This window comes from Mesorhizobium sp. ES1-4 (genome assembly GCF_020164745.1).
Taxonomy (GTDB): domain Bacteria; phylum Pseudomonadota; class Alphaproteobacteria; order Rhizobiales; family Rhizobiaceae; genus Mesorhizobium.
This window is the reverse complement of record NZ_JAIUGV010000019.1, coordinates 1-52,455: the sequence shown is the minus strand read 5'-3', so window position 1 is coordinate 52,455 and position 52,455 is coordinate 1. Positions and strand designations below refer to the sequence as shown.

67 protein-coding genes (1 of these 67 only partly in view) are annotated in these 52,455 nt (G+C 64.4%); 33 read left to right on the top strand and 34 right to left on the bottom strand.

Annotated elements, in window-relative coordinates; genetic code table 11:
• The 6 genes from LB556_RS27315 to LB556_RS27290 all read left to right on the top strand — a co-directional run.
• Window positions 1-326, top strand: the 3' portion of a protein-coding gene (locus LB556_RS27315; RefSeq protein ID WP_224570685.1) for a VOC family protein. The gene continues 67 nt to the left of window position 1, outside the view; only the last 326 of its 393 coding nucleotides appear in the window; its start codon lies beyond the left edge, outside the window; it ends in the stop codon at window positions 324-326.
• Between the two features lie 42 nt (window positions 327-368).
• Complete coding sequence (locus LB556_RS27310; RefSeq protein ID WP_224570684.1) at window positions 369-647, top strand: hypothetical protein; 279 nt, start codon at window positions 369-371, stop codon at window positions 645-647.
• Window positions 604-1,047 (top strand): DUF1801 domain-containing protein, encoded by a 444-nt coding sequence (locus LB556_RS27305; protein WP_224570683.1) that lies wholly within the window; start codon window positions 604-606, stop codon window positions 1,045-1,047. Before LB556_RS27310 ends, LB556_RS27305 begins: the two co-directional genes overlap by 44 nt.
• A 36-nt stretch (window positions 1,048-1,083) precedes the next feature.
• A complete protein-coding gene (locus LB556_RS27300) occupies window positions 1,084-1,482 on the top strand; it encodes a DUF1801 domain-containing protein (RefSeq protein ID WP_224570682.1) in 399 nt (132 codons plus the stop codon).
• 330 nt (window positions 1,483-1,812) lie between these two features.
• On the top strand, window positions 1,813-2,907 hold the full coding sequence (locus LB556_RS27295; protein ID WP_224570681.1) for an acyltransferase family protein: 1,095 nt from the start codon (window positions 1,813-1,815) through the stop codon (window positions 2,905-2,907).
• 216 nt (window positions 2,908-3,123) lie between these two features.
• Entirely contained in the window at window positions 3,124-4,200 is a 1,077-nt protein-coding gene (locus tag LB556_RS27290; protein WP_224570680.1) for a diguanylate cyclase domain-containing protein, read from the top strand.
• Window positions 4,201-4,295: 95 nt separating this feature from the next.
• Here LB556_RS27290 and LB556_RS27285 read toward each other — a convergent pair whose 3' ends face one another.
• The gene (locus LB556_RS27285; protein WP_224570741.1) at window positions 4,296-4,529 is read right to left on the bottom strand and encodes a hypothetical protein; all 234 of its coding nucleotides are present in this window, start codon (window positions 4,527-4,529) and stop codon (window positions 4,296-4,298) included.
• 327 nt (window positions 4,530-4,856) lie between these two features.
• On the opposite strand from LB556_RS27285, the gene LB556_RS27280 reads away from it, so the two are divergent.
• Window positions 4,857-5,354 carry a GAF domain-containing protein gene (locus tag LB556_RS27280; RefSeq protein WP_224570679.1) on the top strand — a complete coding sequence of 166 codons (498 nt, stop codon included), beginning with the start codon at window positions 4,857-4,859 and terminating at the stop codon, window positions 5,352-5,354.
• A 96-nt stretch (window positions 5,355-5,450) separates the two neighbouring features.
• On the opposite strand, the gene LB556_RS27275 is transcribed toward LB556_RS27280, so the two are convergent.
• The 3 genes from LB556_RS27275 to LB556_RS27265 all read right to left on the bottom strand — a co-directional run bounded on the left by LB556_RS27275 (window position 5,451) and on the right by LB556_RS27265 (window position 8,007).
• Window positions 5,451-6,512: a YeiH family protein gene (locus LB556_RS27275; RefSeq protein WP_224570678.1), complete on the bottom strand. Its 1,062-nt coding sequence runs from the start codon at window positions 6,510-6,512 to the stop codon at window positions 5,451-5,453.
• A 143-nt stretch (window positions 6,513-6,655) separates the two neighbouring features.
• Window positions 6,656-7,033 carry an ester cyclase gene (locus LB556_RS27270; RefSeq protein WP_224570677.1) on the bottom strand — a complete coding sequence of 126 codons (378 nt, stop codon included), beginning with the start codon at window positions 7,031-7,033 and terminating at the stop codon, window positions 6,656-6,658.
• A gap of 80 nt (window positions 7,034-7,113) precedes the next feature.
• The gene (locus LB556_RS27265; RefSeq protein WP_224570676.1) at window positions 7,114-8,007 is read right to left on the bottom strand and encodes a LysR family transcriptional regulator; all 894 of its coding nucleotides are present in this window, start codon (window positions 8,005-8,007) and stop codon (window positions 7,114-7,116) included.
• 123 nt (window positions 8,008-8,130) lie between these two features.
• On the opposite strand from LB556_RS27265, the gene LB556_RS27260 reads away from it, so the two are divergent.
• From LB556_RS27260 to LB556_RS27225, 8 genes are all read left to right on the top strand, one after another.
• Entirely contained in the window at window positions 8,131-8,526 is a 396-nt protein-coding gene (locus tag LB556_RS27260; protein ID WP_224570675.1) for a cupin domain-containing protein, read from the top strand.
• 16 nt (window positions 8,527-8,542) lie between these two features.
• Window positions 8,543-9,532 (top strand): aldo/keto reductase, encoded by a 990-nt coding sequence (locus tag LB556_RS27255; RefSeq protein WP_224570674.1) that lies wholly within the window; start codon window positions 8,543-8,545, stop codon window positions 9,530-9,532.
• 233 nt (window positions 9,533-9,765) lie between these two features.
• Entirely contained in the window at window positions 9,766-10,248 is a 483-nt protein-coding gene (locus LB556_RS27250; protein WP_224570673.1) for a GNAT family N-acetyltransferase, read from the top strand.
• A gap of 2 nt (window positions 10,249-10,250) precedes the next feature.
• Window positions 10,251-10,634, top strand: a complete 384-nt coding sequence (locus tag LB556_RS27245; protein WP_224570672.1) for an ACT domain-containing protein — start codon at window positions 10,251-10,253, stop codon at window positions 10,632-10,634.
• A gap of 172 nt (window positions 10,635-10,806) precedes the next feature.
• Window positions 10,807-12,240, top strand: a complete 1,434-nt coding sequence (locus tag LB556_RS27240) for an aldehyde dehydrogenase family protein (RefSeq protein ID WP_224570671.1) — start codon at window positions 10,807-10,809, stop codon at window positions 12,238-12,240.
• Between the two features lie 174 nt (window positions 12,241-12,414).
• On the top strand, window positions 12,415-12,861 hold the full coding sequence (locus LB556_RS27235; RefSeq protein ID WP_224570670.1) for an MbcA/ParS/Xre antitoxin family protein: 447 nt from the start codon (window positions 12,415-12,417) through the stop codon (window positions 12,859-12,861).
• Window positions 12,855-13,553, top strand: a complete 699-nt coding sequence (locus LB556_RS27230; protein ID WP_224570669.1) for an RES family NAD+ phosphorylase — start codon at window positions 12,855-12,857, stop codon at window positions 13,551-13,553. Before LB556_RS27235 ends, LB556_RS27230 begins: the two co-directional genes overlap by 7 nt.
• Window positions 13,554-13,679: 126 nt before the next feature.
• Window positions 13,680-15,767: a tetratricopeptide repeat protein gene (locus tag LB556_RS27225; protein ID WP_224570668.1), complete on the top strand. Its 2,088-nt coding sequence runs from the start codon at window positions 13,680-13,682 to the stop codon at window positions 15,765-15,767.
• Between the two features lie 226 nt (window positions 15,768-15,993).
• Here LB556_RS27225 and LB556_RS27220 read toward each other — a convergent pair whose 3' ends face one another.
• On the bottom strand, window positions 15,994-16,563 hold the full coding sequence (locus LB556_RS27220; protein WP_224570667.1) for a DUF308 domain-containing protein: 570 nt from the start codon (window positions 16,561-16,563) through the stop codon (window positions 15,994-15,996).
• Window positions 16,564-16,781: 218 nt separating this feature from the next.
• Between LB556_RS27220 and LB556_RS27215 the strand changes: the two genes are divergently transcribed.
• Window positions 16,782-17,693, top strand: a complete 912-nt coding sequence (locus LB556_RS27215; protein WP_224570666.1) for an AraC family transcriptional regulator — start codon at window positions 16,782-16,784, stop codon at window positions 17,691-17,693.
• A gap of 44 nt (window positions 17,694-17,737) precedes the next feature.
• On the opposite strand, the gene LB556_RS27210 is transcribed toward LB556_RS27215, so the two are convergent.
• On the bottom strand, window positions 17,738-18,187 hold the full coding sequence (locus LB556_RS27210) for a universal stress protein (protein ID WP_224570665.1): 450 nt from the start codon (window positions 18,185-18,187) through the stop codon (window positions 17,738-17,740).
• A gap of 221 nt (window positions 18,188-18,408) precedes the next feature.
• Between LB556_RS27210 and LB556_RS27205 the strand changes: the two genes are divergently transcribed.
• Window positions 18,409-18,990 carry a histidine phosphatase family protein gene (locus LB556_RS27205; protein WP_224570664.1) on the top strand — a complete coding sequence of 194 codons (582 nt, stop codon included), beginning with the start codon at window positions 18,409-18,411 and terminating at the stop codon, window positions 18,988-18,990.
• A gap of 6 nt (window positions 18,991-18,996) precedes the next feature.
• On the opposite strand, the gene LB556_RS27200 is transcribed toward LB556_RS27205, so the two are convergent.
• A complete protein-coding gene (locus tag LB556_RS27200) occupies window positions 18,997-19,398 on the bottom strand; it encodes a VOC family protein (protein ID WP_224570663.1) in 402 nt (133 codons plus the stop codon).
• 203 nt (window positions 19,399-19,601) lie between these two features.
• Between LB556_RS27200 and LB556_RS27195 the strand changes: the two genes are divergently transcribed.
• A complete protein-coding gene (locus tag LB556_RS27195; RefSeq protein WP_224570662.1) occupies window positions 19,602-19,871 on the top strand; it encodes a cyclase in 270 nt (89 codons plus the stop codon).
• A gap of 80 nt (window positions 19,872-19,951) precedes the next feature.
• Here the strand turns inward: LB556_RS27195 and LB556_RS27190 are convergent, their stop codons facing one another.
• The 6 genes from LB556_RS27190 to LB556_RS27165 form a co-directional block, all read right to left on the bottom strand.
• Entirely contained in the window at window positions 19,952-20,725 is a 774-nt protein-coding gene (locus LB556_RS27190; RefSeq protein ID WP_224570661.1) for a pseudouridine synthase, read from the bottom strand.
• 101 nt (window positions 20,726-20,826) lie between these two features.
• Window positions 20,827-21,213, bottom strand: a complete 387-nt coding sequence (locus tag LB556_RS27185) for a VOC family protein (protein WP_224570660.1) — start codon at window positions 21,211-21,213, stop codon at window positions 20,827-20,829.
• Between the two features lie 40 nt (window positions 21,214-21,253).
• Complete coding sequence (locus tag LB556_RS27180; protein ID WP_224570659.1) at window positions 21,254-22,078, bottom strand: alpha/beta fold hydrolase; 825 nt, start codon at window positions 22,076-22,078, stop codon at window positions 21,254-21,256.
• A complete protein-coding gene (locus LB556_RS27175) occupies window positions 22,068-22,565 on the bottom strand; it encodes an SRPBCC domain-containing protein (RefSeq protein WP_224570658.1) in 498 nt (165 codons plus the stop codon). Before LB556_RS27175 ends, LB556_RS27180 begins: the two co-directional genes overlap by 11 nt.
• Window positions 22,562-22,897 carry an ArsR/SmtB family transcription factor gene (locus LB556_RS27170; RefSeq protein WP_224570657.1) on the bottom strand — a complete coding sequence of 112 codons (336 nt, stop codon included), beginning with the start codon at window positions 22,895-22,897 and terminating at the stop codon, window positions 22,562-22,564. The genes LB556_RS27175 and LB556_RS27170 overlap by 4 nt, the downstream gene beginning before the upstream one ends.
• A gap of 141 nt (window positions 22,898-23,038) precedes the next feature.
• Window positions 23,039-23,920, bottom strand: coding sequence for an aldo/keto reductase family oxidoreductase (locus LB556_RS27165; protein ID WP_224570656.1), 882 nt, complete (start codon window positions 23,918-23,920; stop codon window positions 23,039-23,041).
• Window positions 23,921-24,013: 93 nt separating this feature from the next.
• On the opposite strand from LB556_RS27165, the gene LB556_RS27160 reads away from it, so the two are divergent.
• Together LB556_RS27160 and LB556_RS27155 are read left to right on the top strand one after the other, a co-directional pair.
• Window positions 24,014-24,919 carry a LysR family transcriptional regulator gene (locus tag LB556_RS27160; protein WP_224570655.1) on the top strand — a complete coding sequence of 302 codons (906 nt, stop codon included), beginning with the start codon at window positions 24,014-24,016 and terminating at the stop codon, window positions 24,917-24,919.
• Window positions 24,920-25,312: 393 nt separating this feature from the next.
• On the top strand, window positions 25,313-25,708 hold the full coding sequence (locus LB556_RS27155) for a hypothetical protein (protein ID WP_224570654.1): 396 nt from the start codon (window positions 25,313-25,315) through the stop codon (window positions 25,706-25,708).
• Window positions 25,709-26,076: 368 nt separating this feature from the next.
• Here LB556_RS27155 and LB556_RS27150 read toward each other — a convergent pair whose 3' ends face one another.
• The gene (locus LB556_RS27150) at window positions 26,077-26,298 is read right to left on the bottom strand and encodes a hypothetical protein (RefSeq protein ID WP_224570653.1); all 222 of its coding nucleotides are present in this window, start codon (window positions 26,296-26,298) and stop codon (window positions 26,077-26,079) included.
• Window positions 26,299-26,580: 282 nt separating this feature from the next.
• Between LB556_RS27150 and LB556_RS27145 the strand changes: the two genes are divergently transcribed.
• Window positions 26,581-26,820 (top strand): hypothetical protein, encoded by a 240-nt coding sequence (locus LB556_RS27145; RefSeq protein WP_224570652.1) that lies wholly within the window; start codon window positions 26,581-26,583, stop codon window positions 26,818-26,820.
• Window positions 26,821-26,933: 113 nt separating this feature from the next.
• Here LB556_RS27145 and LB556_RS27140 read toward each other — a convergent pair whose 3' ends face one another.
• Complete coding sequence (locus tag LB556_RS27140; protein ID WP_224570651.1) at window positions 26,934-27,161, bottom strand: polymerase; 228 nt, start codon at window positions 27,159-27,161, stop codon at window positions 26,934-26,936.
• Between the two features lie 705 nt (window positions 27,162-27,866).
• On the opposite strand from LB556_RS27140, the gene LB556_RS27135 reads away from it, so the two are divergent.
• Window positions 27,867-28,163, top strand: a complete 297-nt coding sequence (locus LB556_RS27135) for a DUF1236 domain-containing protein (protein ID WP_224570650.1) — start codon at window positions 27,867-27,869, stop codon at window positions 28,161-28,163.
• A 232-nt stretch (window positions 28,164-28,395) separates the two neighbouring features.
• On the opposite strand, the gene LB556_RS27130 is transcribed toward LB556_RS27135, so the two are convergent.
• Window positions 28,396-29,244 (bottom strand): helix-turn-helix transcriptional regulator, encoded by an 849-nt coding sequence (locus LB556_RS27130; RefSeq protein ID WP_224570649.1) that lies wholly within the window; start codon window positions 29,242-29,244, stop codon window positions 28,396-28,398.
• A 104-nt stretch (window positions 29,245-29,348) separates the two neighbouring features.
• Between LB556_RS27130 and LB556_RS27125 the strand changes: the two genes are divergently transcribed.
• Window positions 29,349-30,233 (top strand): SDR family oxidoreductase, encoded by an 885-nt coding sequence (locus LB556_RS27125; protein WP_224570648.1) that lies wholly within the window; start codon window positions 29,349-29,351, stop codon window positions 30,231-30,233.
• Window positions 30,234-30,828: 595 nt separating this feature from the next.
• Here the strand turns inward: LB556_RS27125 and LB556_RS27120 are convergent.
• A complete protein-coding gene (locus LB556_RS27120) occupies window positions 30,829-31,380 on the bottom strand; it encodes a flagellar basal body-associated protein FliL (protein WP_224570647.1) in 552 nt (183 codons plus the stop codon).
• A 161-nt stretch (window positions 31,381-31,541) separates the two neighbouring features.
• Window positions 31,542-31,904 carry a hypothetical protein gene (locus LB556_RS27115; protein ID WP_224570646.1) on the bottom strand — a complete coding sequence of 121 codons (363 nt, stop codon included), beginning with the start codon at window positions 31,902-31,904 and terminating at the stop codon, window positions 31,542-31,544.
• A 178-nt stretch (window positions 31,905-32,082) separates the two neighbouring features.
• Between LB556_RS27115 and LB556_RS27110 the strand changes: the two genes are divergently transcribed.
• Window positions 32,083-32,385 carry a hypothetical protein gene (locus LB556_RS27110; protein ID WP_224570645.1) on the top strand — a complete coding sequence of 101 codons (303 nt, stop codon included), beginning with the start codon at window positions 32,083-32,085 and terminating at the stop codon, window positions 32,383-32,385.
• A 43-nt stretch (window positions 32,386-32,428) separates the two neighbouring features.
• On the opposite strand, the gene LB556_RS27105 is transcribed toward LB556_RS27110, so the two are convergent.
• A complete protein-coding gene (locus tag LB556_RS27105; RefSeq protein ID WP_224570644.1) occupies window positions 32,429-33,124 on the bottom strand; it encodes an XRE family transcriptional regulator in 696 nt (231 codons plus the stop codon).
• A gap of 190 nt (window positions 33,125-33,314) precedes the next feature.
• On the opposite strand from LB556_RS27105, the gene LB556_RS27100 reads away from it, so the two are divergent.
• On the top strand, window positions 33,315-33,575 hold the full coding sequence (locus LB556_RS27100) for a hypothetical protein (RefSeq protein WP_224570643.1): 261 nt from the start codon (window positions 33,315-33,317) through the stop codon (window positions 33,573-33,575).
• A gap of 141 nt (window positions 33,576-33,716) precedes the next feature.
• Window positions 33,717-34,352 carry a GcrA cell cycle regulator gene (locus tag LB556_RS27095; protein WP_224570642.1) on the top strand — a complete coding sequence of 212 codons (636 nt, stop codon included), beginning with the start codon at window positions 33,717-33,719 and terminating at the stop codon, window positions 34,350-34,352.
• A gap of 223 nt (window positions 34,353-34,575) precedes the next feature.
• On the opposite strand, the gene LB556_RS27090 is transcribed toward LB556_RS27095, so the two are convergent.
• Together LB556_RS27090 and LB556_RS27085 are read right to left on the bottom strand one after the other, a co-directional pair.
• Entirely contained in the window at window positions 34,576-34,938 is a 363-nt protein-coding gene (locus LB556_RS27090; protein ID WP_224570641.1) for a DUF982 domain-containing protein, read from the bottom strand.
• A 36-nt stretch (window positions 34,939-34,974) separates the two neighbouring features.
• Window positions 34,975-35,256 (bottom strand): DUF982 domain-containing protein, encoded by a 282-nt coding sequence (locus tag LB556_RS27085; RefSeq protein WP_224570640.1) that lies wholly within the window; start codon window positions 35,254-35,256, stop codon window positions 34,975-34,977.
• Window positions 35,257-35,345: 89 nt separating this feature from the next.
• Here LB556_RS27085 and LB556_RS27080 point away from each other — a divergent pair, with 89 nt between their 5' ends.
• Genes LB556_RS27080 through LB556_RS27070 form a run of 3 tightly spaced genes read left to right on the top strand, consistent with a single transcriptional unit; the run spans window position 35,346 to window position 36,877 of the window.
• A complete protein-coding gene (locus LB556_RS27080; RefSeq protein WP_224570639.1) occupies window positions 35,346-36,041 on the top strand; it encodes a YdaU family protein in 696 nt (231 codons plus the stop codon).
• A 13-nt stretch (window positions 36,042-36,054) separates the two neighbouring features.
• Window positions 36,055-36,414 (top strand): hypothetical protein, encoded by a 360-nt coding sequence (locus LB556_RS27075; protein WP_224570638.1) that lies wholly within the window; start codon window positions 36,055-36,057, stop codon window positions 36,412-36,414.
• The gene (locus LB556_RS27070) at window positions 36,320-36,877 is read left to right on the top strand and encodes a hypothetical protein (RefSeq protein WP_224570637.1); all 558 of its coding nucleotides are present in this window, start codon (window positions 36,320-36,322) and stop codon (window positions 36,875-36,877) included. The genes LB556_RS27075 and LB556_RS27070 overlap by 95 nt, the downstream gene beginning before the upstream one ends.
• Window positions 36,878-36,939: 62 nt before the next feature.
• On the opposite strand, the gene LB556_RS27065 is transcribed toward LB556_RS27070, so the two are convergent.
• A complete protein-coding gene (locus tag LB556_RS27065; protein ID WP_224570636.1) occupies window positions 36,940-37,236 on the bottom strand; it encodes a hypothetical protein in 297 nt (98 codons plus the stop codon).
• A 215-nt stretch (window positions 37,237-37,451) separates the two neighbouring features.
• On the opposite strand from LB556_RS27065, the gene LB556_RS27060 reads away from it, so the two are divergent.
• Window positions 37,452-38,312, top strand: coding sequence for an NmrA family NAD(P)-binding protein (locus LB556_RS27060; protein WP_224570635.1), 861 nt, complete (start codon window positions 37,452-37,454; stop codon window positions 38,310-38,312).
• Here LB556_RS27060 and LB556_RS27055 read toward each other — a convergent pair.
• The 9 genes from LB556_RS27055 to LB556_RS27015 form a co-directional block, all read right to left on the bottom strand.
• A complete protein-coding gene (locus LB556_RS27055; protein WP_224570634.1) occupies window positions 38,309-38,521 on the bottom strand; it encodes a hypothetical protein in 213 nt (70 codons plus the stop codon). The genes LB556_RS27060 and LB556_RS27055 overlap by 4 nt on opposite strands.
• Before the next feature lie 91 nt (window positions 38,522-38,612).
• Window positions 38,613-39,989, bottom strand: coding sequence for an acyltransferase family protein (locus LB556_RS27050; protein ID WP_224570633.1), 1,377 nt, complete (start codon window positions 39,987-39,989; stop codon window positions 38,613-38,615).
• Window positions 39,986-40,690, bottom strand: coding sequence for an acyltransferase family protein (locus LB556_RS27045; protein ID WP_224570632.1), 705 nt, complete (start codon window positions 40,688-40,690; stop codon window positions 39,986-39,988). Before LB556_RS27045 ends, LB556_RS27050 begins: the two co-directional genes overlap by 4 nt.
• A 144-nt stretch (window positions 40,691-40,834) precedes the next feature.
• Window positions 40,835-41,140 (bottom strand): DUF2306 domain-containing protein, encoded by a 306-nt coding sequence (locus LB556_RS27040; RefSeq protein WP_224570631.1) that lies wholly within the window; start codon window positions 41,138-41,140, stop codon window positions 40,835-40,837.
• 126 nt (window positions 41,141-41,266) lie between these two features.
• Window positions 41,267-41,569: a hypothetical protein gene (locus tag LB556_RS27035; RefSeq protein WP_224570630.1), complete on the bottom strand. Its 303-nt coding sequence runs from the start codon at window positions 41,567-41,569 to the stop codon at window positions 41,267-41,269.
• A gap of 416 nt (window positions 41,570-41,985) precedes the next feature.
• Window positions 41,986-42,660, bottom strand: coding sequence for a GntR family transcriptional regulator (locus tag LB556_RS27030; protein WP_224570629.1), 675 nt, complete (start codon window positions 42,658-42,660; stop codon window positions 41,986-41,988).
• 44 nt (window positions 42,661-42,704) lie between these two features.
• Entirely contained in the window at window positions 42,705-42,917 is a 213-nt protein-coding gene (locus LB556_RS27025) for a hypothetical protein (RefSeq protein ID WP_224570628.1), read from the bottom strand.
• A gap of 334 nt (window positions 42,918-43,251) precedes the next feature.
• Entirely contained in the window at window positions 43,252-43,647 is a 396-nt protein-coding gene (locus tag LB556_RS27020) for a hypothetical protein (protein WP_224570627.1), read from the bottom strand.
• 296 nt (window positions 43,648-43,943) lie between these two features.
• Complete coding sequence (locus LB556_RS27015) at window positions 43,944-44,975, bottom strand: hydroxyacid dehydrogenase (RefSeq protein WP_224570626.1); 1,032 nt, start codon at window positions 44,973-44,975, stop codon at window positions 43,944-43,946.
• Window positions 44,976-45,039: 64 nt separating this feature from the next.
• On the opposite strand from LB556_RS27015, the gene LB556_RS27010 reads away from it, so the two are divergent.
• Window positions 45,040-45,354: a hypothetical protein gene (locus tag LB556_RS27010; protein ID WP_224570625.1), complete on the top strand. Its 315-nt coding sequence runs from the start codon at window positions 45,040-45,042 to the stop codon at window positions 45,352-45,354.
• Here the strand turns inward: LB556_RS27010 and LB556_RS27005 are convergent.
• From LB556_RS27005 to LB556_RS26995, 3 genes are all read right to left on the bottom strand, one after another.
• Window positions 45,334-45,537 (bottom strand): hypothetical protein, encoded by a 204-nt coding sequence (locus tag LB556_RS27005; protein WP_140508552.1) that lies wholly within the window; start codon window positions 45,535-45,537, stop codon window positions 45,334-45,336. The two genes, LB556_RS27010 and LB556_RS27005, sit on opposite strands and share 21 nt — an antisense overlap.
• 220 nt (window positions 45,538-45,757) lie before the next feature.
• Complete coding sequence (locus tag LB556_RS27000; RefSeq protein WP_224570624.1) at window positions 45,758-46,963, bottom strand: FAD-dependent monooxygenase; 1,206 nt, start codon at window positions 46,961-46,963, stop codon at window positions 45,758-45,760.
• An 89-nt stretch (window positions 46,964-47,052) separates the two neighbouring features.
• Complete coding sequence (locus LB556_RS26995; RefSeq protein WP_224570623.1) at window positions 47,053-48,564, bottom strand: formyl transferase; 1,512 nt, start codon at window positions 48,562-48,564, stop codon at window positions 47,053-47,055.
• 284 nt (window positions 48,565-48,848) lie between these two features.
• Here LB556_RS26995 and LB556_RS26990 point away from each other — a divergent pair, with 284 nt between their 5' ends.
• Complete coding sequence (locus LB556_RS26990) at window positions 48,849-50,978, top strand: GumC family protein (protein WP_224570622.1); 2,130 nt, start codon at window positions 48,849-48,851, stop codon at window positions 50,976-50,978.
• Between the two features lies 1 nt (window position 50,979).
• Window positions 50,980-52,341, top strand: a complete 1,362-nt coding sequence (locus LB556_RS26985) for a VpsF family polysaccharide biosynthesis protein (RefSeq protein ID WP_224570621.1) — start codon at window positions 50,980-50,982, stop codon at window positions 52,339-52,341.
• The last annotated feature ends 114 nt before the right edge of the window (window positions 52,342-52,455 follow it).

Genomic DNA, 52,455 nt, shown 5'->3' with positions numbered 1-52,455 from the left:
TGCTGGGCTTCACCAAGAAAGCCGATTTCAGCAACGGTCCATTCCGCTGGCTGACGGTCGTGTCCGCCGAAGAGCCCGACGGGACCGAATTGCAGCTGGCGCTGAACGACAACCCGGCCGCCAAGGCCTATCAGCAGGCGATCTTCAAGCAGGGCCAGCCGGCGCTGATGCTCTTTACCGACGACATCAAGGGCGACCATGAGCGCATCAAGGCGAATGGCGGCGCCTTCGCCATGGCACCGACCGAAGTGACCGGCTCGACCATCGCGCAGGTGAATGACGGCTGCGGCAATCTCGTCCAGATCACGGAATTGGCGCGCTGGTAGCAGCGCCCGGCTTGTTTCACACACATTTCACGGGAGGTAGCATTGGACTGGAGCAAATGGATCAGGCAGACGCATCGCTGGCTGTCGATCATCTTTACGGCAACCGTCGCCGCGAACTTCGTCACCATGGCGTTCGGGCAGCCGCCCGCCTGGGTGGTCTATTCGCCGCTGCCGCCGCTTTTTCTCCTGCTGTTCAGCGGTCTCTATATGTTCGTGCTGCCCTATGTTTCCAAGGGGGCGCGGCGTGCAGCGGGCCACCGGATAGGAAGGGAGACGCATGACCAGGACCGAGCGGAAATCGAGCAAGCCCGCCAAAGCTGAGCCGAAGCTGGTTTCCGGCGGCAACCCGCGGATCGCCAAGGGCTATGGCGACGCGCCGGTGCAGGCCTATATCGCGGCCATGCCGGGCTGGAAGCGTGAGGTCGGCCAACGCCTCGACGCGCTCATCGAGCGCGCCGTGCCCGGCGTGCAGAAGGCGGTCAAATGGAACTCGCCCTTCTACGGCGTCGAAGGCGAGGGCTGGTTTCTCGGTGTCCATTGCTTCACCAAGTACATCAAGGTCGCTTTCTTCCGCGGCCAGTCGCTGGATCCGGTGCCGCCCGGCGAATCCAAGAGCAGGGATACGCGCTATCTCGACATTCGCGAGGACGACGTCATCGACGAGGCGCAGTTCAGCGCCTGGGTGAAGCAGGCCAGCCAATTGCCTGGCGAGCGCATGTGAGCGCGCTATTTTGTTGAGGATCGAAGGAGAAACGGCATGACGACCACCGGACCGCAGGACAGCAAATCCGCCTCCGAGCTGATCGACGGCAGGATCAGGGAATTGGGCGACTGGCGCGGCGAGATGCTGGGGCGGCTGCGCGCGCTCATCCATCAAGCCGATCCCGATGTGGTCGAGACGTGGAAATGGCGCGGCGTGCCGGTGTGGGAGGATGCCGGGATGATCTGCACCGGCGAGACCTACAAGGCCGTCGTCAAGCTGACCTTTGCCAAGGGCGCTGCGCTGCCCGATCCTACGCGCCTGTTCAACTCCAGCCTCGAAGGCAATACACGGCGCGCCATCGACTTCCAGAAAGGCGAAGAGGTCGACGAGGAGGCCTTCAAGGCGCTGGTGCGCGCCGCGGTGGCGTTGAACAAGTCGAAGGCGCGAAGGTAACCACGTCACAGCCCGTCGATAAAGCCTGCCCTCGGCGCTGCCCCTCACTGTCCTGCCGGACATCTCTCGGTAAACGGGGCGAGAGGGGCCGGGCGCAACGCCGGCGCCTTTCTTGCAACGCTGACAATTGCCGAAGGCAGCCGCAACAAGCGGCCCTCGCCCCGTTCACGGGGAGAGGGTGCCGGCAGGCGGGTGAGGGGCAGCGCCGACGGTGGAAATTGCAATCATCATTTCCGTCGCAGCGCGTTTACGATCTGGGAAGCTTGATGGTGCTAGATGTCGCCGGATGATGGCAGGCCAGCCGGGCCGGCCCGATTTGGATTGGCGGCCATGAACAGCCCGATGCGCATGCCGTGGGTGGACACGGCCAAAGGTCTCTCGATCATCCTCGTGGTCATGATGTACTCGGCCTACAACACTGGCGAGTACACGGGCGGTGTGGGCTTTCTCCACTATGTCATCGGCTTCGCGACGCCGTTCCGGATGCCCGAATTCTTCCTCATCTCAGGGCTGTTCCTGTCGCAGGTGATCGACCGGCCGTGGCGGCGCTATGTCGACCGGCGTGTCGTCCATTACCTCTATTTCTACGTGCTGTGGGCGATCATCTCGATCGGGCTGAAGATCGGCATCTTCAGCCGGGATCCCGGCGGCATGCTGCACGACCTGGCGATGGCCGTCGTCCAGCCCTATGGCGTCTTGTGGTTCATCTATATGCTTGCGGTGTTCGGCCTTGCCGCGAAACTGCTGCGGCAGTTCCGCGTGCCAGCCTGGATCGTCATCCCGATCGCCGCCGCGCTGCAGATGTGGGCGCCGCATCCGGACAGCTACGCGGTCGAACAGTTCGCGGCCTATTTCGTGTTCTTCTATCTCGGCTTCGTGCTGGCGCCGCTGGTGTTCAGGCTCGTCGAATGGACGCAGGCCCGCCCGCCGCTGGCCGTCGCCGGGCTGCTGCTGTGGGCTGTCATCAACGGCCTGCTCGTCTATTCGCCGGGCTATGCCATGCATCCGGTCGGCATGCAGATGGGCCTCGCCGCCTGGCCCCCGCTGCATCTCACCCTGGCCGTCGCCGGAGCGGTGGCACTTTGCGTGCTGGGCGGCTTCCTGTCGCAATTTTCCGCCATGGAGTGGCTGCGCTGGCTGGGCGAACATTCGCTGGTCGTCTATGTCGCCTTCACCATCCCGATGTCGCTGTTTCGCGGCGCTGCGCTGGCAAGCGGCCTCCTGACCGACACGGGCATGCTCAGCCTGGCGGTGCTGCTGGTCTCGATCGTCAGCCCGGTGATCCTCTATTTCATCGTCCAGCGCATCGGTTTCGGCATGTTCCTGTTCGAGCGGCCGGGTTGGGCGCATGTCGACGGCGGCGGCGCGCAAGCCGCGCCGAAAGCGCGGCTGACCGCTGCCGCCACCCAGTCGAGCCGGCCATAGTCGGGCCAGGCATTTTCCCCCCGCGTGGCGATGGGAGTGGCAGGCCGCGACGCCAGCGCCACTCCGGCAGCATTGGCCGTTGGAACGGGCGAGGATGCCGGCAGGCGGTGCGAGGCGGCGCTGACTTCGATGGTCTTTTCCGGTCCAGCCGTCAGCGAATTGTTAATCGCTTGCACGCCATGCTGACGATCCGCCAAGACCCGCAGAGTTCCCCAAATGGCCGATACACCCTATAGCCTGAACGGCCCGGTACGCCCCAACGCTTCGGCACGCGGCAGCGAAGGTGAGCAGGGCGCGTGCGCCGACGACCGCCACCGCGATGCCGAGACAATCGCCGGGCTCGAGGCGGAACTTGCCGCGCAGGCGGCGCTGATCGCCAGACAGGACGTTTCGCTGGCCCACAGCCGCAAGATCTTCGACCGTGCGTCGGTGGCCGCGCGCATCGGCGTATGGGAATGCAGCCTGCCCGACGAGCGGCTCACCTGGACCGACGTCGTCTACGACCTGTTCGACCTGCCGCGCGGCTCGGTGCTCGACCGCGGCGAGATCATCAAGTGCTATCCGGCTGAATCGCGCAAGGCTCTGGACAGCCTGCGCGGCCGTGCCATCGCCGAACGCGGCGGCTTCAGCCTCGATGCCGAGATCACCACCCTGGCCGGCCATTGCCGATGGATCCGCATTACCGCCACCGTCGAGTGCGAGGCTGGTGTGCCGGTGCGCATCTTCGGCATGAAGCAGGACATCACCGAGGAAAAAATCCTGTCGGAGCAGATGCGCTATCTGGCCGAATTCGACACCATGACCGGGCTTGCCAACCGCGCCCGCTTCCAGACGCGGCTCGATCATGCGGAGGAGGGCCGTCCGCTCGGCGCGCTGCTTTTGATCGACCTCGATGGCTTCAAGGCCGTCAACGACACGTTCGGCCATGTCGTTGGCGACGAGTGCCTGAAAGCGGCGGCCGAGCGCCTTGCCGGCGGATGCGGCGAGGCGGAACTGGTGGCGCGCGTCGGCGGCGACGAATTCGCGGTGCTGCTTGGGCCGCATCTGGATCGAGCCGCCGTCTCCGGGATGGCGCGCCGGCTCATAGAGGCGATGGCCAGGCCGCTTCCCGTGCGTGGCCAGTCACTCAGATTGGGCGCCTCGGTCGGCATTGCCTTCGCCGAGACCGGCCAGTCCTACGATCTGTTCGCGCAGGCCGACACGGCGCTCTATGCGGCCAAGGCAGCAGGCCGCAACACGTTCCGCATCTTCAAGCCCGAGGGGCAGTCGAAAGGACAAAGCGCGGCAGCGTGAGCGCTGGACGCCCTTGTTCTTGTGAGCAGAAATGCCCTTGTGAGCGGGAAATGTCCTTGTGAGCGGAAAACCGCCGCGCACCTTTCCTGGAATTTCTAGGCCTTCTTCACCGCCCGCTTCTTCTTCGGTGTCGGATTCTGGGCTTCCGCCATGCGGTCGGCTTCTTCCTTGGCCAGTCGCAACTCTCTCAATCGCCTCGTCTTGATCTCCCTGGCCCGCGCCTCGGACATGTATTCAGCGGTTGCCTTGTTGTGCTCCGCCGTCTTCTTCTGCTTGTCGACAAAACGGGCTTGGGCTTTTTCCATCAGAGTCTGATTGCCATCGGCCATCGAACAAATCTCCTTCATGCTGAAAATTGCGAAAACGAACTTGTCCAATAAATAGGCGCTCGGCAGGAAAAATTCAATCTTTCGAATTATTTGGCCTCTTGCCGGCATCGAGAAGCCAGGCGCTGAGACAATACTTTTGAATGGTTTTCTCCGGTCGGGATTATCCTTGCTGCCGGGAATGGAGGGTCGGGCCAGGGTTCTTCCGGACGCTATTTCCAACGGAATCCGTTTCGCACCTTCCTGAAATTGCCTAGGATGGCCGGGTGGTCGTTTGGTGCAGGGCTTTTTGCGGAAACGGAACCGCGATTCTGGATACGGAGACAAGCCATGTTCGCCGCCGAGGCCATCGATACATCGGACAAGGCCGCGTTCTACCGCGACCTCGCCGCGCAACTGAGGGCATTGCTGGAGGGCGAGGGCGATTCCATCGCCAACGCCGCCAACACTTCGGCGCTGATCTTCCAGATGGTGCCCGACCTCAACTGGGCCGGCTTCTATTTCCTGGCATCGGACGAGGAACTGGTGCTGGGGCCGTTCCAGGGCAAGCCGGCCTGCGTGCGCATTGCGGTCGGCAGGGGCGTGTGCGGAAAGGCGGTTGAACTCGGCACCTCGATGCTGATCAAGGACGTGCATGATTTCCCCGGCCACATCGCCTGCGACGCCGCTTCACGCGCCGAGCTGGTGGTGCTTTTGGAAGACGAGGAGGGCGTCTTCGGCGTGCTCGACCTCGACAGCCCGCTGCCCGGCCGCTTCGACAGTGCCGACCAGGCCGGCATCGAGGCGCTGGCGGCGATCTATGTCGCGGCGAGTTCGTTCGAGGATTGAATCCGGCTCACAAACAGAGTCAGACAAGGCGCCCTAAGCCCTTGTTTTAACGAATGCCAAGTGACCGGCGCGGCTTCGCGCGCAGGGACAGGCGTCTCAGGCCAGCTTCACTAGCATGAGGCTGAAGCCGCCGATGAACAGGAAGGCGCAGAAGGCCAGCACCAGCGGGCGCAGGCCGCGCGAGCGCAGTTGCGAAATGTCGGCCTGCAGGCCCATGGCGGCGAGCCCCATGGTGAGCATGGCGGTGGTGGCGAGCACCATCGCCTGCTTCACTTCGGCCGGTATCGCGACCAGGCTGTTCAGCGCGGCGACGGCGACGAAGGCGGCGACGAACCACGGCATGGGCGGGCGTGCAGCCGAGGAATCGCCACTCTTGCGGCGGGCCATCAGGCCGAGCGCGATGACCATCGGCGCCAGCATGGCGACGCGGGTCAGCTTGGCGACGGTGGCGATCTCGCCGGACTGGGTGCCGTTCTGGAAACCGGCGCCGATGACCTGCGCCACTTCATGGATCGACGCGCCCGCCCACAGGCCGAAACCATGCTGGTCGAGGCCGAGCAGCGGCGCCAGCAGCGGGAAGCCAAGCATGGCGACGGTGCCGAACAGGGTTATCGAGGCGACGGCGTAGGTGACGTCCTCGTCGCGCGCATCGGTGACGATGTTGGTGGCCACGATCGCCGAGGCGCCGCAGATCGAGGTGCCGGCGGCGATCAGCTGGGCCAGCTTGGCGTCCACGCCGATCAGCCGGCCAAGCGTGATGGTGAAGACGAAGGTGGCGCCGAGGGTCAGCGCCACGATGCCGACGCCGACCCCGCCGATCGACACGACCTGGCCGAGCGTCAGCTGGAAGCCGAGCAGCACGATGGCAAAGCGCAGCAGGCGCTTTTGCGAGAAGGCGATGCCGGCTTTGGCATGCGCCGGGATGCCGACCATGTTGGAATAGATCATGCCGGCAACGACGGCCAGGATCATCGGGCTGAACAGGGCAAAGCCGGAGACGTCGTGCGCCGAGAAGGCGACGGCGGTGATCATCGCGACCAGCACGAGGCCGGGGATGATGCCGTTCCACACGGAATCGAGCCGCTTGCGGCCCCTCGCCAGATCGGCGGAAATCGTGCTTTTCGGAATGTCGTTCGCGATGCGGGTCAGGGAAGACAATGCAATTCTCCAGGCAGGTATGCCGTGGAAATGGCATTTCACCATCAATCTTTCCAACGAATTGTTTTGGTTAGAATGATCGATTTTTCAGAATGATTGTGAATCTGGTGAGGTCGGGCATCAAACTGGGAGGTGCGACCGCGTCAAAGCTGCGCTTCAATCGCTGCCTTGTCGATCACCGACCAGACGTTCCTGATCCGGTCGTTGAGGATTTCGTAGAAGACGTTCTCGCTGAAGGCGACTTTCCTGCCATTGATGGGCAGGCCGAAGAAGGTGCCCCTTGGCATACAGTTGAACTGCAGGCGGCTTGCTATGAAAGGCGGTTCGGAGATCATGAGCTGGACGTCGAAAAAGAGGTCCGGGATTTCCCGGAAATCCCGCTCCAGCATGTCGCGATAGCCCGACAGGCCGACCCGGTCGCCATTGTAGTGCACCTCGTCATGGACGAAGCGATGCAGCCTTTGCCAATCCTGGTTGTTGAGGCAGTCGATGTAGCCTCGATAGAGGTCGGTCACGGTCACGGCGATGGCTCCGGGGTTCGTCTGGTTACGTTCCGCCAGGAAGATAGAACGGCTGTGGGTCCAGTCCAGATGGGCTGCGGCTAGCCCCTGTACCGCAGCGCGTCGACCAGCAGCGAGAAGGCAGGCGTCGCCTGGCGGCGGCTGGGGTAATAGAGGTGGTAGCCGGGGAAGGGCGGGCACCAGTCGGCCAGCACCCGCACCAGCCGGCCGTCGGCCAGGTGCGCCGTCACCTCGTCCTCGGGCAGGTAGGCAAGGCCGAGGCCGGCCAGCACCGCATTCATGCGCAGCCCGGTCGTGTTGAAGATCAACTGGCCTTCGACGCGCACCTTCAGCTCGCGCCCAGCCTTTTCGAACTCCCAGGCATAGAGCCCACCATAGGTCGGCAGCCGCAGATTGATGCAATTGTGGGCGGTCAGGTCCTGCGGCGCGCGCGGCTTCGGCCGGCTGGCGAAATAGGCCGGCGATCCGACCACCGCCATGCGCATGTCCGGGCTTATACGCACCGCGATCATGTCCTGCGCCACCTGCTCGCCCAGCCGCACGCCGGCGTCGTAACGCTCGGCGACGATGTCGGTCAGGCCGTAGTCGACGATGATCTCTATCCTGATGTCGGGATAGTCGGGCAGGAATTTTGCCAGGGCCGGCCACAGGATCGTGTCGGCGGAATGCTCGCCGGCGGTGATGCGGATGGTGCCGGCCGGCTTTTCGCGCAACGCGCTCAGGGCGGCGAGTTCCATCTCGATCTCGTCGAGCCTTGGGCCGACGGTGCGGGCCAGGCGCTCGCCGGCCTCGGTGGGCGAGACGCTGCGCGTGGTGCGGGTCAGAAGCCGCACACCCAGCCGCTCCTCCAGTGCTCGTACCGTGTGGCTGAGCGCGGATTGCGAAACGCCGAGCTTGGCTGCCGCCCTGGTGAAGCTCCTTTCCCGCGCGACGGCAAGGAAAGCGGTCAGTTCGTTCAGATTGTCTCGCGGCATTGATGAGCCCTTCTCATAAGTGCATGCCGTATATAACAGCTAATCCAGTTTAATCGCAGGCCCTAAATAGGCATCACCAAAGCCGGTGTTGAGATTTGTCCGGCACAAGGAAGGACCAAGAAAATGGATATCAAGCGAAGCGGCTCGCAAGCCTCCGGCAAGGGTCCTGGCGACTGGTTCACCGGCACGGTGCGCATCGACCCGCTGTTTCAAGTCGTCGCGCCGTCCTGCGCGGCCGGCAATGCCGTCACTTTCGAGCCTGGCGCGCGCACGGCATGGCACACCCATCCGCTCGGCCAGATCCTGATCGTCACCGCCGGCTGCGGCCGTGTGCAGCGCGAAGGCGGTCCGATCGAGGAAATCCGGCCGGGCGACGTGGTTCGCTTCGAGCCGGGCGAGAAGCATTGGCATGGCGCGGCGCCCACCACCGCGATGACCCATATCGCCGTCCAGGAATCTCTCGACGGCAAGGCGGTCGACTGGATGGAGCATGTCAGCGACGTGCAGTACCAGGGCTGAGCAAAGGAGAACGACAATGCAAAAACGCACACTTGGAACGGCTGGCCTGGAAGTTTCGGCCATCGGGCTCGGCTGCATGGGCATGAGCCAGTCCTACGGGCAGGCGATGGAGACGCCGGACGCCGTCCGCCTGATCCGCTCGGCGTTCGAGCGCGGCATCACCTTTTTCGACACAGCGGAGGTCTATGGGCCGTTCAAGAACGAGGAGGTCGTCGGTGAGGCGCTTCAGCCAATCCGCGACCAGGTGGTGATCGCCACCAAATTCGGCATCGACATCGCCGGTACGGCCGGACATCAGGGCATGGACAGCCGGCCGCAGCATATCCGCGACGTCGTCGAGGCATCGCTCAAGCGGCTGAGGACCGATCGGATCGATCTCCTCTATCAGCACCGTGTCGACCCGGTCGTGCCGATCGAGGAGGTGGCGGGCACGGTGAAGGAGCTGATCAGCCAGGGCAAGGTGAAGCATTTCGGCCTCTCCGAGGCGGGCGTGCGCACCATCCGTCGCGCCCATGCGGTGCAGCCGGTCGCCGCGCTTCAAAGCGAGTACTCGCTCTGGTGGCGCGAACCCGAGGAGGCGATCCTGCCTGTCCTCGAAGAACTGGGCATCGGCTTCGTGCCCTTCAGCCCGTTGGGCAAGGGATTCCTGACCGGCACTATCAACGCCGATACCAGGTTCGACAGCAGCGATTTCCGCAACACCGTCCCGCGGTTCGCGGAGGAGGCCAGGAAGGCAAATCAGGCGCTGGTCGATGCTATCGCCGCGATCGCAGCGGAGAAGAAGGTGACCCCGGCTCAGGTCGCGCTCGCCTGGTTGCTGGCGCAAAAACCCTGGATCGTTCCGATCCCCGGGACGACCAAGCTCAGTCGCCTCGAGGAAAACATCGGATCATCCGCTGTCGCGCTGACGGCGGCCGATCTTGCCAACATCGAAAGCGCGGTCTCGGCGATTGCCGTGCAGGGAGAGCGCTATTCCCCGCAACAGCAGGCGAGAATCGATCGCTGAACCGGACTGCGGTATCCGCGATAAGCCGGTATTGACGTCCCGCGCTTCCTGCTCCAGCTTGGCGCCATGTCCATCATCGCCTGCAACAGCACCAACCGACGCCGCTCCCGCACACCGGGGAGCGGCAAGCCGATTGCGCGACGAGGAACACCGGCAGGATAGATCCGGTTCGTTCGTTTCCAGCCCCGCTCACCTGCACAGGTCGGCGGGTTTTTCACATCTGGAGCCTTGTCATGACAAATAAGTCTATCCGGTTTCGCCCGGCCGAGCCTACCGATGCCGCGGCGATCCGCGACATCGTACGGGCCGCCTATGCCAGATGGGTGCCGGTGATCGGCCGCGAGCCGCTGCCGATGCGCGCCGATTACGACAAGGCTGTCCGCGAGCATCCGTTCGATCTCGCCGTCGAGGACGGCCGCATTGTCGGCATGATCGAGACCATGCTGGCCGACGATCACCTCTGGATCGAGAATGTCTGTGTCGTGCCGGAGGTGCAGGGCAGGGGCGTTGGCCGGCTGCTGCTGGAGCGGGCCGAGCAGCAGGCGTTGGAGGCAGGGCGCCCGGAGCTCCGCCTGTTGACCAACGGCGCCTTCGAAGCCAATGTGTCGCTCTATCGCAAACTTGGCTATACGATCGATCGGGAGGAGTCGTTCATGAACGGGACGACGGTCTACATGAGCAAGCGGCCGGTCGGACGCCCACCGCGCGGAGCGTGAGGATGGCTGCCAGGGTCACGCTCAAGCGACTCCCCGGCCTGTATGCGATTGCGCGGCTTGGGGCCAGTGACGGCATTCCTGCCTGGGCGAACGGAGCAGGCTTCGTCAGCATCACCAGAACCGACGACGAGCTCTCGATCACCTGCCTTCAGGATCGCGTGCCGGATGCCGTCAGGCAGGATCGCGACTGGGTCGCCTTTAAATTGCAGGGACCTTTTGCGTTCGACGAAACCGGCATTGTGCTATCGGTCATAAGACCGCTGTCGGAAAATGATCTGGGTATCTTCGTGGTGTCGACATTCGATGGCGACCACCTGCTGGTGAAAGCGGCGGACGAGCCCGCGGCGAGACAGCATCTGGGCGAAGCCGGCCATACGCTGCTATAGTCCGCCCGTCGCCGTCCCAATCTCGCCGTGCAACGATTGGCGTGCCTGGCTCAACCACTGGCGGGCTGGCTTAACCACTTCGGGGGTTGCGTTTGACAGCGCCGTTTGTGCATCGCTATTTCTAGCCAGATATCACGGCCGGACCGGCCATGCGGCATCCCAAGGAGAAACCATGTCACACAATCTGCAGTTCTATATCGATGGCGCGTGGGTCGATCCGGTCGTGCCCAGGACGCTCGATGTGGTCGATCCGTCGAACGAGGACGTCTTCGCGCAGATCTCGCTCGGTTCCAGGGCCGATGTCGACAAGGCGGTGGCCGCCGCCAAGCGTGCTTTCGAAACCTATGGCTTCACCTCGGTTGAAGAGCGCCTCGATGTCCTCAACCGCGTCATCGAGGTCTACAAGAAGCGCAGCAAGGACCTGGCGCTTGCCGTGTCGCGCGAGATGGGCGCGCCGCGCCAGATGGCACTCGACAGCCAGGTCGGCGTCGGCCAGGCGCATCTGGAAAAGATGGCCGAGACGCTGAAGAGCTTCCAGTTCCGCCATGTCAAGGGGTCGTCGCTCATCGTCAAGGAGCCGATCGGCGTCGTCGGCCTGATCACGCCGTGGAACTGGCCGCTGAACCAGATCACCTGCAAGGTGGGTCCGGCACTCGCTGCCGGTTGCACCATGGTGCTGAAGCCCTCGGAAATCGCGCCGCTCGACGCGATCATCTTTGCCGAGATCATCGACGAGGCCGGCGTGCCGAAGGGCGTGTTCAACCTTGTCAATGGCGACGGCCCGGGCGTCGGCCAGGCGCTGTCCAGCCACCCCGACGTCGACATGATGTCGTTCACCGGCTCGACGCGGGCCGGCATCCTGGTGGCCAAGGCCGCCGCCGACACGGTCAAGCGCGTGCACCAGGAACTGGGCGGCAAGTCGGCCAACATCCTGTTCCCCGATGTCGACCTCGCCAAGGCCGTCACCAAGGGTGTCGCCGGCTGCTTCAGCAACAGCGGCCAGTCCTGCAATGCGCCCACCCGCATGTTCGTGCCGCGCGATCGTCATGACGAGGCCGCCGGCTATGCCAAGGCGGCCGCGGAGAAGTTCACCGTCGGTCCGGCCGATGGCGCCGATACCAAGCTTGGCCCGGTTGTCAGCCAGGTCCAGTTCGACAAGATCCAGGACCTGATCCAGGCCGGTATCGATGAAGGCGCCACGCTGGTCGCCGGCGGCCCCGGTCGCCCGGCCGAACTCAACCGCGGCTACTTCGTCAGACCGACCGTGTTCGCCGACGTCACCCACGACATGCGTATCGCGCGCGAGGAGATCTTCGGGCCAGTGCTGGCAATCCTGCCCTATGACACGGTCGAACAGGCGGTCGAGCAGGCCAACGACACCGTCTACGGCCTTGCCTCCTACATCCAGGCCAAGGACATCCAGAAGGCCCGTGACGTGGCCGCACGCATGCGCTCGGGCAATGTCTATATCAACTACCCCACCTGGGACGCCGGCCTGCCCTTCGGCGGCTACAAGCAGTCGGGCAACGGCCGCGAATACGCCGAATACGGCCTTGAGGATTTCCTCGAGATCAAGGGCATCGCGGGGTACGAGGCGGCGGAGTAGGCGTCGAGCGCTCGTGGCGCGCGACTTTCCGCAAGTAGCCAATCGCCCGAGGCGGCGCCGGCTTTGGCGATTGACGGACTCCCATTGCAAGGGGTTTGCGTCCAATGCTTTGCGCACCTCTCCTTGCCAATTGGCAGATACATGCTATATATCTGCCAATAGCGGGAGCAAGACATGCAGCTTCAGTCCATCGTCACCACGCCGGCCACGGTCGGGTCCGCCATATCGGATGAAGAGGCGGGTGCGTTGGCGCGCACCACGGTCAACCTGTTCAAGGCTTGGAGCCTGACCGACCTCGAAGCCTGCATCCTGCTCGGCGGCATGTCGGCGCGGACGTGGGCACGTTGGAAGATGGGGGCACGTTGGAAGGAGGGGGCACGTTGGAAGGAAGGCGGCATCGGGCGGATCGATCGCGACCTGCGCACCCGCATGGCGCATCTGATGGGCATTCACAAGGGGCTGCGCTATCTCTTCACCGAACCGGCGCGTGGCTATGCCTGGATACGCAAGCCCAATGCCGCTTTCGGCGGGCAGTCGGCGCTCGACCTGATGCTGCGCGGCGAAATCTCCGATCTCGCGGCGATGCGCGAATGGCTCGATGCGGAGCGTGGTGCATGGTGAGTGGGCGCGCGGTCCGTCGCCGCGTCCACTGGCCCCAGACTTTTCGCATCATCCGCTCCATTCATCCGCCGATCGACTTGTTCGAGGACATCGCCGACCCGCACGACTGGGAGGCGCTGGCGGCCGTCGAGGAGAAGACCAACCCGCGCATCCGGCTCGAGCTCGGCGATCTCGGCAAGGTGCCGGCCGCGAGGCGTGTTTCCGGTCCCGGCGCCAGCTTCGTCATGGCGCCTTTCGTGCATTGCTCCGTCCTGCGGCCTGGCCGCTTCTCGGACGGCAGCTATGGCATCTACTATGCCGGCGACAGCGAGGACGTGGCGCTCGCCGAAACCATCCACCATCACCAGAACTTCATGCGCGCCACCAATGAGGCGCCGGGCTGGACGGCCGATTTCCGCGTGCTGATCGGCAGCGTCGATCGCGAACTCGACGATGTCAACGCCGTGCCCGGCGTGCTCGATCGGGACGACTACGCCGCCTCGCAGGCGGAAGGGCGTGCGCTACGGGCAGGGGGCAGCGACGGTCTGGTGTGGAACAGCGTGCGCATGGCGCAAGGAGAGTGCATCGGCATCTTCTGGCCCGACGTCATCGGCATCCCGGTCCAGGGGCGTCACTACAGTTACCACTGGGACGGCGGTCGCGTCGATTTCGTGCGCCAGCACGATACGGGCAAGGTGCTGGCGGTGGTGTAACCGTAGGCGAGGCGGAAGCCGGCTGACCGGATTTCTTTTCCGTGGTGACTTGCGGCAATCAAGAATTTGTCTGATCAAGTCGGTGGAAGACCAACAACCGACAGACGTGAACCCGATTCCGCTGACATGATGCTTCACAGATTTCGGCGATTGATTGCATGGGCGGGGCGGGCACTGGCCGGCGCGGCCCTACTGCTTGCGCTCGTGGTTCCGGCGATGGCCGAAGGCCTCGAGGATTGTGGCAATGACAAGCTTGACACCGCCAGGCGAATTGCCGTCTGCAAGGTCGTCATCGAGGACAAGGCGGCGACACCCAGTGACCGGTCGCAGGCCTTTTTCAACCGTGCCAACGCCCTGGCGGACATGGGCGCCTATGATCTTGCCATTGCCGACTACAGCGAGGCGATAAAGCTCGATCCGAAGGACGCCGACGCCTTCAACAACCGCGCGCTTGTCTGGGGCTACAAGCAGGATTACGACCGCGCGCTGGCCGATTATGACAAGGCAATAGCGTTCAACCCGCAACTCGCCATCGCCTATGGCAACCGGGGCATGATCCGGAGCGACGTAAAGCACGACTATGTCGAAGCCATCGCCGATTTCGACAAGGCGATCAGCCTCGATCCGGCAAACAACGTTGTCTATAATTTGCGCGGCAATGCTTATCTGCGCACGGGCGACTATGACCAGGCCGTCACCAACTACAGCCAGGCCATTTTTCTCGATCCCGAGGATCCGGACCAGTATTTCAACCTCGGACTGGCCTGGGCATCCAAAGGCAATCCGGAACGCGCCATATCGGACTACAGCCAGGCGATCCGCCTCAATCCCAACCATGTCCAGGCCTATCGCTGGCGCGCCAATGCCTGGAAGAAGCTGGGTGGCGCCGACCGCGCCATATCAGACTATGACGAGGCGCTAGGGATCGATCCCAACGATGCCGAGACTTTCCGCAACCGTGGCGATGTCTGGCGTGGCAAGCAAGACTATGATCGTGCCATCGCCGATTACACCCAAGCCATCGTCGCCGATCCAAGAGATGCGGTGGCCTACAACAATCGTGGCTGGACGTGGTCGCTGAAGAACGACACCGACCGCGCCATTGCGGATCTCGACGAGGCGATCAGCCTCGACCCGAATTCTGCCGCGGCCTACTACAACAGGGGGCTCGCCTGGTCTGACAAGCGTGACGTCGATCGTGCCATCGCGGACTACGACCGGGCAATCATCATTACGCCTGGAGATGCTTGGATTTATAATGCCCGGGGCCGGGCCTGGGCCTCCAAGAGCGACTATATCCGCGCCATTTCGGACTACAACGTCGCCCTCATGATCAATCCCGACATGGCCGTTGCGTTCAGGAACCGCGGCTGGGTGTTCAGCCGGAAGGCCCAGTACGACAGCGCGATCGCGGACTATGACCAGGCCATCCGCCTCGACCCGAAATACGCTGTCGCCTACAGGGGCCGGGGCTGGGTGTGGGGCCGCAAGGGTCAGTACGACCGGGCCATCGCGGACTACGACCGGTCGATCAGCCTCGAACCCAAATATGCCGATGCCTATGGCGGCAGGGGCCGCGTCTGGCTCTACAAGGCCGACTACGACCGCGCCATGTCGGATTGCGACCAAGCCGCCAGTCTCAGTCCGAAGGATGCCTCCGCCTTTGCGTGCCGCGGCCTGGTGCGGGTGTACAAGGCGCAGTACGATCAGGCTCTTGCCGACTACGATCAGGCGCTACGCCTCGATCCCAAGGATGCCGGCACCTATGGCGACCGGGGGCTGCTGAGCTTCTATTCGGGCTCGCCCGAGAAGGCGCAGGCCGACTTTGAACAGGCGGCCGCGATCGATCCCGACGGTGCGTATAATGCCTATTATGCCTTGTGGATCGATATTGCGCGGCAGCACAGCGGGCTGCCGAGCGTTCTAGGCAACGCCACGCTCGAAGTGACGAAATGGCCGGCGCCGGTGGTTCGCATGTTCCTGGGGCGGCAGACGCCCGAAGCCACGCTGGCCGCCGCGGACGATCCCGACGGCACGACGAAAAACGAGCATCTGTGCGAGGCGCGCGTCTTTGTGGCGGAGTTCCAGCGGCTGCGGCATCGCGACGACGAGGCCTTGCGCTTCTACCGGCTCGCGCTGCGCGACTGTCCCCGCGACTTCACCGAATACACCGCGGCGTTCGCTGCCGTGCGGGCGATGGGCAAGGCGCCGTGAGGGTTGCATTGGCGGTCATGCGTTGCCGTTCTTGCGGCGCTCATGGTGCTTGACTACCGGAAAGGATCATGACGATTGCGTCGGCGAACCGCAGCACGCGCAGCGTGCGGGCGGCGCGGCTCGCCGCACTTCGGGGACGATGACGATGCCGGAGCCTTGCATGGCTAAGACGGGTGGCCCGCAAAGCCGTCTTACGAGTTTCGGCAAGGCCGAGCATGCGGAAGGATCAAGCCATGGGCTTGCGAGCCTGCGTGACACTCAGCCATACCGCCGAGACGAGGAAATAGAACGCGCCGAACGCGGCATAGGGGGCGATGTCGATGATGCCCGGCGTCGCGGTGCCGATCGCCTGTTTGATGAAGAAGCCGCCGGCAAGGGCTGACTGCGCACCGCTCAGCACCATCGCCCATTGCGCGCCTGCCCGCCAACGGCGCACGCCGGTCGCAAGCTGGAACAGGCCGGAGAGAACGGCCCACGCGCCGAACACCGCCAGCACCGCGTGCGGGCCCTGTCCAAGGGCAATGGCGACCGCAATGGCGGTGATGGTGCTGACCGCCGCGTTCAGCGCCTGGCTGGGGTTGGCCCTCAGGCCGCCGCTGCGCCGCGCATCGAGAATGTTGGCGATCGCGTCCCATGCGGGGTAGGCGACCAGGAGGACCGCGGCGACGGGCGGCGCGCTTTTGCCAAGGGTGAAGGCGGCCGCTACCCAGGCGACCGAAAAGCCGGCCCGCAGGAAATAATATGACTTCAGCCATTGCGACGCGGCGTCGGGCGCCTGGATTGTTTTAGTGCTCATTGGAACTTCCTGTCGAGTTGGTTGGAATGACCCGAGGGCGGCGAACCGGCCCGCTCGATCGATTTGAGATCATGGCCTCGGGTTGGATGATTGGAACAGCTCATGCTCGCGGCCCCAGGGGTGCGGGAATGACTTTGCTCCAGAGTAAAAACAGCACATAATCACAGTCAAATGCGCTATCGTCGTCAGGAATGTAGGAAAACCGGCCGGCCGCATCCATGATGGAATCGCCTGAAAACTTGACCGTTCTTCCGGATGGAGCATTCCACACCGGCGTCACCGGCGACCTTCTCTCCCATGTGCTGGCGCAGATCAGGCTTACCGGCGACCAGGTTTTTTCGCGCACGCTGGCAAAGGCGGAGCAACTCGACCTCGACGAAGGGCAAGCCCATATCGTCGTGGTGACCGCCGGCGCGCTGTCCATGGAGCGCGAGGATCAGGCCCCGGTCGTCATCGACGCAGGCGACCTCGTGCTGCTGCCTCGCGGTCCCGGTGCGTTGCGGCTGGTGGCGTCGCAACCGCACGCAGCGATCGTCGCCTGCCGCTTCTGGTTCGATCCGGACAGCCTTCGCGGAATGATCTTTGCCTTGCCGCAATGCATCCATATCGGGCGCGCCCAGGGGGCAGGGTGGGTGGACGGAATGCTGCCTTTCCTGATGATCGAAACCAGCGACGTCCAGCCCGGCGCCGCCTTGATGATTTCCCGCATCATCGATCTCATGGTCATCCGCACCTTGCGCGCCTGGGTCCATGAAGGACACGCCACGGGCTGGCTCGGGGGACTTTCCGATGCCCGCATCGCCCGTTCCTTGAAAGCCATCCACGAAAGGCCGCTGCAGCGGTGGAGCATCAATGAACTGGCCGACAAGGCCGGCATGTCCCGTTCCAGCTTCTGCGAACGCTTCGCCGCTCTCGTCGGGCGCTCACCGCTGCGCTACCAGAATGAATGGCGCCTGGGATTGGCCCGCGACCTGCTGGCTAGGCGCGATGCGCGCGTCGGCGAGATCGGCTTGCGCATCGGCTACGAGTCCGAGGCCGCCTTCAGCCGCGCCTACAAACAGCTCTTCGGGCATTCGCCACGGGCTGAATATGCCCTGGCGAGTGAACCCGCGCCGCGGAAGCAACCCTGACCGACGGCGGCATTTTTTAGAATGCCGAGTTGCGGGATCGGCGGCTACCGCACCACGAGCACCGGAATCTCGGTGTAGGACAGCACTTCCGCTGTCTGGCTGCCCAGAAGCAGCCTGCCGAGGCCCCGACGGCCGTGCGAGGCCATGACGATCAGGTCGCAGCCCTGCGCCCGCGACAGCTCCAGGACCGCTTCGGCGGGCCTTTTGTCCTCGACATGGACCAGCTTGGCGGACACGCCGGCGGCGTCGGCCGATGCCTTGCACTTGTCGAGCACTTCCTTGCCGTAGCGGCGCGCTTCTTCCTGGTAGGCGGCCAGTTCATCGCCGGCGGCGTAGCCGGCCATGGCGCCGCCCCAGGCGAAAATCGGGAATTGTTCCGAGACGGTGACGAAAGTGACGGCGGCGCCGATACCCTTGGCCAGCGCGAGGCCGTGGGCAACGCCCTTGTCGGCCAGTTCCGTGCCGTCGGTGGCGATGAGCAGATGTTTGTACATAATGATGTTGCCTGTGATGCCTGATGACTATCCAACAGAGATAGTTATGCCCCCGCACTCATTCATTGAGCCAATACGGCCGTGATCAGGGCCAGGGATGTGGCACAATATCGATGTGCCCAACCGGCGGCCTCAGCGAGGCATAGCACACTTTCCATGCCAGCCGGATTCCCCTTTGCCGCACCGTCCTCTAAGGTGCCGGCGAGTTCGAAAGGCGTCCCATGAGCAGCGCGCTACCCCAAATCCATCTGGTCCGGCATGGCGAGACGGCGTGGAGCCTTTCGGGGCAGCATACCGGGCGCACCGACATGCCGCTGACGCCGGCCGGCGAGGCAGCCGCGCGGGGCGTCGCGGAGCGGCTGAAAGGCCTGGCGTTTTCGGCGGTGTGGTCGAGCCCTTCGCAGCGCGCCTACAACACCAGCGTGCTCGCCGGCTTTGGCGCCGAGGGTATCAAGCTGGACGATCTGCAGGAATGGGACTACGGCGCCTATGAAGGGCGCACGACGAAAGAAATCCTGGCCGGGCGGCCAGGCTGGAACGTCTTTCGCGATGGCTGCCCGCAAGGCGAGACGGCGACCGATGTCGGGGCCCGCGCCGACAGGATCATCGAGCGCCTGCGCAAGGCCAACGCCGACATACTGATCTTTTCCAGCGCGCATTTCCTGCGCGTGCTCGCCGCCCGCTGGCTCGGCCTGCCGCCGCAAGGCGGGGCGCTGTTCGTGCTCGACACGGCCAGCATCAGCGTGCTCGGCTACGAGCACGATCCCGGCGAGCCGGTGGTGCGCAAATGGAACCTGAAGTAGGGCGCTCTATTTGTCGAACTTGCGGATCGCTTCCGCCGTCACCGGGGTGAAGAAATTCACCAGATTGCCGTCGGGGTCGCGGAACAGCAGCGAGCGGTTGCCCCAGGGCATGGTGGTCGGCTGCTGCACGGTCGTGCCCTTGATGAGGTTCGACAGCCGGGCGAATTCGGCATCGACGTCGTCAACGCGGAATTCGAGGATGGCCGTATGGTTGTCGGCGGGGCGGGCGATGTCGCCGCCAAACAGCATCAGGGTGCGGGTACTGCCGATCGCCAGCGTGCAGGCCGGCGTCGCCAGTTCGGCGAAATCTTCGGTGTACACCGTCACCGGCATGCCCGTGATCTCGCCGTAGAAGCGCACCAGGCGCTGAACATCCGAGGTGATGATGCGGACAGAGACGAAATTCATCGCATTGGCTCCTTGATCGCTGAAGCCGCGACCGGCTTCCCGATCGATCCATAGCCCAGGCCTGCTGACAGCTTTCCGTCAGGAGACGGGTGCGGCTCCCATTTGTGCGCCGGTTTGCCAAGGGCAGGATCGGGGCGATAGACTGGACGGCCCATCGCCGATCACTTGGGCGCCAATAAACAACAGCCTGGGAGGAATGTACGATGACGATGCTGTTCGTGAGACATACCGTGTCCGACTACAAGGCCTGGCGCAAAGTCTATGACGGGTTCGCCCCGGTTCAAAAGGCCAATGGCGTGAAGGCGGAGACCGTCTATCAGGCGGCGGACAACCCCAACGACATCACCGTAACGCATGATTTCGCCAGTGTCGCCGAGGCACAGGCCTTCATCAAAAACCCAAAACTGAAGGAGGCGATGGCGAGCGCCGGCGTGGTAGGCGCGCCAACCATATGGATCGCCAACAAGGCCTGATCGACGGCTCGAACTGTCGATCCGATCGCCAATGCCGCATGAAGGCCAGGCCGCTTTCGGCCTGGCGGAAGAACGTTTTTTCAGTCCGCCAGCAACACCAGTTCCTCCGCCGTCAAATGCCGCGCGGAACCCTTGGCGAGGTCGCCCAGCGGCAGCCGTCCGATGGCGATGCGGATGAGGCGCTTGACCTCGATGCCATGGGCGGCGAGCAGGCGGCGGATGTGGCGGTTCTTGCCTTCGTCGAGGACGATCTCCAGCCAGGCGGTACGGCCGCCGCTACGCAAAAGCTCGACCGAGTTGGCCGTCAGGGGCTCGCCGTCGACGGTGACCCCGGCGCGCAGCGCCTCCAGCATCGCTTCGTCGGGCACGGTGCCGACCTGCACGTGATAGGTCTTGGGCAGATGCGAGGCCGGATCCATCAGCCGGTTGGCGAAGCGGGTGTCGTTGGTCATCAGCAGCAGGCCCTCGCTGGCCTTGTCGAGGCGGCCGACCGGCGAGACATAGGGCAAATCGAGCCCTTCGAGGCAGGCATAGACGGTGTCGCGCTGTTGCGGGTCGTCGCGCGTGGTGACCAGCCCGCGCGGCTTGTTGAGCATGACATAGACCTTGCGCTCGGCAACGATTGCATCGTCATCGACGGTGATGCGGTCGCGGTTCATGTCGATGCGCAGCGAGGCATCGCGCACCACCTTGCCGCCGACGCGCACGCGGCCCGCCGCGATCAGCAGCTGCGCCTGCGTGCGCGAGCACAGGCCGAGTTTCGACAGCGCGCGGTTCAGGCTGACGCCGGGAGGCCCGGCGCTGCGTGGCTTGCCGGGTGGCGGCCTGCCGGGCGGTGGTGGTCGTGCTGCCATGCTGTTTTCGGATCGGTCCGTTCCATCGGACAGATGCCACGGGTGCACGCGCCTCGCAAGCTCCGCGCGGCCGGTCCATTCCTGAGGCAGGGACAAGCGCTTCAGGTGGACGGCTCGGCCATCACGATGACATTGCCGCAGGTGTCGTCGAAGAAGGCCGATGTCACCGGGCCCGTGCGTTGCGGAGGCCCGAGAAATTTCACGCCGCGCCCGGTGAGCCGGTCGAACTCGGCATGGATGTCGCTGACGGTGATGAGCGCCGCCGGGAAATGGGCATCGTAAAGCGCCTGCTGCGCGGCACGTGCCGGCGGCGCGCTGTTGGGTTCGAGCACCAGTTCCGTGCCGGCATCGTCGGGTGCCACGACCGTCAGCCAGCGAATCGGACCGCTGTCGTGATCATGCTTTTTCACAAAACCCATGACCGAGGTGTAGAAGGCCAGCGCCTTGTCCTGGTCGTCGACCTTGATGAGGATATGGCGAAGCTGCATGGTCGATTTCCTTTCATTCGCATGGCGTTGACGTCCGTACCTAATCCCGACTGTTCAAGAATGCCGACAGCGCCGGCACATGGGCGGCGGGTTTCAGCATGTGGTTCTGGCCGGCCAGCGTCCGGTAGCGCGCGTTGGGCAACGCTTCGGCCAGCGCCCTGTTGCCGTGTTGCATCCATGGCGGGCTTCTGCCGCCATCCGTCACCAGCACCGGCACGCGCAGCGATGCCCAGCGGGCGGGGTCGAGCGGCTTGCCAAGCTGGTCGCCGGCGACGATGGCGCCATCGTGCGGCAAGGTGTGCGCCACGGCCTTGAGCTGCCGCCAGATCGGTGTGAGCTTCATGAAGGCGATGAGCAGGCGGGGCATGCCCACCGATTTGAGGAAGGCGGCGACGCCGTCGCCGCGCCGGCCTTGCGCGACGGCATCGCCGATGGTTGCCCAGTCGGCCTGCGTTGTCTTGCGGCTGTCGTCGACGATCAGCGGCGCCTCGTACAGAGCGAGCTTCCTGATGCCGGGCAGGCGGACCGCCGCCATCAGCGCCAGCATGGCGCCCGACGACATGCCCCAGACATAGGCTTCGCCGCCGGCTGCCCGCAGCACCGCCTCGATGTCATCGACCTCGCGCTCGACCGCATAGGACGAGGTGTCGCCGCTGTCGCCACGGCCGCGCCGGTCGTAGCGGAACACGGTGAAGTTATCGGCGAGCGCCTTGGCCAGCGGACCGCTCGGTCCCATCGTGCGCGAGCATAGAGCGCCGTCGACGAGGATGAGGGGGTGACCACGGCCCCGGCGCTCGCAGGCGATCGGCGTTCCATCCCGCGACAGCACGGCTTGGGTGGACGGCTTCGCGTTCTCAGCCAGCATGGTCGTCCCGCTCTATCAGTTTTTCAAGCCGGTCGAAGCTCTGCATCCAGCCGCCGCGCATGCCCAGGGCCAGCAGGCGCTCACGGTCGGCGGCACTTGCCAGCGTCACCTCGAAATGGACATGGGTCCGCATGCCATCGGGTGTAAGGGTCACGGTATGGCGGCTCTGGCCCGGCGGATTGCCAGCCCATTCGCGGATTTCCGGATCCGGTTCATCACGGTAGCTCAGCCTGACGTTCTCGACGACTTCGAGATAGCTGCCCTGGTTGCGGTAGAGCGCACCGCCGGCGGTCAGCATGTCGATGCGCCAGCGGCCACCGACGCGCACGTCGAGTTCGCAATGGGGAATGGTGCAGCCCCTGATGCCCCACCATTGCGCCACCAGCCTTGGATCGGTCCACAGCCGAAAGACGCGCGCCACCGGAGCCTCGAACACCCGTTCGATAGCGAAGCCGCGACCGGCGGCATTACGGGCGCGATCACTCACGGCGCCTTGTCCGCGCCGCGCCGCAGCAGATCCTCCATGCGGTCGAAGCGGCCTTCCCAGAGGTTTCGGTAGTCGTCGAGCCAGCGGTCGATATCGCGCAACGGCTTGAGCTCGATGCGGCTCAAATGTTTCTGCGCCGCACGGCTGCGGGTGACGAGGCCGGCCTGTTCCAGCACGCCGACATGCTTGGATACGGCGCGCACGGTGAGCGCGAAAGGTTGCGCCAACTCGGCGACCGAGGCTTCGCCGTCGAGCAGCCGCGCAAGGATGGCGCGCCGCGTGGGGTCGGCGAGCGCGGCGAATGTGTGGTCGAGAGAGAATTCAGCGGCCATTGTGGAACCAACCAGTTCTGGAACTAAATGGTTCTATAATTGGTTTGCCCCGACGCGTCAACAGCTCCGGGAAGCCCGCGAGGGCTTGCAGGTGGAGGCGACTGCCGGGAGGCGTTTCTCACCCGGCAGTCGCTGAAAGTCTCAGGCGGCTGCCTTCTCGGCCGCGATGCCGTTCAAGACCTCGATCGCGTCGGCCGGCAGCTTCAGCTCCGCCGCCGCCAGGTTTTCCCTGAGATGACCGACCGAGGAGGTGCCGGGGATCAGCAGGATGTTGGGGGAGCGCTGCAACAGCCAGGCGAGCGCCACCTGCATCGGCGTCGCGCCGAGCTTTTTCGCGACGTCGGCAAGGGTGTTCGACTGCAGCGGCGTGAAACCGCCGAGCGGGAAGAACGGCACATAGGCGATGCCGTCGGCGGCAAGCTCGTCGATAAGCGCGTCGTCCTGGCGATGCGCGATGTTGTACTGGTTCTGCACGCAGACTATGTCGACCATGCCGCGTCCCTGCGCGATCTGTTTGCGGGTGACGTTGCTCAAGCCGATATGGCGCACAAGGCCCTGGCGCTGCAGTTCAGCGAGCGTGTCGAGCTGCGGCTCGAGCGAACCTTCGGCGGGGCCGTGTATCCCGTGCATGGAACGCAGGTTCACGACTTCGAGCACGTCCAGCCCCAGATTGCGCAGATTGTCGTGCACGGCCTGGGTCAGCTCCTGCGGTGACATCGCCGGGATCCACGAGGCATCCGCGCCGCGCCGGGCGCTGATCTTGGTGACGATGGTGAGGTCCGCGGGGTAGGGCTGCAGCGCTTCGCGGATGATCCGGTTGGTGACATGCGGGCCGTAGAAATCCGAGGTGTCGATGTGGTCGACGCCGCTCGCAATCGCCTCGCGCAGCACGGCGAGTGCTGCTTGCCTGTCCTTTGGCGGGCCGAAGACGCCGGGTCCGGCCAGTTGCATGGCGCCATAGCCAAGGCGCTTCACGGTGCGGTCGCCGAGTTTGAAAGTTCCGGCCTTGCTGATGTCGGTCATGGTCTGATCTCCTTTGGATCAGCCAGATATAGACAGCGCGCCCATGCGCGATAATATGGTGCAATCGGAACAGCCTGTGCGGAAAGGCGAACAATGGCGGCGGATCTGGGCGACCTCCAGGCATTCATGGCGGTGGCGCGCGCCGGCGGCTTTCGCGAGGCGGCGCGGGTGAGCGGCGCCAGCGCGTCCAGCCTCAGCGAGACGGTGCGGCGGCTGGAAAGCGGGCTCGGCGTGCGGCTCCTCAACCGCACCACGCGCAGCGTCGCGCCCACCGAGGCGGGCGCGCGCCTGCTCGAGCGGCTTGGCCCCGCGCTCGGCGAGGTCGAGGCGGCGCTCGACGTGGTCAACGGCTTTCGCGGCCGCCCGGCGGGCACGCTCCGGCTCAACGTGCCGGTGGTGGCAGCGAAACTGGTGCTGCCGCGCCTTTTGCCGTCCTTCCTCGCGGCCTATCCCGAGATCCGGCTGGAAGTGACCGCCGAAGACACTTTTGTCGACATACTGGCGAGCGGTTGCGACGCCGGCATCCGCTATGACGAGCGGCTGGAGCAGGACATGATCGCCGTGCCGATCGGCCCGCGCCGGCAGCGCTTCGCCACCGCCGCCGCACCGGGCTATCTCGACCGGCGCGGCCGGCCCGGCCATCCGCGCGACCTGCTCGATCACGCCTGCCTGCGCGGCCGCTTCGCCAGCGGCGCGAGCCCGCCCTGGGAGTTCGAACGCAACGGCGAGGTGGTGAGCGTCGACCCGACCGGCCCGCTGCTGGTCAGCACCGGCACGGCGATGGACCTCGCTCTCAGCGTGGCGGTCGCCGGCGGCGGCATCGTCTCGTTGTTCGAGGATTGGCTGCGTCCCTATTTCGACGATGGCAGGCTGGAACCGGTGCTGGAGCCCTGGTGGCAGGCGTTTTCCGGGCCGTTCCTCTATTATCCCGGCCGTCGTCTTACCCCCGCACCGCTGCGGGCGTTCATCGACTTCGTTGGCGGGACGCGATGGGAGTGAGTGCTGTGTCGCTCCCGTGCCGGGCGAAGACGGTGCTCATCAGCGCGCCCTGATCAGCAGCCAGAACAATAGAATTCCATGGGTGGGAATTTTATTGCATCCCAGAAAATCACTGTTGCAAGCAGGTGAAAATCAAGCTTACTCTGGAAGAGTATCGACTGATATTAAGTATAATCTAATATCGCCATCGCTGTCGCGATGATTGGCCGTGGCACAGACGGAGACTATATCGGCCGACCGGCTGGTGGCGTGGAGTTTCCAGGGCGCCGAGTTGTATGAAGGGGATCGGGCATGGACCATCAAATGGCGAGTGTGACGCATCGCTATCGTCGGAAGCAGACCTGATTATCCTCGCTCTAACTCGATCGGTCAGTGTATTGACGGGGGCGTGTCATGTCTTCTTACTGGAGTGCTGGAGCTGGATTGAATAATATATCGGCTATTTTTCTTGCCATCCCCGCACTGGCAATCATGTCGTCCTGTTCTGGTCAGAAAAGCAATCAACCCAAAATGTCCTGCGCCGAGGCGATCTCGGAGCAAGCGGCGGCAGATGCTGTCAGCAGGTATTCGACTGAGCACTCGAGATATCATCCGGAAATCCATCTATTTCTCACTGCCAGCGGATTTTTCTTGAGAAATATGGCTTTGAAAGATGGAACAATATCGTTCGTCTATGTGCTTGAAGGCGGGTTTCGCACGCCATGTCTTCTGAGGCGACTCGTCATGATCGATACAACTCTAGTCGTGGTAACAACGGATAGTCAGTTGAAGATATTGTCGATCCAGTAACTTCCTTCCTGTTTCCGATTTGAGCTTCACCTTGAGGGGCGAGGATGCGGCTTGCGAATGCAAAATGATGAGCTCGAAGGTCCCGACGGCCGGCCGACGCGGCTGCCCGCGACGGCGGCGAGGAGTTCGCGCTCACCCTGCCCGAGACCGACGCGCCGGGAGCCTTCGTCATCGCCGAGAAGCTGAGGAGCGAGGTGGGCGACCTCTCTCTCTTGCGCATGCCGGCAGCGAAAAGGGCATCGTCACCGTGATCATTGGGGTCGGCACCCTCAATGTCGGCGGGGCCGCAATGGAGATCGCCGATCTTTTGCGACGCGCCGACGAGGCGCTATACGGCGCCAAGGCCGCTGGGATTGCAGTGCCTAGCTTCAATCGGACCGAAGTGAATCGGTGTTTGCGGAATCGAGCTTTACAAGGCGAGCTTTTGCTTCGCCGACGCGTTTTTGCGCGAATCTGATCCGGTCGCAAAGTCGCAGATTGATGCCGACGCCACAGTCCTCGTCCAACATGGCGTTTGCACGTTCAAGGGCGAGTTCCGCTCGGTTGAGCCGCTGCCTCGCCGAGGCCAATTCCAAGGTCAGAAGTTCCATTGCTGCCGCTTCCGTGGTTGGTCCCTTCGAATTGGAAACCGCTGCCGGTCGGTTTGGTTCCAGCTGTTCACGCGAACCTGCATTCGCCGCGGCCCCCTGTCCTGTTCCTGCCGTCTTGCTGGAAATCGCCGCCGCCACTTCCAAAATTAAGCAGGCGGTTTGCAGCTATGCCTTTGTTTATTGACCCTGCCAAGGACAGGCGTAGTTTATCCAGGCGCCTGCAACACGAACCATACGGTCGGGAGCGATTACCCTGCCGTCACCCAATTCCAGGAGGAAGCTGTGCGCAGGCTGTTACAGACTCGCCATGGCGAATATCTCGATCACCGATTGGAGTGTCCCTTTTGCGGCGTCATCCGCCTGCAGATCCCGGCCGATGCGACACCATCGACCCGGATCAGTTGCGCCGAGTGCGGCAGATATCTTGGCATATGGGATGAGCTGCAGACCGACTTCGAGCAACAAGGCGGCAACGACGGAGTGTTCCGCCTCGACAAGGGGCGTATCCAGAAGCTCGACTAAACCATGGCCGCGCGCAACGTCCGGCCGCGCCGGACTCACGCCGTAGTGCGTGGTTTCATCAGGCGGTAGAGACTGTCGGTCCCTTTACGCCTGATGCCGATCGCCGATGCCCATCACGACGGCCTTTGATGGGCAAGGCTGGTGTCGAAGGTGTCCGGGAGGAGGGGTGTGCCGCTCCGGCCGGTCGCGGCTGTCGTTGTCGTGTCGACCGGCATGATGATGACCATGCGGGCATGCCGCTCCGGCCAGAATGGTCTTCCGAAGAGGAAGAACGTGCTTGCGAGAAAGCAGACCAGCAACAGGGTGGCGAGGATGTTGGCGATGATCTCACCCAGTTGCATTGCCCCTTCTCCAGATCACGCACCTACCATCGCCAACGAGCATCGGCGGACGATGTTCCAATGAGCGTGGCCCTTCGGACTTCAGTCCGAGTTGCGGTCGAACCATAAAGGCACGAGCTGCCTGAGCACCGGTCGAGCCTCCCGCCGAGTGTGGCCGCCGAACATAGCCCGGCCTGCTCGCCACCGTGCCTACCGCCCCCTTGCGTCGAAGCGTCAGCAACCGGCAAGCGTGGTTCCGTAGAGGGCGGCTACCAGCTCAAAGTAAAGCTAACGAGCAATACGGCGATCAAGGCCGATAACGGGACAGCTATCAACAGCGCCGCCTCGATAAATCGGGTTTCCTTGTCGCGTAACATCAGAACCTCCTCACAGCGCAGCCCGGACAGATTCAGGGTTCGCCCATCGCCTTGCGGCGGTGGACGAACCCTATTGGCGCAGGAAGGGACGTAGCGGCGCCAATTCGTAAAAAACACTCGCGGTTGCTGGCCGATATCCCCAGCCGACCGCCCGCTTGCAGCGACAACGAGCGTGAAAGGTGGCCGTTCCCGATGGCGGCTCCGGCAGGACCATTGCGTTTTTGGATGGGACTTAAGTCTTGGGTAGATGGGACCGAAGTCCAAAGCTGGAACATTCGATGCCGGCTGAAGTTCGATCCGCGGCGCAGTGACAATGTTGTGGCTGTGCGGACTGCAGATGGAGGAATTCATGAAGAAGAAACTCGCCGCCGTAGCCGCGGTTCTGTTGCTCGCGGGCGTCGGCGCGGCCGCCGCCGAGGATGTCGTCATCCAGCCCGAGCAGGAAACGGTGATCAAGGAATACGTGAAGAAGCAGCCGCTGGCTTCGGTCAAGCTTCCCGGCGTGGAACTCAATGTCGGCACGGCCTTGCCCGACACGGTCGAACTGCACGAAGTGCCCAACGTCAAGTATCGCTACACCGTGGTGGACAACCAGACCGTGATCGTGGATCCAAGCACCCGCAAGATCGTCAAGATCATCCAGTAACGGCGTCTGGCCCCCGCCGGCTATGGCGGCAGGCCGGCTACCCAAAGTGCGCCGTCTGGAGCGGTTCAGCGTTCGATAGAATCGCTGAACCGCTCTAACTCTTCGTGTTCGGTTCCGGACCGAAAACCGCTACGCACTTTTCCTGAAAATTGCTCTAAGGAAACACACGGGCCGGAGCCGACCTCTGCGGATCCTGCAGCCGGTGTGCGAACGGCGCTGAGCGGGGCAGGCGTCATCGCGCCGGGTCCGCCTCTTGCTCTTGGTGGCGCCGGGCCATCGCGCGGATACGGTCGGCGACCGTGCCGTCCACCGGGTTGTAGACGGTCAGGCTCAGATCCGGCCGTCCGTCGACCGCGAAGGCCGAATATTCGAGTTCGATGTCGCCGAGTTCGGGATGCTTCAGGCGCTTTGTCCCATCGCCATGGCTGAGCACGTCGTTTTCCCGCCACAGGGCGGCGAATTCCGGGCTGGCGCCGCACAACTCCTCAACCAGCTGGGCAACCTCGGACACCGCGCCGGCACGCGCCGCGTCGGCCCGGAACGCGCCCACCACGAAACGGGCGAGGTTCTCCCAATCGTGCTGCTTGGCGCGCAAGGAGGGACTGCGGAACATGAAGCGCAGGATGTTGCGCTGGCCGGCGGGCAAGGTGCTGTAGTCGGTCAGCACGACTTGCGCGGCGCGGTTCCAGGCAACGACATCCCAGGTCGCCGTCTTGATCAGGGCAGGGCTCGCCTCAAGCGTGTCGAGCAGGCGTTGCAGGCGAGGGCTGACGCCGTCGGCGCCGATGTAGCGGACCTCCGGCGGGCGCCCGAGCCCGAGCATGAAAAGATGTTCGCGCTCGGCCTCGGTCAGCAGCAGCCCCTTGGCGATCCGGTTCAGCACGTCGGCCGAAGGCGCGCCGCCGCGGCCCTGTTCCAGCCATGTGTACCAGGTCGGGCTGATATTGGCGCGCTGGGCGACCTCTTCCCGGCGCAGTCCCGGCGTGCGCCTGCGCCCGGAGAAGCCGAATGACGCCGGGTCGAGCCGGGTGCGCCGGTCTTTCAGAAAGGCCGCGAGCGAACCGGCGGAAGTGTTGGGCATCCTGTCAGCCTCAAGCTGTTAGCGATTATACCATGATAAGATCACTACTTTAATGGAATAATAGAGCAGCGATATTGCGCAGGCAACTGTGCAGGAGATTTTGCATGCGTATCTTTCTTACCGGCGCCACCGGCTTCATCGGTTCGGCGCTCGTTCCCGAACTCATCCGGGCCGGCCATCAGGTAATCGGTGTCACCCGCTCCGATGTCGGCGCCGAGGCGTTGGCCGCCGCCGGCGCCGAGGTGTATCGCGGAAACCTCGAGGATCCCGAGGGGCTGCGCGACGGGGCGGCCAAGGCGGAGGCCGTGATCCACACCGCGTTCGACCATGATTTCTCGCGGTTTGTCGAGAACTGCGAAAAGGACAAGCGCGTCATCGCCGCGCTTGGCGCCGCACTCGCCGGCTCCGACCGGCCGCTGGTGATCACATCGGGCGTCGGCATGGGCAGCCCCGGACACGGCCAGTTGGCGGTCGAGGACGTCTTCAACGCCGGTCACGCGAATCCCCGCATCGCCTCGGAACTCGCCGGCAATGCCTTGCTGGACGCTGGCGTCAATGTGTCGGTGGTGCGCCTGCCGCAGGTCCACAACACGTTGAAGCAGGGGCTGATCACGCCGCTCATCGAAATCGCGCGCCAGAAGGGCGTCTCCGCCTATGTCGGCGAAGGCCGCAACCGCTATGCGGCGGGTCACGTGCTGGACGCGGCGCACCTCTACCGGCTTGCGGTGGAAAAGCGGCAGCCCGGCGCGCGCTATCACGCCGTCGGCGAGGAAGGTGTCGAGGTGCGTGCGATCGCCGAGGCGCTTGGCCGGGGCCTGAACCTGCCGGCCGTTTCGATCGCGCCGGAAAAGGCAGGGGAGCATTTCGGCTGGATGGCGATGTTTGCCCCCATGGACCTGCCGGCTTCCAGCGCGCTGACCCAGGCCCGGCTCGGCTGGCATCCGACCGGACCGACGCTGATCGCCGATCTCGACGCCATGCGATATTGATGCGCGTATGAAGCTGATTTATCCAGGGGTGACGGCCCTGCGCAACGGACGAGCCCCGGTGCCAGCGTCTTGCGATCCGTGAGCGGCAACCGATTGCGGCCGATAGCCAAAGCCGCTGGATCTATCGCGGCGACGGCAGGGGCGGCGATAAAGTAGGCACGGGCTCGGTTGCCGTGATCAATAACACCCTCCCGCGCCTGACCTGGCGCGGGACTCCTTCATGCCGGTACTCGTTCAGAACGGGCATACCGACGTGGCGATCAGGCTATACGCACTGCGAAATCGGGCAGGCCACGATGGCGGACAGCTTCTGACGCTTCTTAAGCTGCGGACGTTCGTATGTCTTCTTCATGGGAATCCCCCTATTTGTCCCTCAAGCTGTAAAGCTGCCGTATCGCTGTGGCCGATGTCAACCATCCTGGCTAAAGTAGCCTTATCTAACCTTAACCAGTTCGGTGGTGTGGCCGATATGCAACCGCGCGGAGCGTGCAACCGACGCTTTGTGATTTAGATCTTGCATGGCCATTTCATTCGGTTCTCGGTCTACGCCGGATCGAACGGTGCCTGGCGCGAGGGGAATAGGAAAGGCTGCGCCTCAGCCGCCCAATTTCTCCTCCACGATGCGGGCCGAGCCCGGCACCAACTGCCCCGTATGGTCGAAGCGCAGCACCACCACCCAGTTGAAGACATCATCGGGCCAGCTGCCGTTCGGCAGCAAAGTCTTGGGATCGGCGCCGAAGGTCTTGATCAGCTTGCCCAGTTGGCCATGATGCCAGGCGATCAGGATCGACCTGCCGTGGCTTTCGGTCGACAGCGCGGCGACGAGGTTCTGGACTTCCCTGTCGGCGAAACGCTGGTCGATGGGTAGTTTCAAGGCTTCGCTGAGCGGCGTCAGCGTCAGCCGTTCGCGGGTGCTGTTCTTGGAATCGGCACTGGCCACCAGCACATCGGGCCGCAACGGCGTGCCGTCGAGCATGAAGTGCTGGAAATAGGCGGCATAGGCTTGCGCGCGGGCCTGGCCCTCGGGCGACAGGCCGGGACCGCTATCCGGCTTCTCACCGTGGCGCACGATCAGCACGGTGGTGTCGGCAAGCCCGGTGGTGGTGTCGCCTGCGGCGGGGGGGCAAAGGCGAGCGCCATAATCCACAGGGCGGCGAGAACAAGGCGGTTCATCTCGAGTCCTTCCGACGCTCGGCGAGTTCCAAGACCATCCAGTCAGCGCATCATTCCGACGGAATCAGGGCGCCATGATGGGCGGCATCATGGGCGGGGATCGGGACCGCAAATGGCACTCGGACCAGCTGCGCCTCAAGCAGCGTGCCTTGCCCACATACCATGGCCGTAGCGGCGGAAGAAACGGGCCATGAGAAGCTGCTGCCTGGCCCTGGCGAGATCGTGAGGGCGCCTTTCCTGGCGCCAGCGTGGCATGTTGCGCCAACCGGCGATGAAGCGGATCGCGTCCTCGACGGCTTCATGCGCCGACAGTGCCGGGCCGATCGCGGCCAGGAACAGAAGCTCCGACTGCTTCAATTCGTCGATGACGGCCTTGCGCTTGAAGTGATCCAGGCGGGCCTGCGCGATGCCGTTGCAGCGGATCGCCTCGAAGGCTTCGAGCAAAGCGGGACTGTCGCCGGTGTAGCCGCAGGCGCGGGCGAAATCGGCGGCGTCCATTCTTGCTCCCGGATCTGGCGCGGGCAATTCCGCGTCGACTCATATTTGTAAGTCTTATAAAAGCATAACTTAAGTCCAGATGAAAGGTGAACTGTTGGAGGAGTTTGAAAACTGCGACTCGACTCCCGCTTCAAAACACGGGAAGATATGAACAAATCAGGAACAAAAAGGAGGAAAGATGGCGTTGCCGGGCAGGGAAGCAGTGATCGCGCAAATCGCGTCGCTATCGGTCGAGTGCGCCGATTGCGGCCGAAACAGGTGGTGGCGGCCTGACCAGTTGAAGCGCTTCGGGGTGAACGGGAACACGCCGCTGGCCGCGTTATCGGGCCGCATCGTCTGCTCGGCCTGCCGTGCCGAAGGGCTGCCGGGCACCGCGATCTCGATCCAGGCCGCGTTCGTCGACGAGCGCCAGCGCGTGCGCTCGGAAGCGCGGATGCTGAGCGAGCGCGACGTGCCCCTCGAGGGATCGAGGCGGGCTTGATCGCTTTTCCTTCTACCGCAAAGGGGAGAAGGAAAGTGAGCCCCTAGTACCCCAGCAACTCCTTCAGCGGGATAACGCGCCAGACTTGCTTGATGGCATAGCGGTTGAAGGTCAGCGTCTTGGGCGGATTGTACTGCTCGACCACCAGCTCGCCCGCGGTGCGCCGGACCAGCTTCTTGATGAAGGCCTTGCCGTTCTTCTCGTTCTCGTCGGGAAAAGTCTCGATCACCACATGGTCGCCCGGCACCGCGTCGCGGCCGCCGCAATAGATCATGTCGCCGGGTTCATAGCGCGGCACCATGGAATCCGACAGTACATGCAGCGCGAACACTTTTGGCAGATTGCGGACCCCTGGCGGACGCTGGACGTATCCCGCCGGCTCGCCGTTGAAAGTGAAGTCGCCGTCATCGCCGCCGACGGCGGCGCCCAGCACCGGAATATCCATCGCGCCGGCCGGCATTGGGCCGGCATCGGTGACGATCTCCGCGTCCGCCACCGGGCCGGCATCGTCGAGGAAAACGACCTCGCCCTTGCCGAGCGCCACGGGGTCGACGCGCAGGAAGGCAGCGGTCTTCAACAGGTTCTCGGTCTTGGGCAGGTTGCGCCCGGTTTCCCAGTTGCCGACGGCGGCGACATCGGTGTCGTTGTGCTCGGCGATGTGGCGCATGACCAGGCCGCGCTGCTTGCGTGCCTGGCGGATCGCGGCCCCGACCCTGATCGACAGTTGCGTTTTCACCATGGCCTCATGTGACCAACAAGCCCTGCTTTCGTCCATGAAAGATTGGCTTGCATCAATTTTTGAGTTATGCTTATATCGCCTCATGCAAAAGCTCAACCCCCTCAGAGTCGACCGCGCCTGCGGCCCAGTCATTCCCGGTGCCGCCACCTTTTCCCTTCCGCCCCGGCCGTCCTCCTCCCCGGCCGGGGCGATGCGCGAAGCCGATTGCCCCGGTGCATCGGCCTCGCGTCCGGTCCGCCCGTCACCGGCGGCCGGAACGGCCGGAGCCGCCGCTCCCCGCGGCTCCGGCCCCCCATTCGATCCAGCCGCGGGCTGTTCCCTGATCCGCACGCAGGACGGCACCGTCATCCTGTACGAGCCGATGACCGGCAGGGCGGTTTCGGCGCCCGACAGGGACATGGCGCTGGCGCGGTTTGCGCGCCTCGCCACGGCTGCCGATCGGCCTGACTGAGGCGCCAATCCTTCCACAGGCAATTCCAGCGGCCGACAGGCCGAACCAGCCCCGACGGCGCCCATGGTGGTCCCGGGCGAACTTGATGCTTGCCTGACGGCGCCGTGCGCGGCCGCCGCTGGCCGCGCAATGGAGACGGACATGGCAAGTTACAGCGACAGCGAACTACAGGCGATCGCCGCCTGGCTGAAGGACGGGCTTTCGGCCTCGAGGATCGCGGCCGCGTTCAGCGCCCGGCGCGGCGCGCGCGTGTCGCGCAACGCCATTATCGGCATCGTCTACCGCAACGCCATGCTGGGTGCGATCGGCTTTGCCAATGGCAAGGGCCGCCCGGCGGTCGGCGCGGCGATGGCCAGGGCCGCGAACCGCGCCGCCAAGGTGGAATCCGCAACCAGTCGCGTCAGCGCCGCCCCCGGTCCGGCGGCCACACCCACCGTGCGGCCGAAGCGGGCTCCTTCGCACGTCCGGCCTCGGCTTTCGCAGCGCGAGGCGGGCGTGCTGATCGCCGATGGGGAAGTCTACCGTTTCAAGATACCCGCGGCGCCGCGCGGCCCTATCGGCCGGCAGCCGCATGGCGTGGCCATGCGCTTCATCGACTGCTTGTTCAACCGGTGCCGCGCGCCGCTCGACCTGACGCTGGAGGATACGCACAGCGATGCGCCCGACGGGCGGTCTGGGCAGGACATGCTGTGCTGCGGCATGCGCACCAGCGCGATGAAAAGCTACTGCACGTACCATCAGGCACGCTTCCAGCGCCGGGTTTGCGAGGCCGGGTGAAGCTTGGTCCTTCCGCCCGTTTACGGGGAGACGGTGCCGGAAGGCGGATGGGGAGGCGCCGGCATAATGGAATTGGAAGGCAGCGATGAGGGCAAAACGCGCATTACCAAAACGCTGGCGCTGCCCCCAATGCCCTGCCGGGCATTTCTGCCCGTGGACGGGGAGAAAGACGCTCCGCCAACATACTGGGAGAATTGCTTTGAACAGCACTCGCGCCGCAGCGCTATTTCGGCATCTGGCGGCCCTGTTTCGGCAGGCGGCTCTGTACCGTCCGTGGCTCCAGCGCTGTCGCTTGCCCGCCGCCCGCGACCAGGATGCCGGCAACGCGGGCAAAGCCGGTGAACACCTTTATCGCATCGGATTGCGAAATTTGCGCCGCGATGGCCGCGCTGCAGGCGTTGAGCGCGCTGCGATAGACGTGGCCTCGCCGTTCGATCGGCCAGCGCTGCAGGAAATCCGCGGCGTCGCTGACGTTCTCGATCTCCTCGACATGCCCATCCAGGCACACTTTGAGGGGCACTCCGGTTTTCATCGTACCCACGGCGTTCACTTTCTGTTCAGGCGCGACTCTCAAGCCGACGCTCATAAACGCACGAGGCCGGCGCTCGGTTGCAACCTCGCGTCAGGGGCTCGCCGCCGCGTCGAGCCACTCATGCGCGCGGCTTCTTGGCTTGGCCACCAATATGCCCTGTTGCCCGGCGGCTTCGCGGAAGGCTTCGAAGGCGGGACGGGGACAACAGGTACCTTCCACCGCGAGCTGGATCAGCCGGGCTGCCTCAAGATAGGCGGGCGCGGTCTTGTCAGGCCATTGGTGACGAAGCGCCTTCGCGGCGTCGGCCACCGAGCCGACCAGCATGGTCTTGTTGTCGCAAAAACGCAGGGTCACCGGCATGAAGGCCGTCATGGGCAATCCTTCCCTTGGCACGAACGCGTCATAACGTCCGGACCGGCGGCTGGTTCCAGAGCGACCGGAAGCACGGCGTGGAGCGCGGCATGAGCGAACGGCCCTTCATGCAGCTCTACGTCTCCGATTTCGTCGGCGACACGCTGCAGCTCTCGACCGAGCAGATCGGCGCCTACATGCTGCTTCTGATGGCGATGTGGAACGCTGGCGGCAGCCTACCCGACGATGATGCAAGGCTGGCACGCGTGGCGCGCCTGCCGTTGAAACGATGGCGGGCGATCAGCGCCGACATGCTGGCCTTCTTCGAGCGCGAGGGCGGCGAGATCGGTCACAAAAGGCTGACGAAGGAACTGCGCAAGGCTCAGCTCAAGAGCGAGGCGAGGGCAGCCGCCGGCGCGCGCGGCGGCGCCGCCACCGCCTTGAAAACAAAGGCGCATGCGCCGGCAAATGCCGAAGTTTTGTCGCGGCATTCTCCAGACTCCAGAAACCAGATGGAAAAAGCTTCTGCTTTTTCAGCGCGCGGGGCGCGCGGAGGACCGGGTTTTTCAGCGCACGGGGCGCGCGAAGGGCCGGGGATTCCGATCGGAGGCTGTGAGCCGGCTTCGGGATCGCACGGCCCGGGCCATGCCAAGAAACCGAAGGGCTGGATCAGGCCGAAAACCCACACGGACGCCGCCAATGCCATCATCGAGGAGATCCGCGGATATGACCCCAGCCGAACTGCAGCAGGCGACGAAGGCGCTGGCGGCGATGTTCTCATGCTTCCCGCAATCCGCCCTGACTGATGTCGAGATGCAGATGCGCGGCTATCTCGGCGCGGTACGCGACGCCGATCTCTGCGACCTGCAGGCCGCCATCCACCGCTTCATGCGCGGCGAGGTGAGGAGCGGCAACGCCCAGTTCTGCCCGTCGAGCGCCCAGCTCTGCATCGAAGTGCGGGAGAGGCGCACGATGCGCGAGCTTTTGGCGCGGCGCGGCGCCGGCTTGGCTTCCTCGCCCCAGCGAATGGGGGAGAAGAACCCAACTTCTGCAAGGCCACCACTCGAACAACCAAGGAGCCACCATGACGAAGAAAACCAAAGCCGCAAGGCCGCAGGCGCCGAAGCTGCCGAAGGGCGAAGCCGAGCAGGTGCGCATCCGCCGCGAGATCGGGCATGATTTCGCGCTCAGGGACGATGCCTTCGGCCGCAAGCGGCTGAGATCAGGCACGCTGGAGGCGCGGCGCGTCTACGAGGTGTCGAATGACGGTCACACCTCCACCGGCAGCGTCGTGCGGGTGCGCAATGTCGATCCGCTTGTGGGCATCACCTCGCTGTCGCGCCAGCAGCGCGAGGCCGGGCTGCGCTACCGCGAGCATTTCCAGTGCAGCCAGCAGGCCGATATCAAGCCGATGCGCTGGGCGGAACGCGTCAACGCCGGCCGCGCGCACGCCGCCGCGACACGGGCGCTGGGCCACTGGGATGTGGCGGCGATCGTGCAAAAGGTCGTATGCCTGGAACAGCCGGTGAAGACCGTGGCCGAACAGGACGGCGAAGGGCGCGATGTGGTGACGAAGCTCTTGAAGGTCGGGCTGGATTTGCTGGCGGTGCACTACGGGATAATGATGGGGCGGGTGGGATAGAGCGGCCCGCAATGATCCGGCCGACAGTGCCGGCCGGATCGGTTTTACACGATCAGATCAAATCATCCGCAGACGCGGACTTCCTCGACGACCCTGTGATGGTGGCGCCAGTGGCCGACCAGTTCGGTGCGGCAGCGGTGGTGCCGGTGGTAGTAACGCGGCCTATAGCCGTTATCATAAGCATCGTAGGGGCCATAATAGGGGCCGCCGTAGTCCTCATAGCCGTTGTCATAGCTGTTGCCGTAATAATCGTTGTAGCCGCCAATGCCGATAAAGACGTGGCTGCGGGCGTCGGCGGGAGCGATCATCGCCGCCGCCGAAGCAATGGCGATAACCGAGACAAGCAGGAGTTTCTTCATTGCTGCCTCCTCTTCAAGGTTTGCCTAATATAACCTCCCAGACACGGCTTCGTTCCACAGAATCGCGGGGGGAAGCAGACGGCGAACAGCGAGATGGCCAGGCCGTTGTTCTCCACAGCACCTGGCACCAGCCGTCAGCATCCTCCCTCCTTTTCTGAACCTTGCCTGGTCTCGCCCATTAGTCCCGGAATGCAATCAAGCCTGGAAGATAGACCATGCACATCATTCTCGGAGGTACCGGCCATGTCGGCTCGGCGGCAACGGCAGCACTTTTGCGGCGCGGAGAAGCCGTCACGGTCGTGACGCGCGACGCGGCCAATGCGGCTTCCCTGACCGCGAATGGGGCAGAGGTGGCGGTTGCGGACGTGCTTGACGTCCCGGCGCTGCGCAATGTGTTCAGGCGCGGCAGGCGGGCTTTCCTGCTCAACCCTCCGGCCGACCCTTCGACCGATACGGACGCACAGGAGGGCAGGACGGTCGATGCCATCGTTGCCGCGCTCGACGGATCGGGGCTGGAAAAGGTGGTGGCGGAATCGACTTATGGGGCGCAAGCCGGCGAGCGCGTCGGCGACCTCACCATCCTGCACGGGCTGGAGGAGGGACTTGCCCGGCAACCCATTCCAGCCAGCATCATCCGGGCGGCCTACTACATGAGCAACTGGGATGCCTCGCTCGAGACGGCCAGGCGCGACGGCGTGGTCAATTCGTTGTTCCCCGCCGATTTCGAACTGCCGATGGTGGCGCCGCGCGACCTCGGCGAGGCGGCCGCGCGGCTGCTGATGGAACCGGCGTGGAAGAACGGCATGCACCATGTCGAAGGGCCCTCGCGCTACTCACCCGCCGATGTCGCCGCCGCCTTTGGCGAGGCGTTGGGCAAGGAGGTGCGCGTCGTCTCCACGCCGCGAGAGCACTGGGTGGAGGCGTTCGAAGACATGGGTTTTTCGCCGGCTGCCGCGCGCTCCTATGCCCGCATGACCGGGGTGACGCTGGACGCCACCTATGATCCTCCGACCGAGCCTGAGCGCGGGCAGGTGACGCTCGGGCACTATGTGGCGGAGTTGGTGGGGGAGGGCTAAGCCGGCATTAAAGCCGGATTGGTCAGCGCGCAGATGGTACCCTTGGGGCCGTAGGAACAGGGGTAGTTGGGGTCCCCAAGATGGGAACCGATAAACCGGCCTTGCCATGCCTCGAAGGTCAGCGTCAGCAAAACGACTGCCGCCATGATGGCAATGCCGCAAATATCCCGGCGCTCAAGATAGGGCAAAACTGGCAGACGCAGGCACACGAACGGATTCCCTTTGTCGGCATGTAGGTAGGAAGGAACCTTGCTGCAATTAGCAGATCCTGCGCCCGTGTTGGAATTGCCGCGCTGCCCCTCATCCGCCTGCCGGCACCTTCCCGTGAACCGGGAGAAGGGACGTCCCTTCCGCTAAAACAGCGCCTTCTCCAGCGGCCCTTCCAGCGTCTCGGCGAAGGCTGTCGCCAGATGATGGCGGTCGCGGAAGGCGAGCTTGCCGCCGATGAAGACATGGCATCGGGGTGGGTCCGCAGAAGCGGTCGGTCAAGTCGACATAGAGCGTGTCGGGCACGCTTTTCACCACCGCGCGCTCGGCGGCGGCGGCGCCGTCATTGGCGGCCTCTGCCCTCGGCGTGTCGCACAGCGACGGCGCCTCGCGCCACCACAGCGCGCGGGCAACGCAGGTGTTCGCGAACGTGTCGTTGATCGGCGTGTCGCGGATGACGGCGGTTTCGACGCCTGCCTTGCTGAAGGCCTGCAAGGTGGAGCGCAGGCCGGCCTGCCAGCGCGCGGTCTCCGCCTTGCGTCCGGCGGCGGGCATGTCGCGTGTCAGATTGCCGATCGAGAACTCCGAGATCACCACCAGGCGCGGCTTGCGGCGGATGATGTCCGCTATCGCCTGTTCGCGCCAGGCATCGCATTCGCTGTAGTCGCGCTTGAGCACCGCGTTGAAGGTCGACAGCCGCGAGGCGCGGCACGAGGATTTGAGGTAGGTGACCACTTTGGTATCGTTGTGCTTTGCCGCCTCGACCAGCGGCGTCGACCAGTGGTCGGCATGCGAATCGCCGAACAGCACGATCGTGTGTTCGGCGTCGGCCCGCCCGAAGGTGCAAGGTTTCGGCTTCACGGTGTGGAAGTCGAGCAGGCAGGTCGCATCGGCGGCGCGCGCGATGGAAGGCTTCTCGGCGGCCTCTTCGATGCCGCGCTGCGCAGGGTCGATGTTGTGCGTGGCCAGATGCGCATTGGCATAGGCCGCCGCCACGCCGGCGCCCGTCAGGACCAGGGCCGGAATCAGGGCAAGCCCGGGAAAAAGCCGAAGCGGTTTTGTGTCGGGACCGGCATTGAAGCGAAAGGCGCGCGCAGCCGCCGCCAGCCAGTCGCCGCGTCGTGCCGAGTTCTCGATCAGCCGGTAGGTCGCCACCGACAAGACCAGCGCCAGCACGGCGCAGCCGAGGCGCTGTGCCACGCTGAGGTCGTGCTCCAGCATCCCGGCGTAGACGATGACAGGCCAGTGCCAGAGATAGAGCGAATAGGAGAGCGTACCGACCCACTGCAAGGGCGCGAGCGAGAGCAGGGAAGCGGGCGCCAGGGCTCGCCAGCGGGTCACGCCCGGGAGGTCGCCCTGCTCGCCGGCACCGCTCAAGAGCACCAGCACGGTGCCTGAAACCGGCAGCAGCGCGTACCAGCCGGGGAAGGGAAGGTCTTCGCTCAAGGCGAGATAGGCGCCGGCGATCAACGCCAGGCCCAGCCATCCCTGTACGGCCCGCGGCCATGATCGATGCCGCCGGAACGCGGGCGCTGCAAACGTCGCCAGGCCGCCGGAGGCAAACAGGCACGCAACGGCGAGAAGTAGAAGGCCCAGGCCGGCGAGAGGCTGGTGAGCCAGATGCAAGCGGCAAAGGAGGCGAGGCCGACGATCCCCATCAAGGCGATCGTCATGCGCCGGCCCGGATGCAGCCAGGCGGCGAAGACAAGCAGTGCCGGCCAGACGAGATAGAACTGCTCCTCCACCGACAGCGACCAGAAGTGGATGAAGGGGTTGCTCAAGGCGTCGGCGGCGAAATAGTCGAACGACCAGCGCAGCAGCCACAGATTGATGGTGTAGGCCGCCGCATACATGGCGCCGCGCGAATAGAGCGCCTGCTCCTGCGGCGCCAGGATGAGAGTGCCGGCCGCCAGCGTGGCCAGGATGACGAATATCGCGGCCGGCAGCAGGCGCCGGGCGCGCCTGGCATAGAAGCGCCAGAGGTCGAGCCTGCCGTTCTCGGTGATCTCCTGCATCAGATGCATGGTGATCAGCCAGCCGGAAATGACGAAGAAGATGTCGACGCCGGCAAAGCCGCCGGGCAGCGCCGTCAGGCCGAAATGATAGGCGACGACGCCGCCGACCGCCAGCGCGCGCAAACCCTGTATGTCAGGCCGAAACGATGCCGCCACGACAGCTCCCTCGTTTGCGCCCAGCCCGCCACGCGTTTCCGGCCGGGTAGGCCTTATCGCGATGCAGCAGTAAATTTTGCAGTGCAACATGGCCAGAACAAGGACGGTCAGGCCGAACGGACCCGGCCGGCCACGCAGGGGTGCTCAGCTTGCTGGCCTCGCGCTCCGCGCGGCGTAGAGCCCCGCCGCGGCCGCCGCCACGACCAGGGCGGCGAACACCGACAGAAGATGGATCGGGCTGAACGGTCCCCACAGCCGGATCGTCCAGATAAAGAAGCTCGACAGGGCGACGAGCGCCATCAGGCCTACCCAGACGCGGCCGAGCGCCTGGTGCAGCCGGTCGCCCTTGGTGCGCCAGAGCTGCACGGCGCCGAGCAGGATCGAAGCGATCGCCGCCAGCGCATGCAGCTGAATGAGCAGCGAGGCATGAAAAAGTGGGGCGAGCGACATCGGCTCCTCCGGTGGGCGATACCGGCAAATATGGCCGAAGGCGCGCAGTGGGGGCAAGGCAAAGCGGCCGGCAGTCCCAAAAAAAACAGCCCCGCGCGGGGCTGTTTTTTCGGCCGCGGCACGTCGTCAGCTGCCGCCATTCAGTTTCACGCTGCTGCAGAATTCCGGATGCGTGTTGGTGGGATTGGCGTTCTTGGCCTCGTCGGCGCACGCGGTCTTCATCGCGGTCTGGTCTTCGGGCGTCAGCGCCTTCCAGGCTTTGACGAAGTCGTCGTTGCTAACCATCGTCTTCATGCTGGAGTCCGTGTAGAACGGCTTCATCTTGGCAGTATCGTCGAGAGCGGACGTTCCCGTGCTGCCTCCCGCGAGAGCCGAGCCGGTGGCCATCGAGAGCGCCATCGCCCCAAGGCAGATCATCTTGATGTTCATGACTGGTCCTTCCCTGTTGCTTTGTGACCGTCGAAGCAACGATCAAGCATCCTAACGAAGCCGTTGTCGGTAAGTTCCGGATTGTCAGGCAAAAATGGCCCGAGATATCCGGGATATGTTTCAGGCCGCCATCGACGCAATCGAACGCGGGTTTCTGAAGTTGACCAGGCTTGCGGCCGTTTGCACAACTTCGCGATTTGCGGATGGTTCCGCAGGCTCCGACAGAACGGTCCGGCACCGCGCAAAAAAGCCCCGCAGGCGAGCCGGTGGGGCATTGACTGGAGGGTCTTGTCTTCGCCTGAAAGGCGGTCGCGCAGCAACGAAGCCGGCTTGCGGAAAGTTTCAGCGTTTCACGGCCTTGTTGCTGTCGGCGGCTGATCTGTGCTTCACTTTCCGCCTTTCGCGGCGGAACAGGTTTAGCCCCCGTCGCGCACTGCGCCCGCCTCGATCTCCTGGAGATAGAACGTCTTGCTCGGTTGCAGGTGGTCGACACAGAGCTGCGCCAGCACCCAATTGTCGCTGCGTTTCAGCGCCTCGATCATCATCAGGTGATGCTGGCGCGAGATGTCGAGCTTGTCCCGGTCGGCCAGCGAGTTGGCCCGTACCGGCAGGCTGAGGCGCATATAGTGCTCGATCGAGGACACCAGATAGGCGTTGCCGCAGGCCGAGAACATGGTGAGGTGGAACCGGTCATTGGCCTCGTGGATGCCTCTGAGGTAGCCGGCGTCGACATGAGTGCTGTAGACGTGGTGGATCTTGGTCAATTCGGCGATCAACGCGTCGCTCGCCGGCAGGCGGATCATCAGCGCGGCCTGGCGCTGCAGCATCTCGCGCACTTCGTAGATCTGGCGCACTTCCTCGGGCGCGAGCCGGCGCACCATGGCGCCCTTGTTGCGCTCGCGCGTGGCGACGCCGAGCCTTTCCAACTGGTAGAGGGCCAGGCGGATGGTGTGGCGCGAAACCGGGAAGCGGGCCAGAAGCACATCCTCGACCAGCCGCGTGCCGGGCGCCAGCCGGCCGAAGATGATGTCTTCCTCCAGCGCGTGGACGATATCGGCTTCCCTGCCGCCATAGTCGACCGTGTTGAGCATCGCGACCCTCTTGCTGGCCCGGCCAGATCCGTTGCCGTGCCACTCTAGCCTTCGCGCGCGAGGCTGGCCATAAGCTGGTCGAGGCGCGGATCGTCGAGGCTGACGACCCCGGACATCCGCATCGCCTGCCGCAGGCTGATCCGACCGATCGCCTGGCGCATGATGACCGGCACGCAGTCCGGCCCCGTTCCGGTCAGGACGAAGGCCTTGCCGACCAGCCGTTTGAGAATCGCGGCAAGATTCCTGCGAATTGGCACGACCCCGCCCAGACGCCCTGACAATTACTCAAGTTATTCTAATATCATTGGTTTCGCACAAGGCGCGTATGGGACCTTCGGCCAATTCGTGCGCGGCCAGAGAAAGGCCCGCCACCGACGCGACTCGTGACGGACCTTCTGGAGTAGGCCGGGCGTCTTACCTCCCGGCCGTTTGAAAAACCTGTCGGCGGCGGGATCGTTCCATCACAACACGAAGCTCATCTCCCGACGGGACAAATGGCTCTTCGTTCGTGCGGGATCATCGAAATCTTTCCTACGTCAGGTCGCAGGACCCGCACATCCCTGAGTTTCAGCTCTTGGACAGGCCTTCGATTCAGGTACAAACCGAGGTGCAGGTGCCTGCGGTGACCGCCGACAGTTTCTCACGCTTCAAAAGCGTCGGCTTGGCGTAGGTTTTCTTCATGGCCTGTCCCCGTGTAAAAATCAGCGTAAAAATCAGCCGCACAGAACCGAGGGGGGACAGACTGCCGTCACGGACGACAGCTTGTCGCGCTTCACCAGAAGCGGCTTCCGATAGGTTTTTTTCATGTAATCCCCCATGCTTGACACCAGAAATAAGCGCATGCCGGAAAAGCTTGTCAAGCAATCCCTGAATGAACGAGACCCCGGCGGTCGGACGACGCCGTTCGTGGCCGGATCCGAAATGGATGGTCCTACCGGTCGGCGAGGCAAAATGCCGGGGCGACCCCGACAACATGAGCAGGCTCAAGTGACGGCTCATCTCAAGGCTTTCGTGCAAACGGCGTCGGCTCAGTCTCCGCACTGGGAAATCGGACAGGCCATCGCCGTGACCGACGACAGTTTCTGGCGCTTCAGCAGCGTCGGCTTGATGTAATTCTTCTTCATTTCGTTCCCCTTGCCCCAGTCTTCACCAGAAGACCTGACCTTGAGGAAAGATCGATGTCAAAACGATTCACGCCCGGGCGTTCACAGCCGTTGCTACTTTAGCTCGTACTGGTGCCAAAATCACGCACAGCCGGCGCAATGGAGCCAACCAAGTCGCCCTCAATTCCTATCCGACGGCTTCGAGCGCATCCTCGACACCGTTTCGCGTTCGGCGCGTTTGGAGCGCAGCGGCGGCAGGCCGCGGTCGATCAGGTCCATGTCTTCCAGCACCATGTCGCCCATGCGCTTGAAGGCGATGTCGAGGGCGCCGGCGCGGTGAGCGGAACGCAGAAAGCCTGGCAACGCGCGCACGGGATGGTCGCCGGCCAGCGGCTCTTCGGGGAAGACGTCGCTGGCGGCAAGGATATGGCCGCTCTTCACCGCCGCCATCAAGGCGGGGAAATCGACCACGCCGGCACGGCTGAGCAGGATGAAGGCGGCGCCCTTGCGCATCCTGGCGAAAGCATCGGCGCCCAGGAATCCCTGGTTCTCGGAGGTCACCGAGGCGACGACGAAGACGAAGTCGCTTTGCGACAGCACCGTGTCCAGAGAGGCCGGCTCGACGCCGTTGTCGCTGAGGATCGACGGCGGCAGCCAGGGGTCGAACACCTTCGTGCGGGTGCGGAAGCCAGAAAGCAGGCGGTTAAGCGCGCGGCCGAGATCGCCGAAGCCGACGATGCCGACATCGGCGCCCGACAGCAGCCGCGCGGTCTGGTTGCCGTCGCCGCCCCACAGTTCCTGCCCCTGGCGGAAGGCGAGATCGGCATCGACGATGCCGCGGGCAAGGTTGAGCGCCATGGCAAGGCCGAGTTCGGCCACCGGCTCGGCGAAGACCAGGCCCGTCGTGACGACATGAATGCCGCGCGCGAACAGCGTTTCGTAGGGCATGTTGTCGAGGAGGTTGCTCTCTACATTGAAGATGCAGCGCAACGCCTTCATCGTTTCAAGCGTCTCGGGCGAGATCGGCGGCTGGCCGACGATATAGCGGGCCTCGGCCAGCACCCCGGCCGGCAGCCGCGCCACGCCGTCCGGCGTCGTCTCGACGATGCGGTAGCGCGCCTTGAGCCGCGCCAGCTGCGGCGGCGTGAAGATCAGCTCGAGCGTGCGCGGCTCGGGCGCGCTGATGACCAGCGGCAAGGCGGTATCTGGCATGGCAAGGGTCCTCCCGAAGCGGCTCCTGGCGCTTCCTTCGCATCAATCTACCTCGGATTAAAGCATGATGAAGCGATTTAACGGCCGTCCTGACACGATTGATTTTCGCAGGAAAGCTGGTCTTCCCTGCTGTATCCAACATGGGGCAATCGCTGATGAAGAAAGACGAAAAGCCAAGCTTGGAGAAGCGCGAACGGCTTTCGGCCGTTACTGCCCTCGCTGGACCTTCAAGTTTGCCGCCGCCGCCGCCGCCTTGAGCGGCCAGACGCATTCGCCTATCGAAGCAAGGCGCGGTCGGTCGATCATGCCTTTGCTTTGCGGCAAAGGTTCCGCCGGATGCCGTTTGCGAGCGATCAGGTCAGGATTTTGCCTGGCCTGACCGCTCGGCGCGATGACCGGTCTGCCAGCTGGTGAGTTGGCGCTCGGCTTCGGATATGGTCACGCTCATCAGGCCGTCAAATTCGGCCATGGCTTCCATATGCCCATGATCAATGATGGATTTGCGAAGAATGCGCATCGCCAGAATAGCATCCTGCAACGCGCGGTCGATATTCTTGACCATGACAGGATCTCCTGGGGACATAACCTGTCGGCGCGCCGCTTGTTCCGATCGAACGGCACTGGATTTGCTTTTTTCGGCGCTATGTCCCAGCGCTAATGTCATTGTCCCTGTGAAGTGCTCCGGGCGCCCATCCCGCAGGAAGGGAGAAGGGGTAGAGATGCTGTCCTTATGACAGCACCTGACCAAGTACCTTCGATGACCACAACGGGTGGGAGGCCCCTCACGCCAGGCCCGGCTCCCGCCGAAATCCCAATTGGCGCACCTTGCGGCCGATGATCATCAACTGGCGTGCCGTGTTGTTGCGCAGGCGCCGCGCGCGCCATTCCAGCCCGGTTTCGGTGGTAATCCGCTTGGCGTAGAAGCTTACACGCATGCCGGCCTCATCGGAGGCCACCTTGACCGGGTCGTCATAGAAAGCGCCGATCTTGTCGGCCGCCATGCCTGGTGTTTCCAACCAGCGTGGAATGTGAACGGAATGGAGCCGATCGACATCGATCATGACCCGCCCTATGCCGACGCCCGGCGTCGGACATGTCGTACAGAATGCGTCGCCAATGAAGACGACCCCGTTGCGGCGGTGGCCTTGCGTCGTGGTCAGATTGACCTGCCGGATCTCGACGGGACTTGCGACAGCGAAGTTGCCGCATTGCGCCGATATTTCGGGCATCAGCTCGCACAGCATCTTTTGCGGATCGGCCCGAAAATCCCTCGTCCATTGGTCGGCCACGGTGCGATAGACGAACATGTTGGCCCGCATCTTGTCGCCGACGGGAAAGACGGTGAGATAGGCGACGCGATCCGCGGCCCGCTTGCCGTAGCAAGTGACGGCCGGGTAGGCGCACTCGCCCCTGGGGATGGCGAGGTCGAAGCCCAGCGACAGCGAATGCGCCTTCGAGTGCTCGACGCGCTCGACGCCGATGGCGCGGCGCACCGCTTCGCTGTGACCGGTGGCCACCACCAGCAGGCGGGCGTTGATGACCCTGCCGTCGGCCAGCACCAGGCGCTGCAGGTCAGGCCCGGTCGAGACCTCGGCGACCTTGCCGACCGTTATCGGCACTTGCGGGGGAAGGGCGTCGCGTAGCCCGTTGATCATCGGCCCGTAGGAAAATGTGTATTCCCACTTCTGCTCGCGCGCGAACAGCTGGCCCAGGCGAAAGACGTGGATGTCGGTCACCGAGGTGACGTGACGCATGACCGTCTCCTCGAGGTCGAGCTTGGCGAAGAGGCGCATCTGGTCCGCGCCGATCTTCTCGGCCCGGAACTCGTCGTGATGGACGCGATGCGGGTCGATCAGCGCTACCTTGCGCCCGGCCTTCCCCAAGAGAATTGCCAGGGTGGTGCCGGCCATGCCTGCGCCAATGATCGCCACATCGACCTCGGCCGGGACAGCTTCGGCGGTTATCGCGCTGCCCTTCATGCTCGTCATCTTCTCGCTCCACAATCGGCGGTGAAAGTATCTTCCGGACCGTAATCAACCTCAAGCAACGAGCGCGGGTGGCTGGTAGCAACAAATGTTCAGGTTAATGCCGGTTGTCTTTTCTGTTTCCAGCGCGGCGCGGTCGCCGAGCCGTCGATGAATTCCAGGCCGCCCGCCTCGTTGAGCGTGTGCAGCTTGCGCCCGCTCCATAGCGGGCCGGGAGTCAAGATCGCCTCGACACGCTGGTCCATGCCGGTCAAATCAAGGTGAGTGACCCGTGCGATGCCAAGGGCGCCGCCGTAGCTCGCGCGGCAGTCCTGCACCGGGCGCAGCAAATGGCCGCCGCGTTTCACCATGCGGCCGGCCGGCCGTGCCGAGGCGATGTCGATCAGCACCGGATTTTTGGGATGCGGCGTCCAAGGGCCACGAAAATCCGGCGCCGACCACAGATGCAGCGCGTCGGAGAAGGCGCCGCCACCGTCGCGGACGGTGGCAAACAGCCACCAGCGCCCGCCATGCTCGACCAGAGTCGCGTCGCTGGCGACGACATCGGACAACAGCGTCGCCTCCTTCACCCATCCGCCGGGGAAGGCGGTGGCCCGGTAGAGATCGACCGTGCGGTTGGCGCAGCTTTCCGGCACCATCCAGACCTCTCCGTCACGCTCGAAGACGAAGGGGTAGGAGAGATGGTAGGGTAGGTCGAGCACCGGCTCCGGGCGGCCGACCGGCCCCGACGGGCCGAACGGCACGGCGGATATGATGGCTTTGCCGAGACGGTGGATATAGTCCTCGACGAACAGGGTTACCTGTCCCTGGTAGAGGATCGGAAACGGGTCGGCGTAGAAGCGGCTGCCGTCGTCGGGCAGCACCTGCCAGCCCGACCCCGGATGCGCGCGCAGATCGTACAGGTCGCGACCATCGGTCTGGCGCCAGCCGACCTTCCAGTGCGGCGCGTTGTAGCAGAGATGGTAGATTTTCTGGACGATGCGCCGCGCCAGCGCCTTGCCGGCCCTGACGCCGAGCTTGCCGGCCGAGGGCAGCGACGGCGCGGCCCTGCCGTCCGCCGGCTCGGGCAGGACGGGCAAGGCGCCGCGCGCGGCGCCCGTCACCGCCGCCAGGATCAGGCTTGCGGTGCGCGCCATCATGTCCTCGAAGGCGGCAAGCGCGATGCCGCCATATTCGGTGCCCAGGCGCCCTTCGGCGACGACGGCGCCGTTCTCCTCGACGCGGGTCAAAGGGGTACGGCCATCGATGATCGACGCCAGCAGGGCCGCTTCGCCGCCCGCGCCGTCATAGGTCACACGCCAGACGCGTGTTCCCTCCAGTTGCGCGTCGCCGCGCAGGTCGAGCACGAGGTCCGGCGAGGCGGGCGGTTGCGTTTGGTAGGGGGCCAGCGCCGACAGCGGCAGCCGCTTGGCCAGTCCGTCCGCGGGCAAGCCATGGATGGCTGTTTCAAGCTGAAACAGCGCGGCTATGCTGCCTGGAACCCCGCTCCCGCCCGGGCGCGCGTAGACGTAAACCGCGACATCCGCGAGCGCCGCCAAGCGCTGCAGCAGCAGCAGGTGAAAAGCACGGAGGCAGTCGCTGTCCAGGTGCAGGCTCACCTGCATGTCGCACCCCTAGAATTCTGGCGTTTGGTAACGGGCCGGTGTTCGGTTTTTGGCCACAAGAAGTGGGCGGACGGTCGGACTGGAGGAAGATGTTGCTCCATTTCCATTCGTTTCCCGCTCGCTTGCGCCTGTCAACACGGCCCGTACCCCTGCCACGCAAACTCCGTGCCAGAAATCAGAAGAGCTCCCAACATAATTAACAGTGTTTTAAGAGTTGGAGTCATAGCTAGGCTGAAGCCGCAATTTAATGTTTTGGGGCATATGGAGCGTTCTCGGAGCGACCTTTGCAATCATCCCTGCTCTCGTTGCCGCAACAACACGCTCCGGAGGTGACGCAATACGCGCCGGCGCCGCCACCGGCCGCGTCCTATCCATCCTCGACCGTCGAACTGGGTGACCTCAAGCGCATATTGGTGCGCCGCCGTTTCCTGATCCTTGCCACGGCCGCGCTGCTGACCCTTGGGGCGCTGCTCTATGGGCTGTTCACGCCGGCGCTCTACAGCTCGGTGGCGGAAATCATCGTCGATCCGCAGGACCTGCAGGTGGTCACCAACGACGTCAATCCGAGCCGTGTCCCGCCCGATGGCGGCATCACCATGGTGGAAAGCCAGGTTGCCGTCGTCCAATCGAGCGGCGTGCTGCTCAGGGCTATCGCGGCGACCAACCTGACCGAGGATCCGGAATTCAACGGACAGGGTGGCTTTTTGAGCCGCTTGCTCGGCGATGTGCCGGGCTCCGGGTCGGCCGAAACCGACAAGACCGGGAAGACGCTCGATGCGCTGCGCCGGCGTCTGGCGGTCAAGCGGGCCGACAAGGTGCTGGTCCTCGACGTGATCGTCACCGCCAAGAGCGCCGACAAGGCGGCGAAGCTCGCCAATGCCGTCGCACAGGCCTACCTGACCGACCAGGCCGCCGCGCGCGCGAAGATGGCCACGGATGCATCCGACTCCATCACCGCGCGGCTGGCCGAGCAGCGCAAGCGCGTCCAGCAGGCCGAGAATGCGGTCGAGGCCTACAAGTCCGCCAACAACATGGTGATGGCCGCGGGCAACCTGGTCAGCGACCAGGAACTGACCGAGATCAACACGCAGCTCGCCGCCGCGCAGAGCCGCACGGTCGCGCTCAAGGCGCAGGTCGACCAGCTGCGCCGGTCCGGCGGGGCGCCGGACGCGACCTCGGAAGCGATGCGCTCGTCGGTGATCTCGAGCCTGCGGGCGCAGGAAGCGACGCTTGTCGACCAGGTCTCGCAGCTCGGCACCGAACTCGGGCCGCGCCATCCCTCGATGATCGCGGCCCAGCAGCAATTGCGCGACACGCGCGCGCTCATCGCGCGCGAACTCGCCCGCATCGCCGCCGCCGCCGAAACCGACTACGAGCGGGCGCTGGCCAACCAGCAGGCGCTGGAGGCCAAGGTCGCGGGCTTGAAAAGCAAGTCGCTCGACACCGACCAGGCCTCGGTCAAGCTGCGCGAACTGCAGCGCGATCTCGAGGCGTTGCGCTCCGTCTACGCCACTTATCTGCAGCGGGCGCAGGAAACGCGCGAGCAGGTCAATGTCGACAGCACCAATGCGCGCATCATCTCCCAGGCCATGCCGGCGCTGAAGAAGAGCTGGCCGCCGCTGGGGCTGCTCGTGTTCGGCGCCTTTTTCGGTGGTCTCGGCCTGGGCACCGCCCTGGCGCTGATCGCGGAATATTCATCGCCGACGGTGCTTTCCAGCGCGCAGATGCAATCGGCCATCGACGCGCCGGTGGTGGGCGTGCTGCCGGCCAAATCCGAGCGCCGTCGCTGGTGGCCTTTCGGCGGCACCGCCACGCCCGCCGGGCAGAAGATGGACGCCGTCGCCGGGCTGGCGCTGAGACGCCTGTTCTCCTCCAGCCAGCGTCCGCAGGACTGGCCACTGGTGCCGTCCATCCTGGTGACGTCCGCGCCGGAGGACGCCGCGCAACGGGGCCGGGTGGCACGCCTGCTGGCCAACGCTGCGGCGGCGCGGGGCAGCCGAGTCTTGTTCATCGACACCAATGCCGGCAAGAGCCAGAAGGAACCTCAGCCCGGCCTGCTCGACGTGCTGCGCGGCGAATATGCCGTCGAGGCGCTGAGCCAGTGCGCGCCCGGCAGCAACGTCGCGGTTTTGGGCAAGGGCAGGCCAAGGGCCGCCTTCTCCGAGGCGCAGGGCGTCTATTTCACGCAGCACATGCTGGCCCAGGCGAGCCGCAATTTCGAACTCGTCGTCGTCGACGGCGGCGCGCTGGCCGACAATCTCAATGCCTCGCCGCTGGTGGCCATGGTCGACGAGATCGTGCTCGTCGCCACGCTGAACGCGACGCCAATGCGCGATGTCACGGCGGCCTCGCAGGCCATTTCCGTCATGGGGCGGCTGCCGACCGGCGCCTTGCTGGTCGACGAGGCGGCCTGACATGGTTGCCGTCCGGCCCGCCACCCCGGCCGCCGGCTGGGCCGGCCAGGGTCAAGCCGCGGCCGCGCCTCACGTCGGCAATTCCCTCGACTGGGTGACCGGCTACGGCCTGGTCGCGGTGGTGGCGTTGCTGTTCGCCATCTCGGGCGGCATGCTGTGGCTGGTGGGCTACAATTATGATGGCCTGACCGGCAATCCGGCCACCAAGGTCCATCCCTCCACCTATCTGCTCGTGCTGATGTTTGCCTGGCGCGCCTGCACGTTCGGCAACCCGGTCGGCTACACGCTGGCCATCGCCGACAGGCGGCCGGCCAGCGCCCTGCTGACCGTCATGTCGGTCATGCTCCTGGTCGTCGTCATCGTCAGGCAGCGTCCCGGCATGGCCGGCATGATCGACACGTTCGTGACGCCGGCGCTGCTGGTGATGATGCTGGCCGAGGCCGACGAAAAGATATTCGCCCGCCTGCAGACCGTCGTTCACACGATCATGACCGTGAACGCGCTGCTGGCGCTGTTCGAGTTCGCCACCAAGACGCTGGTCTTTCCCTACCGGTTCGACGGCGTGGTTTTCATGAACGACCTGCGCTCGACAGCCCTCCAGGGCCACCCCCTGTCCAATGCCACGATCACCTCGATCTACGTGCTGGCGCTGCTTTCGGGCTCGCGGTCGCTGTCCATGCCGCTGCGGCTCGTGCTGATCGGCCTGCAATGCGCGGCACTGGTGGCCTTTGGCGGGCGCTCGGCGATGGTGACGACGATCGTGCTCGGCGGTTGCTACCTGCTCATCCAGGGCCTGCGCACCTTGCGCGCGGGGCGTGTCAACCTGCTTGGCGCAGCACTTGGCCTCATCCTTGCCGCCCTGGTGCCGGTCGTTATCGCGCTCGCGGCGTCGTACGGCTTTTTCGATGCGCTGCTGGAGCGCTTCGTTTCGGACAGCGGCAGCGCCAATGCCCGCGTCGAGATGTTCGAGCTCTTCAAGCATTTCGAACTGCGCGACCTGATCGTGGGGCCGGATGTCGATCTCATCGAAAGCCTGCGCCGCATCAACGGCCTCGAACAGGGGATCGAGAACCCGATCATCCGGTTGGTCCTCTATCAGGGCGCCTTCTTCACCCTGCTGCTGTTTTTGGGCTTCGTGCTGTTCATGCACGAGGTGGCGCGCCGCTGCCATCCCGGCATCTGGCTGCCGATGCTGGGCTGGCTGATCCTGCTCAACACCTCCGAAAGCCTGGCGTCCAAGACCACGCTGATGACCAAGTTCGTGGTGATCGCGCTGGCGCTGTACAGGCCGGCGCGGGTGGGGTTGCGTCGGGTACAAACGGGGCATCGACCCCAAATGCAACCCCGCGTTTCGTCATCCTAGGGTCTGTGCCGCGTCGCTTCGCTCCTTGCTCCGCCCTAGGATTGTTTGAGAAGGATCGGGTAGTTTGGCGGCCGGGACTGCGGCCCATCACAGCCAGCAGTCCCGGCGGCAGGC

What these genes read in the sequence shown, in the direction of transcription:
- LB556_RS27305 (WP_224570683.1), top strand. Translation starts at nt 604, where the DNA reads ATGACCAGGACCGAGCGGAAATCGAGCAAGCCCGCCAAAGCTGAGCCG.
- LB556_RS27300 (WP_224570682.1), top strand. Translation starts at nt 1,084, where the DNA reads ATGACGACCACCGGACCGCAGGACAGCAAATCCGCCTCCGAGCTGATC.
- LB556_RS27295 (WP_224570681.1), top strand. Translation starts at nt 1,813, where the DNA reads ATGAACAGCCCGATGCGCATGCCGTGGGTGGACACGGCCAAAGGTCTC.
- LB556_RS27290 (WP_224570680.1), top strand. Translation starts at nt 3,124, where the DNA reads ATGGCCGATACACCCTATAGCCTGAACGGCCCGGTACGCCCCAACGCT.
- LB556_RS27285 (WP_224570741.1), bottom strand. Translation starts at nt 4,529, where the DNA reads ATGGCCGATGGCAATCAGACTCTGATGGAAAAAGCCCAAGCCCGTTTT.
- LB556_RS27280 (WP_224570679.1), top strand. Translation starts at nt 4,857, where the DNA reads ATGTTCGCCGCCGAGGCCATCGATACATCGGACAAGGCCGCGTTCTAC.
- LB556_RS27265 (WP_224570676.1), bottom strand. Translation starts at nt 8,007, where the DNA reads ATGCCGCGAGACAATCTGAACGAACTGACCGCTTTCCTTGCCGTCGCG.
- LB556_RS27260 (WP_224570675.1), top strand. Translation starts at nt 8,131, where the DNA reads ATGGATATCAAGCGAAGCGGCTCGCAAGCCTCCGGCAAGGGTCCTGGC.
- LB556_RS27255 (WP_224570674.1), top strand. Translation starts at nt 8,543, where the DNA reads ATGCAAAAACGCACACTTGGAACGGCTGGCCTGGAAGTTTCGGCCATC.
- LB556_RS27250 (WP_224570673.1), top strand. Translation starts at nt 9,766, where the DNA reads ATGACAAATAAGTCTATCCGGTTTCGCCCGGCCGAGCCTACCGATGCC.
- LB556_RS27245 (WP_224570672.1), top strand. Translation starts at nt 10,251, where the DNA reads ATGGCTGCCAGGGTCACGCTCAAGCGACTCCCCGGCCTGTATGCGATT.
- LB556_RS27240 (WP_224570671.1), top strand. Translation starts at nt 10,807, where the DNA reads ATGTCACACAATCTGCAGTTCTATATCGATGGCGCGTGGGTCGATCCG.
- LB556_RS27235 (WP_224570670.1), top strand. Translation starts at nt 12,415, where the DNA reads ATGCAGCTTCAGTCCATCGTCACCACGCCGGCCACGGTCGGGTCCGCC.
- LB556_RS27230 (WP_224570669.1), top strand. Translation starts at nt 12,855, where the DNA reads ATGGTGAGTGGGCGCGCGGTCCGTCGCCGCGTCCACTGGCCCCAGACT.
- LB556_RS27225 (WP_224570668.1), top strand. Translation starts at nt 13,680, where the DNA reads ATGATGCTTCACAGATTTCGGCGATTGATTGCATGGGCGGGGCGGGCA.
- LB556_RS27220 (WP_224570667.1), bottom strand. Translation starts at nt 16,563, where the DNA reads ATGAGCACTAAAACAATCCAGGCGCCCGACGCCGCGTCGCAATGGCTG.
- LB556_RS27215 (WP_224570666.1), top strand. Translation starts at nt 16,782, where the DNA reads ATGATGGAATCGCCTGAAAACTTGACCGTTCTTCCGGATGGAGCATTC.
- LB556_RS27210 (WP_224570665.1), bottom strand. Translation starts at nt 18,187, where the DNA reads ATGTACAAACATCTGCTCATCGCCACCGACGGCACGGAACTGGCCGAC.
- LB556_RS27205 (WP_224570664.1), top strand. Translation starts at nt 18,409, where the DNA reads ATGAGCAGCGCGCTACCCCAAATCCATCTGGTCCGGCATGGCGAGACG.
- LB556_RS27200 (WP_224570663.1), bottom strand. Translation starts at nt 19,398, where the DNA reads ATGAATTTCGTCTCTGTCCGCATCATCACCTCGGATGTTCAGCGCCTG.
- LB556_RS27195 (WP_224570662.1), top strand. Translation starts at nt 19,602, where the DNA reads ATGACGATGCTGTTCGTGAGACATACCGTGTCCGACTACAAGGCCTGG.
- LB556_RS27190 (WP_224570661.1), bottom strand. Translation starts at nt 20,725, where the DNA reads ATGGCAGCACGACCACCACCGCCCGGCAGGCCGCCACCCGGCAAGCCA.
- LB556_RS27185 (WP_224570660.1), bottom strand. Translation starts at nt 21,213, where the DNA reads ATGCAGCTTCGCCATATCCTCATCAAGGTCGACGACCAGGACAAGGCG.
- LB556_RS27180 (WP_224570659.1), bottom strand. Translation starts at nt 22,078, where the DNA reads ATGCTGGCTGAGAACGCGAAGCCGTCCACCCAAGCCGTGCTGTCGCGG.
- LB556_RS27170 (WP_224570657.1), bottom strand. Translation starts at nt 22,897, where the DNA reads ATGGCCGCTGAATTCTCTCTCGACCACACATTCGCCGCGCTCGCCGAC.
- LB556_RS27165 (WP_224570656.1), bottom strand. Translation starts at nt 23,920, where the DNA reads ATGACCGACATCAGCAAGGCCGGAACTTTCAAACTCGGCGACCGCACC.
- LB556_RS27160 (WP_224570655.1), top strand. Translation starts at nt 24,014, where the DNA reads ATGGCGGCGGATCTGGGCGACCTCCAGGCATTCATGGCGGTGGCGCGC.
- LB556_RS27155 (WP_224570654.1), top strand. Translation starts at nt 25,313, where the DNA reads ATGTCTTCTTACTGGAGTGCTGGAGCTGGATTGAATAATATATCGGCT.
- LB556_RS27150 (WP_224570653.1), bottom strand. Translation starts at nt 26,298, where the DNA reads ATGGAACTTCTGACCTTGGAATTGGCCTCGGCGAGGCAGCGGCTCAAC.
- LB556_RS27140 (WP_224570651.1), bottom strand. Translation starts at nt 27,161, where the DNA reads ATGCAACTGGGTGAGATCATCGCCAACATCCTCGCCACCCTGTTGCTG.
- LB556_RS27135 (WP_224570650.1), top strand. Translation starts at nt 27,867, where the DNA reads ATGAAGAAGAAACTCGCCGCCGTAGCCGCGGTTCTGTTGCTCGCGGGC.
- LB556_RS27130 (WP_224570649.1), bottom strand. Translation starts at nt 29,244, where the DNA reads ATGCCCAACACTTCCGCCGGTTCGCTCGCGGCCTTTCTGAAAGACCGG.
- LB556_RS27125 (WP_224570648.1), top strand. Translation starts at nt 29,349, where the DNA reads ATGCGTATCTTTCTTACCGGCGCCACCGGCTTCATCGGTTCGGCGCTC.
- LB556_RS27115 (WP_224570646.1), bottom strand. Translation starts at nt 31,904, where the DNA reads ATGGACGCCGCCGATTTCGCCCGCGCCTGCGGCTACACCGGCGACAGT.
- LB556_RS27110 (WP_224570645.1), top strand. Translation starts at nt 32,083, where the DNA reads ATGGCGTTGCCGGGCAGGGAAGCAGTGATCGCGCAAATCGCGTCGCTA.
- LB556_RS27105 (WP_224570644.1), bottom strand. Translation starts at nt 33,124, where the DNA reads ATGGTGAAAACGCAACTGTCGATCAGGGTCGGGGCCGCGATCCGCCAG.
- LB556_RS27100 (WP_224570643.1), top strand. Translation starts at nt 33,315, where the DNA reads ATGCGCGAAGCCGATTGCCCCGGTGCATCGGCCTCGCGTCCGGTCCGC.
- LB556_RS27095 (WP_224570642.1), top strand. Translation starts at nt 33,717, where the DNA reads ATGGCAAGTTACAGCGACAGCGAACTACAGGCGATCGCCGCCTGGCTG.
- LB556_RS27090 (WP_224570641.1), bottom strand. Translation starts at nt 34,938, where the DNA reads ATGAGCGTCGGCTTGAGAGTCGCGCCTGAACAGAAAGTGAACGCCGTG.
- LB556_RS27085 (WP_224570640.1), bottom strand. Translation starts at nt 35,256, where the DNA reads ATGACGGCCTTCATGCCGGTGACCCTGCGTTTTTGCGACAACAAGACC.
- LB556_RS27080 (WP_224570639.1), top strand. Translation starts at nt 35,346, where the DNA reads ATGAGCGAACGGCCCTTCATGCAGCTCTACGTCTCCGATTTCGTCGGC.
- LB556_RS27075 (WP_224570638.1), top strand. Translation starts at nt 36,055, where the DNA reads ATGCGCGGCTATCTCGGCGCGGTACGCGACGCCGATCTCTGCGACCTG.
- LB556_RS27070 (WP_224570637.1), top strand. Translation starts at nt 36,320, where the DNA reads ATGACGAAGAAAACCAAAGCCGCAAGGCCGCAGGCGCCGAAGCTGCCG.
- LB556_RS27065 (WP_224570636.1), bottom strand. Translation starts at nt 37,236, where the DNA reads ATGAAGAAACTCCTGCTTGTCTCGGTTATCGCCATTGCTTCGGCGGCG.
- LB556_RS27060 (WP_224570635.1), top strand. Translation starts at nt 37,452, where the DNA reads ATGCACATCATTCTCGGAGGTACCGGCCATGTCGGCTCGGCGGCAACG.
- LB556_RS27040 (WP_224570631.1), bottom strand. Translation starts at nt 41,140, where the DNA reads ATGTCGCTCGCCCCACTTTTTCATGCCTCGCTGCTCATTCAGCTGCAT.
- LB556_RS27035 (WP_224570630.1), bottom strand. Translation starts at nt 41,569, where the DNA reads ATGAACATCAAGATGATCTGCCTTGGGGCGATGGCGCTCTCGATGGCC.
- LB556_RS27030 (WP_224570629.1), bottom strand. Translation starts at nt 42,660, where the DNA reads ATGCTCAACACGGTCGACTATGGCGGCAGGGAAGCCGATATCGTCCAC.
- LB556_RS27015 (WP_224570626.1), bottom strand. Translation starts at nt 44,975, where the DNA reads ATGCCAGATACCGCCTTGCCGCTGGTCATCAGCGCGCCCGAGCCGCGC.
- LB556_RS27010 (WP_224570625.1), top strand. Translation starts at nt 45,040, where the DNA reads ATGATGAAGCGATTTAACGGCCGTCCTGACACGATTGATTTTCGCAGG.
- LB556_RS27005 (WP_140508552.1), bottom strand. Translation starts at nt 45,537, where the DNA reads ATGGTCAAGAATATCGACCGCGCGTTGCAGGATGCTATTCTGGCGATG.
- LB556_RS27000 (WP_224570624.1), bottom strand. Translation starts at nt 46,963, where the DNA reads ATGACGAGCATGAAGGGCAGCGCGATAACCGCCGAAGCTGTCCCGGCC.
- LB556_RS26995 (WP_224570623.1), bottom strand. Translation starts at nt 48,564, where the DNA reads ATGCAGGTGAGCCTGCACCTGGACAGCGACTGCCTCCGTGCTTTTCAC.
- LB556_RS26985 (WP_224570621.1), top strand. Translation starts at nt 50,980, where the DNA reads ATGGTTGCCGTCCGGCCCGCCACCCCGGCCGCCGGCTGGGCCGGCCAG.